A 57,671-nucleotide genomic window follows, 5' to 3' on the forward strand; every position below is an offset into this window, starting at 1 on the left:
TGATGGTTCAATGCCTGTTGTGGCTAGTTGGTTTACACGCACAGCAACAGGGCTGGGATAAGCATTTTCAGGCCAATACCATTGGGCATCGAACGGTACTCTCAACGATTCGCTTGGGATTGGAGGTACTCAGGCGGCCTGATTATCAAATCACGGAGAAAGAATTGCTGGCGGCCTGGGTATTATTCGCCAATCAGTTGCTCAAATATGGCTATGCTATGGCTGATTTATGAGGGGATCCTTCAGAGCCATGCATCTGTCTCATTCGGCACAACTAGAACAAATAAAAGCCTAGGACACAAGAGATTATCCCCGCGTAGATCGTTATAGTTTTTTATTGGAAGTTTGTAAGAAAAATATTCTTCGCAACCGTCATTACAGGCTGTGCACTTTAATTGAATCTCTAGCTGAGGATTACGAATAGTAGAGGCAAAACCTCTTCCTTTTAGAATTAAATCAACACTATCATCATCAACATCAGGAATTGCTGATCTAAAACCAATTTGAGCAGCAATCGCACTAACATACGCTCTACTTAACAATTCTTTCCTTTGATTTATATCCATTATGCCAACTAAAAATTTTGTTAAGAAACAATCTGAAAAATAAATAACATGCTAAAGCAACATGTTAGCTCTAGAGTTTATAGATTACGCTGTGCACAAAATACAAAGAAAGTGTTGACTGATCTTTAAGTATAACTGTGGCCACATCCCTACAATTTATCATTTTATGCTATAAGAATTTGAGTCAGTTAAGTAGTTATTTTTTAAACAACTATTACTTTAAACGTCTTTATTATGCTCAACATTATCATTACAGGCTGCTATGTATAGGAAGGGATGCTGGCTAAATTAAGCACTCTCATGGAAGTGACCGTTGGCGGCATGGATGCCGCCGTCGAGCCCTCAGGGATGAGTTTATGGCGAGTCACTGGAGTGAGAGTGCTTAACATCAATCCCATCTGCGATACTTTATTCAGTACCATCACACTGTGATTTACCTGCTTGATAGCAACTGGGTTGACGTGGGCATACGGCGCCGCGGGAGCAAATAAGGCGGGCGTCGTTTTTGATCCCGCGTTCTATCCAGTTGATATTGAGGATTTTTGCAACGCTCACCAGATCGCTTTTAATGTGTTTTGGAATAGTGACTGAACCGCCACTGGCGACACAGGCATCTTTCAAATCGTGGGCGATTGAGAGAGCATCTTTGCCTTGGGCTTCAATCGCCGGATTCAAATCAATACCGGCACAGAGGACATGGGGATTGCCTGCCGAATCTTCGACCTTAATTGACTCGCAGCAGTAAATGCGGGGTTCGTTACCGACGTTTAAAATCGAAATCTGTGCCGAAGTGCCGACCGTCGGCTCGCTGATCATTCTAAAGACGGCCCAATGCTGACAAGGGTCTTCCACTAACCGCATATTGCCCCAAGGTAGTGGAATACCGTTACCACGGTAAACGGCTTTGAGTTTGCCTGGTGCGTAAGCGTCGAAATAATGCCAATGGGGATAAGGAGAGACGACAGTCATACGCCGCATGGCGACTGAGGCTGACACTTGCAGTTGCTTGTGTACTTCAATCTCATAGCCATGGCGGTCGAGTAATTGGCGATAAGGCACTTTAGGGCACAGCAGCGCACCGGCGAAGAAGCTCGATTCAAAATCGCGCCACGCATGCAAGATATCCTGCGCGTTCAAGGTATTGGACTGCATACCCGCCTCTTCATCCACTTCTAATTTGCGGCCTGAGATCATCACACTCTTGAGGCCGTCCTTGTTGTGCAACACGCAATGACCTATGTGCACAGCTAAATCATATTTGAGTCTGTTGGGGCGATTTTTGAGGATTTTATTTACATAAATCGTGCTCGGCGGCTCAATAAATGAGGTGACCAACTGGCGCGAACTCACGCCCATTTCATCGATAACTTCCTGCGGCGTACTATCTATCCACTTGATTTTTAATCCCATTCCCTTAGCGATATCCAGCATATCGTCCAGAGATAGGGGCATACGTTTGAGGCCGACTTCTTCGGCGGCACGTTCAAGATCGGGGAAATGATTTTGATGGTGTTCTTGATGGGCGCGGATCAATAAATGGGCAAACTGCCGACCTGAGATCCCTGTCTGCGACAGCATCTCAGGTATCGCTATTTGTAAAATATCATTGGAAAACAAAAAGCTGGGTTCGAGTGCCATACCACTTATGCCACCACGTCGGCCCTTGTCTGGCGTAATGGCGTTTTCTTCGGGCACATCGTCTAAGAACCATTCGGCGTCTTTTTGAAAAACCGCGGCGATGACTGCCAGCATTCCGGCACTCGGCACACGCTTGCCACGTTCGATCATCGACAAATATGACACAGAAGGCGCACTTCCCGCGTCGACTCGAATGCATCGTGCCGACAAATCTTCCATAGTTAAATTATTACGTTTCCGTAGGTTACGTATTTTTGTGCCTAGGAAATGTGATTTTCTCATCAAGCTCTGGTCATTGCGCATTTTGTAAAATTCACAGTGTAAAATTTTTATTGTGAAATTGTAGTCAAAAAAAGACTAGACTACAAATCAAGCAATCAAGGAAAGGCTAATGCGAACAAGCTAAGCCATTCCAGTACAAGAAATGCTTAACCACTCCCACTAAAAGTGGCTAAGCACTCAAAGCGGACAAACCAAATTGAAGACAAACTTTGATAAGCCAAAAGTTAAATCAAAACCCTGAATTTTTTTAAATTGAAAGAGTGAGAGGAACAAGCGATGAATATGTCAATAATCAAGAGCAACCAGATCCAACCGAATCTAAACAGCCTCATCGCAGAAGAAGTGCTAGCCGTGGCCCAAGTGAATGTCGCCGAGCACGAGAAGATCGCTAATGCGAAACAATTCCTCGACCGCCTCTTTCCACTTAACTCTGGTTCACACCAAGATGTGAGCAGCTATGTGGTTTACTACCAACACCTGTTGGCCTTTTTTGCCGACGGCAGCCACAGTGGTTTACGTCAGCCAAAACAGTTTGTGGCCTTTAACGGCACTAAAGATGCGCCTTGCGCCATAGTGTTACAGGACCTAGGTTGCCACGTTGAACTCAGTTTCGACCGCAGTGGCATGATAGGTGCGAGAGACGTTGCCAATCTGGAAGATATCCAAATCGGAACGTCATTAAACATGGTAGTCGGAACACCAGAGTCACGTTCTGCCGCATCGCGCCATTGGCTCAGCCTATTACATGCGGGTATGTCCAGCGCCAACGACACCCAAGATAAGTTGTTTACCGCAAAGGATGGCAGCGATTACAACTTGAAAAGTATCGTAAATTTATAATTTCACGTTTTGTAACCTCGCTATTTATTATCTAGCTAAGAAGATGAACTGAGCTCAGTTCATCTTCTTCAATTTACCCTCCTGCTTTGCACAATCCTCTGATAGTCAATAAAACTGACTGACTAGATAAGTTTAATTGATTTTATTGAGGCTCATACACCCAGCTATAATGCCCTCTTTCATCTGTCTCCATGATCAATCCAATTGATCGCCATTTTGTATCCGTCGCTTAATGTGAAGATCTGTGGTTGGAACGATAAACCGAATCGCTCGAGCCTAAGGCGTTATGAATTCTTCATCGACATCACAGCAAAATAATAAGACTCATCGCATCGTTTTCATCTGTGCGGGTTTGTTATGCCTCGCGCCTTTTATCTCATCGCCCATGGCGCTAGTGCTCGGTTTTACCTTAGCCAGCCTTGGTTGGGTGCCAGTGCAATGGAATATCGCCGCACTCACCAAAAAACTCCTGTCTTATTCGATCATTGGCTTAGGGTTTGGGATTAACTTAAACGCGGCGATCGAGGCGAGCACCCACAACTTCGGCCTGATTGTTGGCTCAATCTTTTTCACCCTCAGCTTAGGGTTTATGCTCACCCGCGCCCTGAAATTTGATCATGTCACGGGCCACTTAATCGCCTCTGGTACCGCTATTTGCGGTGGCAGCGCCATTGCCGCAGTCGCTCCGGCCATCAATGCGCGTAACGATCAAACCGCCACTGCATTAGCCTGCGTATTTGTGCTCAATTCAGTCGCGCTATTTTTATTCCCTGCACTCGGCCACTTGCTCAATATGAGCCAATACGATTTTGGCGTGTGGAGTGCTATCGCCATCCACGATACTTCATCGGTTGTCGGCGCGGCTTCGGCCTACGGCGATGAAGCCTTAAAAACCGCAACCACTATAAAACTCGCCCGCGCCCTGTGGATTATCCCGATCGCATTGGTCAGCGCTATGTTGTTTGGTGGCGATAAGCGCAAGCTTAACCTGCCGTATTTTATCGGTTTTTATTGTTTAGCCATTGCCGTGGCCCATTGGTTACCACAATTCCACGCTGTTTATGACACCTTATTTATGGTGTCGAAACGGGCATTAGTTCTGTGTTTGTTTTTGATTGGTGCAGGAATTACAGTGCAGAAAATGCGGGCGAGTGGCCCCAAACCTTTGTTGCTTGGGGTGATGCTGTGGGCAGCAATTGGTATCACGTCTTTAGTGTATATTCTTTATTTTCAATAACTAAGATTTAGCTAAAAAAAGCCTGCCTACTCTGCCGTCGGCTTCATTCGCCAAGCCCAGTAGAGGACGCCAACAAAGGCGGAGAATTCGATAAGTGAGCGCACGAGTCCTGTGGTTTGCGTCGAAGCGACCAAGGCAATCAGGCAAAACACGATAATCAGCCAGTTTTTCAATTGCATCTTCCTGCAAACTTAGGGGATGCTCATTATTGTTTAGAACTAAAAACTCAGCAAATATCGATTTTCAATAACAAATAGCTATAACAACTAAGCCAATCCAGCGTTGATTAAGCCGCCTTAGGGCTTGATGCCGCTTCATTCGCAGCAAGATCTTGATTATGTTCTTGAATAAAATCTTCCATAAACCAAGCGCAAAAAGTATGGCGTCCATCGACTGCCGCTTTACCGTAAATGGTCGATGCCTGTTGTCTGACGGTTTTTTCTTTAGTCTGGCGCACTTCGGCAATTTCTTTAAAGCTTAGGCCCTTAAGTAATAAAAAAGCCACTTGCTGCTCACTCTTAGTAAAGCCCCAAGTCTCGAATTGCTGCGACACCGCTTGGCTGTATTCTTGTCTGGCAGAGCGCATTTGCGTCGACATATTGTCGATTTTTTTATCCGCATGCTCCAACCGTTTAGCTAACGCTTTCACCTCGCGGGAGCGACGAATAAGGTCATAACTTAAGTACATGGCACCAATCACAGTGAGCACTAATAACATGGCTTCCTGGGCAATATGCCATTGGGGAATGCCCAATTGAATGTCGGAAGTGATGTCAAAAAGCTTAAAGCATATGATCAAGGCCAACAGACCAATAATGACAAGATCCTTCATCGAAAAACTCCTAAATAAAAGCAAAATCAACCCATTAATTTATGGGACATATGTACCATAGACAGTTTTATGATACATGTCCCCCACGACTTTCGCCCACCAATCCCTACACTGACAGCACACTTTATTACCATAGAATCGTCCTATGTCTGTCAGTACGTCTTGTATCAAGTTATGTCTGTTGGCGACCTTAGTCAGCAGCAGTTTCCTGTGCCACGCCGCGCATTCCGAGCTATCTCAAGCACTCACCACCAGCCAAGCAAGATTACATTCTCTATCTCAATCGGGCGGCCAGTTACCGCAATCACAAATAAGCTTAAGCAGCTCATCTTGGCTCAATGGCCTGCCGAGCATTAGCTTGAGTCACTTAGGTAGCCTAGATAATGGTAACAGCTACGAGCAGGAACTCTCACTCAATTTGCCAATAAAATCCCCTGCTTTGCACAGCAGCGATAAGCAAATTAAACAACTCACCCAAGGCATTCAGGTGCAACAAGCCGCGCTGCAAGGCCTGTATTTATCGGGATTATTGCGACAAAGCCTGTGGGAACATCGTCTTGCTGCAGTGAAACTGGCCCAATTAGATCGCAAGAGCCAATTACTCGACAAGCTTCATAGTCAGCAAAAGCAACTCACAGATGCGGGCGAACTGCCGATTGCCCACATTCTCTTGTTAGAACGCGAACTGGTGGATATTGCACTGGAGCGGGTCGATCTTAATCAGCAACAGGCCGAGGCGCGTGCCCTCTATCAACAACTCACCGGACAAGAGCAAATACCGCAGAACATAGCCGAAACCGCGCGGCCACTTTCTGCCAACAACCAACCCAATGACATGCTCGCGCAGCATCCATTATGGCAACTATTGAGCCTGCAGAAGCAGCAACAGCTGTTGATCATCCAGAGTCAGCAAGCGGGGAATAACGATCCTTGGGCAGTCTCACTCACGGCCAAAAATACCGCCGATAATCAAGTCGATGATCAACAGCTTGGCATCGCCGTTTCTGTACCACTGACCTTAGGTTCTGCCCTATCACAAACCGAATTATCCCAATGGCAACAAGCCCATACCGAGTACACGCTCAACCTCGACCGTACCTATATCGAGCTAAAAACTCAGCTTAAAAAGCTAGAGCAACAGCAACAAAACTTACTCAACCAACAGACATTGCTAACCCAAGCCTTACACCTTAGCCGCACCATCACTGAAGAGCTGGCCAAGGTCAAAGACCAAAATCAAGTTAGCTACGAAGTCTGGCTGCGCCGCTATATGGATGCCCTCGATACCGAATCCCGCTTAGCACTGAACCAAGTCGCGCAGCAACAACTGCACTCCCAACAACTGCAAGCCTTAGGAATTTCATTATGATGGCCAAGTACGGCGCATGCCTTTTCTGTTTATCCGCCAGTGTTGCCACTTTAGTGCAGGCTGAATCCTTAACGATAAGCTCCCTCGGTAATTTAGACCTGAGCTACGTACAACCACAGAAAGTCGCCAGTTATGAGGGCAGCCCGTTGCCCGCGCAGGTTGAAATCCTCCCCGGTAACGATTATTGGATCAGCACGCCGGAGAATATCCAGCAGATCAGCTTTCTCGTCGGCCAAGGCCAGCTCGTCACTAAAGGCCAAGCGATTGTCAAACTGACTGGGCCAGAAGTGTTCCACTACCTCGCCCAAGTCGAAGCCGCCAGCAGCTTGTATCAACTAGCCAAAAGCCGTTATGAGCGCAATAAACCCTTATTAAACAATGGCAGTATCAGCACAGAAAAATGGCAAGAGATCAGCCAAGACTACTTCAGCACTCACCTCGAATACGAGCACATGCAGCATTTTATGGAGATAGTCAAAAGCACAGATGCCACCACAGACTCCCTAGTGGTAGGCACGCCAGTGGCGGGGATCGTTAAACTCAACCAAGTGAATGGACCTTATATGGCGGGTTCACAGCTATTCTCACTGGTGCCCAGCGACAGCATTCGCGTCAAGGTCAGTGTGCCAATGAGTCAGTCGCACTCACTTTCGGCGGTGAATATCAATCAGTGCCATATCGCCATTGAGTCCGTGTCGGCCATCGCCGAAGGTGCCTTTGTGACCGCTTGGTCATCACCCTTGCCGCAGGAATGTAACTTACTGTTAGGACAACAGATCACTGTGATACCCGAGTATCAAAAGGCGGTGTATTTATTGCCTAAAAATAGCGTATTCAGTTGGGAGCAAGACAGCCAAGTCTTCACTAAAACCGCAGACACGCTCACCTCGATTACGATCGATATTCTCGGTTCAACCCCAGAGCAATATATCGTTGAAAGCGATCAAGATCTCAGCCAAATCCAAGTGTTATCCCAGTCAGTTGCTGCAGTCAAAGGCATAATGCTTGGCCTAGGAGGCGAATAAGATGTTGACCTCAGTCATCCGCTTTTCGCTTACGCAGCGCTTATTTGTGCTGATTGTGGCGCTGATCATCATGTTAGCGGGAGCGCGAGCCTGGTTTTCCATTCCTTTGGATGCCTTTCCCGATATTTCGCCCACCCAAGTGAAGATTATCCTCAAGGCGCCCGGCATGACGCCGGAGGAAATCGAAGCGCAAATTACCGTGCCGATTGAAACCGAACTGTTAGGTATTCCCCATCAATCGATTCTGCGCTCGACCACTAAATACGCCATCAGCGATATCACCCTCGATTTCGACGAAGGTACAGATATCTATTGGGCGCGCCAGCAGGTGAGTGAGCGCATCGCCGCCGTGTGGGACAGTTTCCCTGAAGGTGTAACGGGCGGCGTAGCGCCAATGAGTACGCCGCTCAGCGAAATATTTATGTTTTCACTCGAAAATCCCAATCTATCGCTGATGGAAAGACGGCAGTTGCTCGAATGGGAAATCCGTCCGCTACTACGCACCGTTGCAGGTGTCGCCGATGTGAATATCCTCGGTGGCTATGCCAAAAGCTTTAGTGTGACCCCCAAACCTGCGGCTATGGCGGCCACGGGCGTAAGTTTTGCGGCGCTACAACAGGCGATAGTGGAGAATAATCACAACGAAGGTGCGGGCAAGCTCACCATTGGTACAGATACCATCATAGTGCGCGCCGAAGGTCGCATCGATGATATCGACGAGCTCAAACAATTAGTGATCAAAGCCGATGATGCCAGAGTGTATCGACTGCAGGATTTAGCCGATATTCAAATTGGCCACTTAGCCCGCTATGGCGCAGTCACTAAAGATGGCAACGAAACCGCCGAAGCCTTGATCATCGCCCTAAAAGACGCCAATACAGCACAAGTAGTCAAAAACATTAAAGAAAAACTCGATCAAATCAGCCTAACCTTGCCAGAAGGTAGCCAGATCAACACCTTTTACGACCGCGCGAATCTGATCAATACCGCGATTGAGACCATCTCCAATGCCCTGTTCGAAGCCGTAGTGTTGGTGATCATCTTGCTGGCGCTATTTTTAGGCAACGTGCGCGCCGCATTAGTCGTGTCACTCTCGCTGCCTCTTGCCGCGTTGATGACGTTTTTGATGATGGATTACTTCAATCTTTCTGCGAACTTAATGAGCCTAGGCGGACTAGTTATCGCCATCGGCATGTTAGTGGATTCATCTGTGGTCATAGTAGAAAACATGGTGAATCTTATCGCTACTAAGCAGAGATTACCGCGGCTGCATTTGATTTTTCGCGCGACCAAGGACGTTGCCATTCCCGTGGTGTCGGGCACTGTGATCGTCATGATAGTGTTCTCGCCCTTGCTGACCTTGAGCGGGCTTGAAGGCAAACTCTTCACCCCAGTTGCGGTCACTATCGTGTTTGCCATGCTGTCGGCGCTGGTGTTGTCCTTAACTGTTATTCCGGTTATCGCCTCTTACCTCGTCAACGAAAAAGCCGCCAAGGAACCTAAGGCGATTGAAAAGCTTAAACAGCTTTATCTGGGCAGCCTCAAGGGCACGTTTATCCATCAAAAACGCTTTATAGTGATCGCCTTTAGCTTGCTTATCGTCAGCTTAGGCTTGTTCGGGTTAGTGGGAAAAACCTTTATGCCGACCTTAGATGAGGGCGACATTATTCTGCAGCTGGAGAAGTCTCCATCGATTTCACTCGAGGCTTCGATTGCCATCGACAAGCAAATTCAGCAAACCTTGCTGGCTAAAGTTCCTGAAATCAAACAGATGGTGGCGCGTACTGGCGCGGATGAAATCGGCTTAGATCCCATGGGACTCAATGAAACCGATGTGTTCTTAGAACTTTTGCCCCGCAGCGAATGGCGCTTTGCCAATAAAGAAGCGCTTATCGATGCGATCCGCACTGTGTTATTGGACTATCCCGGCGTTAATTTTAACTTCACTCAACCGATACAAATGCGCGTATCAGAAATGCTCACCGGCAGCATTGGCGACGTAGCGATCAAGGTCTTTGGTAACGATATCGACACCTTAGGTCAGCTCACGAGCCAAATCCAACAGCTGGTTAATGCCACCAGCGGCAGCGTCGATGTGAAAATGGCGATGATCGAAGGCAGTCCTTTTATCAACCTCACCTTAGATAACGAGCTCGCCCGAGGCTTTGGCATGAGCACCATGGAGTTTGCTCGCTACCTGAAAAGCCAGCTCGAAGGCGTGATCGTGACCGAAGTGCTGCAAGGTAAGAAGCGCACACCCGTGCTGATTGCTAACAATCAGAGCCACTTAAGCAGCATTAATGAGCTTAAAAATCAGTTACTGGTGATGCCAGATCACTCCTTAAAACGCCTAAGTGATGTCGCCACCTTAAGCTATAAGCAAGGCCCCATCCTTATCGAGCGTGAGCAAGGGAATCGCTTTTCAGTGATAACCACCAACGTGCAGGGTCGCGATATCGTGAGTTTTGTAGAAGAGCTCAACGCTAAAATTGCGCAGGAAATCAAACTTCCGAGCGGTTATAGCGTGAGTTTTGGTGGCGAGTTTGAAAACCAACAGCGAGCCACCAGCAATTTACTACTAGTGATACCCATTGCTATCGCACTGATCACTTTGATTTTATTCACGACATTTGGCTCGCTTGCCAAAGCGGGCTTAATCCTCGCTAACGTTCCCTTCGCTATGATGGGCGGCATAGTTAGCCTGTATTTGTCAGGAGAATATTTATCAGTGCCCGCCTCGGTTGGCTTTATCGCCCTACTCGGCGTCGCTGTGCTCAATGGCGTGGTGATGGTCAGCTATTACGAACAAACCAAGCACATGTTCAGCAACCTGCGCGAACGGGTAGAACAAGGTGCGGCGCGGCGTTTACGCCCTATTTTGATGACGGCGACTACGGCGATGTTTGGTCTTATGCCACTGGTGTTTGCCTCGGGCCCTGGGGCTGAAATTCAAAAACCTTTAGCGATTGTGGTGATTGGCGGTCTGCTCACTTCAACCATTACCACACTGTATTTACTGCCAATTCTGTATTTTTGGCTGGAGAAACGTAAATGAGCACAGAACAACTGTTAGTACTGATCGCCCAAAATGATATTAAGGACGACATAGTCGATACCTTGATAGAGTTGGAGTTTCTGTCGGGTTTTAGCCTAGGGAATATTTGTGGTTTTAGCCGTGAACACAGCCATTTTAATATCAAGGAACAAGTGGAAGGTTATCGGGAGTTTTGTAAATTCGAAATCATGCACCCCGCTGCGCAACAAGCGGCGCTGCTCGCGGCGCTGGCGTTGGTCTGCAAACATAATCCCTGTCGCTATTGGATTATGCCCATCTATCAAAATGGTACTCTGTCTTAATCTAGATTGATGTTGATCTCACTGAGCAAGGCATACTCACTTTGTCACTAAAGTCAGTATGCCTTTAAAATAGCTAAAGAATTGGCGTTGGGCGACGCACTAAAAACCCACTCAGGATCGATAAAATGCAGTAAGCGGTAAAGAAATAAAAACCGTTTTCAAATTGCGCCTGAGTTTTTAACATTTCCCCCATGCCGCCAGAAGCATTTCCCGCCATAAACGTAATGATCAGCGCCACCACAAACACATCGGCCATCGACCACTTGGCGAGCGCATTAACGAGGGCATTAATCCGCAGTTTCAGCCCAATCGAGCTAACACATTGCTGTGCCAACATTAAGCTCAACTTCAAGGCTGGCACCACCACGCTGAATAACATGACTAATCCCGCGACGAGTCCATTACCAGAGTGATAAAGCTCGGTCACTGTTCCCCAAATACTACGAGTCTTCTGCAACACTTGGACTTCACCTTTAAGGCTATTAAACCCAAGCAAACCACTGACCATGCTTAACATACCGCGGGCACTGCCACGCCCAGAGTCCTCATCAAAGCTTTGGGCAACTTGCTCTATGCCTTGTTCCGCCAGCTTGGCCTTATCGATACTGCCGCTGATACTCAAAATAGGTTGAGTCACCCCAGGGATTAACAAAGCCAAGGATAAGATAATGATAAAAATAGGAAATAGAGATTTCATAGCACTGTTCATAGCATTGCTCGACCAGAGAAATACTTTCAGTTTACGGTTTTTAGCTCAGGCTCTGCAATCATTCACACCAGCCATCGACTCAGATGACCGGCATTTAAGGTAGGATTTGAGGATTAATAGAAAGGAGTCGGATCGATATCTAATGTACTCGGTGACACACCGCGTTCAATATAAAGTTCAGATTTTAATAAATCCACCATAGCGACATCAGTGTAACGTTTTACTTTTAAAGAATAAAAACACTTTACGATTGGATGTAGCGCATCCCTATCTTTCGAGGCCCAAACAATACCAACACGACCATCCGACAATTCAACTAAGGAACCCACAGGGTAAACACCAATACAACGAATAAACTCATAGACCAATTCTTGATCCAAATGGAATGGCGTCAGACTGAGTAAAATTTTAAAGGCCGCGGCAGGGCTCATAGCCTCTTTATAACATCGCGTCGCTGTTAAAGCATCGAAGATATCGACTATACAACTCATACGGCCATGGCGGGGGATTTCATCACCCTTCAAACCCCTTGGATAACCTCTGCCATCTAATTTTTCATGGTGCATTAAGCAGATATCTTTACTGATCTGCGACAGACCAGTAGTTTCGTTCATAATTTCAAGCGCATACACTTGATGCAGCTTCATATGTTCGAACTCTTCCGGCGTCAGTTTGCCCGGCTTGTGCAGCACTTTATTGTCGACTTTAATCTTGCCAATATCGTGCAAAATCCCGCCGACCGCCATTTCCCGTAGCATGACGCGATCTAGCTTTAAGTATTTACCAAAGGTAACCAGTAGAAAGGCGACATTCACTGAATGTTCAAGTAGATAGGCATCTTTTGAACGGAGTGCAGACATACATTTAAGCGCATCAGCATCCAACATCACTGACTCTATCATGGTATCGGCTAACGCTTCGAAGGGGGCAACTTCGATGGCTTTACCTTCGAAGGTCTCAGATAAGACTTTACGAATGAGGTCTTTCGCCTCGGTAAGCATGACTTTAGCTTGAGCTTGTTGCTTATCGCGGCTAATGAGCGCTTTTTTATTGTCAGTTTGATTATCGTTAGTGATTTTTTTCTTTAACCCACAATGTTCAGCCGAACGCTCGGCGTCTACCCAAACAAATTTAATACCGCTTTTGGCCAGTTTTAAAATCGCATCCTTGTGCTTAATTTGTCCAGCATTTGCAATAGCAAGTTGACCTTTATCATTTTTGTCTATGGCACTGACAAACATACCCAATGTCAGCTGTGACACTGGTAATTTGATAAGTTCAACTGATTCTGCCGACTCACTCATATCTACAACCCCAAGGATGATGTGCCTGAATAAAATATCAACTTAACCATACGACATTAAAGCGACTGCTTCAAATGTTCTGTTGTTATTTTTGATTATTATAGAACAGACGTGAGGGGCATTCTAAGACGAGGATTAGAAAATCACCATAGACTTTCTTGGTAAATAAAGGGGCTTAAACAAGATACGATGAAATCAGAGCTTAAGGTGTCGATTAGACCCATTTCAATCTCTCATTATTTCAAAAAATGCCTAAGGGCTAGGCATTCAAAACCAGCGACCCTCACGCGCGAAAAGCTCACAACTACCCCACATAACGCTCAGCCATTTCAGTTGACTCTTCCACCAATAAACCATTACGTAAACTCAGTTGCCGTGACACTGCACTGTGTTCAATGCTTCTGTGAGTGCTGAGCAAAATAGCGCAACCTTGGGAGCTTAACTGCTTTAGCAAGTACCACACTTTGCCGTAGTAATGCTTATCCATCCCCGCCAATGGATCGTCCAAAAGCAGCACCTTAGGGCGTAGACAGGCGAGTGACGCTAAGGCAATCAAATGCTGTTGGCCGTAGGATAATTTGTGGGGCGACAGATGGGCTAAGCTAAATAAATCCAACTCGTCCAACATTTGCACCGCTCGCTCTTTGGGGAGTTCAAAGCGCCTAAGGCTAAACTGCATTTCGGCTAGCACGTTAGACTCGAATAATTGTCGACTCGGCCTTTGCATCAACAGTCCCAATTCAGCACCATAAATCCCCAATTTAGGCCTTCGCCCTAGCACTTTAAGAGGAAGACGCTGCCTTAAACTGTGCACGCCCGCTATAGTTTTCAATAGACTCGTTTTACCAGAGCCGTTATCGCCCACTAAGGTCACTATCTCCCCCGCTTGCAATTGGAATCCTTGTGGACACGCAAATAACGTGGGACAAGCATCGAACCCAAAATCAAAGGCTTCGGCACTGACCAAGACTTTGCCTAAATGCTCAAACTTAGCCTGATTTCGCCACGCAGGCGCTTCAATTTGCGGCGCATCGCTCACGGTATAGATGCCTTCGGACAACTTACCAGCCTCTAACTGCCAATAATGCTGAATAATCTCGGCGAATGCCGAGGCGTTATGCTCAACTAATACTAGCGCCATACCATCTTGGATAAGATTGCGAAGCACGACCAGCAGCTCACTCACACCGTGATCATCGAGTTGTGCCCAAGGTTCATCGAGCAGCAGTAAATGCGGCTCTGACACTAACTGAGCGGCGATCATTAAGCGATATTTTTGACCGAGGGAAAGCGTGCTGACTTGGGTATCGAGGCGCAGATACAAGCCCACGCGCCGTAGTGCTAATTGCACTTTAGGTAGCATTTGCTCGGCGGGAATACCGAGGTTTTCTAAGGCGAAAGCCACCTCGGCACCAACGGTTTGCCTTAGTAGCTGAGTTTGTGGGTCTTGCATTACCAGACCCGTAACCAATTGAGGATAACGCCAGATGTCACCTTCATGCGGGCGATTTAACACGCCCGCCAGTAGATTTAGCAGACTCGATTTTCCTGAGCCCGTAGGACCGCTCACGCAATGGCATTGGCCGGTACCAATCGCCAAGTTTACCTCCTGCAATACCGTCGGTAACTGGCTGCCATAGTTGAAGCTAACGCCTTCGAGATCTAAGAGTTTCATACTATATCTGCCTATAAAGATCTAACGAACAGCCTATGACAAGGCTGCACCCTAGTCGTCTTTTCATTCCCACGGCGAGTCATACGTTAATAGACATCTAACTTGTCACGTAGAAAATTTAAGATGTGCAAGCTATTGTGGACCGCGATTATTCTGTCTCAACCGAAAAACGTTTAAAAACCAACCTAGATCGACTAATTACGACAAAGGGAAAGTACATTTAACGACTAAGAGACAAAATGTCCACCGAGGGTGGCTTGCCCGACAAAAAGACCCACTCAAGTCACATTTTTTATCAGCGTAAAATGAGACTATGGCGAAAGTCACACGATAGGGCCTTACATCTTGACACACTCGACCGTGGCCTTTAATTTGAGCGAAAGATTCTTATTTACAGACTAAAATCACTACAGGTAAATGGCTTGTAAAAGAGGACATTAACCTGACTCGAATTTATTGACGCTGACAGAGTGACCTTCAGCTTTCGCCTTCATCCGTTATCTTTGGAGTTCTATTTGCCCGTTCATGCCCTGTCTGAAGACCTTAAGTCTCTCATCGACAAACTCATTCAATTAAAGCAAGTTCCACCGACGGAACCGATAGTGCAGTTGTCACTAAACACTGTCGCTATGCCTTTAATTTCATGGCTGGCATCCCAGACTCAATACCCAAGGATCTACTGGCATGGGCGCGACAGAATCGAAGAAGTCGCGGCGATAGGGGCGTGCAAAGACTTTAGATTTGAAACCGGAATCAATGATCAGCAACTGGCCATGGCCTACCAAGAGCAGCGAGCCTTATCGACGAATCAGAATATTCGCTACTATGGCGGTGTTGCCTTTGATCGCACTATAGAGTCTTGGCCTGAGTTCGGTAATAGCCGCTTTATCCTGCCGCGCATTGAATTTAGACGCAGTGGGAACAAATTTAGCCTATTAGTGAATCTTAATTTTGCTGATAATGATCACCATAGCGAGATAGATAAGGCCATCGGCGCTATCGAAGCCGTCATGCCTGCGAAGCCACTCTCGCCACCTAAAAAGATCGTTCCACTTGGGCGCAGTGACAAACCTGATTTTGAACGTTGGAAGACATTAGTCGAGCAAGTGGTGGATCCTAAGTTCAATCAAGATACCCCAAAAGTCGTGTTATCCCGCTTAACACAACTTGAAGTCAATGAACCTATCGATCCTTGGATGGTGCTGGCTTGCTGGCAGGGCCGTAATCCCAATAGTTTCCAGTTTGGCTTTCAATTTAGTCCAGATCGCACTTTTATCTCTTGCTCACCAGAGCGTTTATTCCGCCGCCGTCAGCAGGAGCTATTTACCGAGGCACTTGCTGGTACAACGGTACGCGGTCTCAATCAAGAAGAAGATGTTGCGCTGGCGAACGCTTTATTAGAAGACAACAAAAATAGCGTTGAAAACCAACTTGTTCGCAGTCACATAGTGAATATGCTCACGCCGCTGAGCAATTATGTTGGCGCCGATGAATTAGCGACTATTTTTAAGCTGAACCATATTCAACATTTACACCGTGCAATTCGAGCCGAATTGAAGCCGGGCGTGAATGATTTCCAACTTTTGCAAGCCCTGCATCCTACTCCTGCAGTTGGCGGCTTGCCGCGGTATTCAGCGCTAAACTTTATTCGTCAACGTGAAGGTTATATTCGCGGTTGGTACGCCGGTGCCTGCGGCTATTTCAATAAATATGAGAGTGAGTTTTCGGTAGCGATCCGCAGTGCGCTGATCGAACCAGGTCGGATTAATCTATTTGCGGGGGCGGGAATTATTGCAGGTTCTGAGCCTGAAGCTGAGTGGCAAGAGCTTGAAAATAAACTCGCAACCATAATGTCGATTTTATTCGAAATGTAATAAGCCTAGTAAACATTAAGACTATTCAGCGCCATCAGCCCTTCGTTTTTCAATCGTTTCAAGGTAAAGCCTGTCCTGTTCACCCGAATCGATTAAGCGCTTATGTGCAAGGTCAAAATGTTGTTTCAACATCTGGCCTTTCTCGGTGTTAGCGAAAACAAAATAGGTTTCGGCCTTGAGTACACCTTGAATAATCACAAAATTTTGTGGCGCCTTTAATTTAGGAACAAACGTAAGCAAATTAGGTTTGTAATCTAGCACGGCATCTATACGTCCAGCATTTAAGCTATTGAGCATAGTCAACATATCGCTACTTTCTTCGTAATACATAGGCACAGGTGTCAGCATATTGTATCTGTAGGCCAGCATGGCCTGAACCTTCTTGTGGGATAGGCTTTCAATACCGGTCCAGCCTGCTGCCACCTCGGGAGTAACAGCCACATCGATAGAGTCCACTTCAACCATATTCTCTGTTAATAGCCCCTTTTTAATATCACCCTTGTAAACGCTGAGCGTGATATCGGTACGATTGTGCTCAACAAGATATAAACTGCGGGCAAAAGGCATAAACTGCACATTGAGTTGCCATTCTGGCTCAGGGAAAATCCGCTGAAGTAACTCGAAGTAGTAACCCGTTTTATCACGATTGGCAAATCCCTCCCAAGTTGACGTTGCTACATCGACCACTATCGGCTGAGCGGCGGAAACAGACACAGGTAACACAGCTAAAAATAAGCAAAAAGTAGCAAAAAATCGTCTCATGGCTATCCTCCTTCGACGTATTCAAAGTGTAGAAGAGTTTTCATTCTATGTGCACATTTAAACAGCAGACTTGCATCTTAAAACTCGACCACTATAATGGCGACCCGATTTCAGCACGCTGTCACCGGCAATAAAGTCGTAAACATAATAAATTGAATATTAGCGGGTTCCCTCACCCCGCCCTACACAACTAAAAAGGCCACATATGTTAATGTTAACCACAGCGCAGCTTCGCCGCGCTTTATTCCTATTAGTAGGATTTCACATACTGATTATTTGCGTCAGCAACTACTTAGTACAATTGCCATTTCAACTGTTTGGCTACCACACAACTTGGGGAGCATTCAGCTTTCCGTTCGTGTACTTAGCCACAGATCTCACTGTCCGTATTTTTGGCCAACAAGCCGCACGCAGCATCATACTCAAAGCTATGATTCCCGCTTTGATGATTTCCTACGTGATGGGAGTGATGTTCCATCAAGGCAGCTTTCAAGGTGCTGATTCACTTGCACAGTGGAATACCTTTGTGTTCCGAATTGCCTTTGCCAGCTTCGCGGCTTATTTGATTGGTCAGTTGATGGATATTAAGGTTTTTGCCCGTATTCGAGCCAGTCGCTCTTGGTGGGTCGCCCCAGCCGCCTCAACCTTAGTCGGAAATCTGGTCGATACTTTAGTCTTTTTCAGTATCGCCTTTTACGCCTCTTCCGATAGCTTTATGGCAGCCAATTGGCCCGAAATCGCTACAGTCGATTACGGCTTTAAGCTAATCGTGAGCTTAGGCCTTTTCCTACCGGCATACGGTGTTTTGCTAAAAGTCTTACAGGACAAGATTTTGCGAGCCAATCCGCAAGAATCAATTTCCTGATTAACCCAACTGGCCAGACCTGTTATAATTTAACCAGTTAATAGCTCAGCCCTGCTCCTGTTAACGCGCGAGTGGGGCTTATTTTTTATGAGAGTAAACTATGTATTCTATTGAAATTAAAGCAGAGTCAAGTTTGACTCCCGAGTTAGCCGTTCAGCTTATCCAACTTAGCCAACAAATCCCAGAGCTCGATCACCCACTCACAAACGAAGTGTTGGACCAGCGCTTACAGGGCAAGACATGTTTGATCTTAGTCGCATATGTAGAAGGTGAATTGGCAGGGTTTAAACTGGGTTATGAGCAAGAAGAGGCTATATTTTATAGCTGGTTAGGTGGCGTTGCATCCGACTTTAGACGTTTAGGCTTAGCGCAGAGTCTACTCGAATATCAAGAAACTTGGGCACGCCGCCATGGCTATAATCATATTCAGGTGAAAACGATGAATCGTTTTCCTGCGATGCTTAATTTATTGATCAGTAATCAATATTTAATTACTGAACTAACAGCCGATCCTAAAAGCTTAGTCGATCATAAACTGTATCTATGCAAGTCGGTCTAAACCGTTAATGGATGAGGGCAAAACGATATTTGTAAAGATGTGCACTTTTTGCAATAAATAGCTTGCAAACACAATTGAGAATGATTATCGTTAACGTGCGTTCCAAAACTCATCTTTAACAACGATGACTGGTAATCGACGTTGTTATGGAGCTCCTGAGTTTGCAAGCACGACATTGCTCACACACACTCTTTGTGGCCGGACTCATCATCCGGCTTTTTTTTTGCCTAAAAATCAGTAATGCAAAGCCACATAATACAAAGCCAGCAATCGCTCGACATATTTTAATTCAAACTTAATCAGCCAAATACAACACACTGCCTATCTAACGGGATAAGACTAATCTGCAGACATATCGCTGTAGTTGCCCGCAAAGTGTAAGCCATCGTAGGGATTATTTTGCTGATCTTCCTTCGCTTCATGATACAAACCTATGGTAAATAAAGACCCTTTACCCAAAGTTGAACTCACTTCTATCGTGCCACCAATCCGCTTGATAATGCCGTAACTGAGCGAAAGACCTAAACCAGTGCCATCCTTACGTGTGGTATAAAAAGGGTCGAAAATCCGTCCAAGCTGCTCTGGCGCTATCCCTGAGCCTTCATCTTCCACTTCGATTTTGACGCCAATCGGCATATCCTGCTGCACCCAGTCATAGGTTCGCACCCAAATACGTCCTTTACCGTCCATCGCATGCGCCGCATTCACTACAAGATTAATCAAGACTTGCAACAACTGCGGACGATTAACCTGTACTGGACAACTGGCGTTTAACTCAGTGATCAACACGACTTCTTGTTTTTGAATCGAATGTCGCACCAACACCAACATTTCTTCGATAATAGGAGTCATCGGATGCATTTCTAGTGGTGCGTTGAATTCGCCTGGTCGGCTGTATTGCAACAGGCTACGGATGATAGTGCTGATCCGCCCAACCTGTTGAATGACTAGATCAATTTCTTCTTTCACTACTTCTGCATTATCGCCAAGCTCGTAGCGCAGTAATTCCATATTGCCGAGGATAACGGCCGTCGGATTATTGATTTCATGGGCGATACCTGCGGTCAATTCGCCAAGAGCTGTGAGCTTCTCGTTAGTGACGAGCTGTTGACGCGTTTCGTTTAGTAATGCCACGTTACGTTGCAGCTCTAAGGTTTTATCCTGCAGGCTACGAGTACGCTCTTCAACCTTCATTTCAAGCTGTTCTGCCGCCGCTTGAATTTGGGCATTTCGACGCTGTAGCAAGTCAAGCATACTGTCAAATTGCTCGGCTAAGTTCGATAACTCATTATCCCTATCTAATCCTAAGGCGCCGATACGAATATTGCGCCCCGACTGCACAGCTTGTACAACATGGTGAATACGTTCAATGGGCTGCAATAAACTATAAGCACCGCGATAAACCAGCAGGCCAGAGACCAACAGCACTAACATTAGAATCGTGCCTAGCTCTATGATATTGAGTAAATAATTATGGATAAATGGCGATTCAGAAAAGCCGGTATAGATCATACCGACACGTTGGCCGCGAACATCTTCCAAGGGGGCATAAGCGGAAATAAACCAATCGTTAAATACGAAAGCGCGATCGACCCACTGCTCGCCTTGAGTTAACACTTTGTCTTTCACTTCCTCCGACACTAAACTGCCAAGCGCGCGGCCCAGCGTCTCATTGCCTGTGGGATAAAAATGCAGCGGCACGTTGGTGGAAATACGGATGTTATCTAAGAAGATGGTCACAGTGCCGATGGAACGCTCGGGCAAGGTGCCTTTGTCGTATACCAGATCACGAATGTGGTCAACAATTCGAGTATCGCGATTAAACAAGATCCCACCATCGAGATACCAAGCCACTTTGCCTTCCATATCAGGGACGGGCAATAGGCTACGGCTCAATAAACCACGTTCTTCAACGGTTTTAACGGGGCTCTGCGCCCGCAAGGTTGCAACTATCGGAATGCTCGCAGTGATAGCCAATTCGGGATCGATACGTGCTAAACGCTCGGGCGGCAGCACCATCAAGCCGGAGTAAGGTAATAAACCGTCTAACTTAGGAAGGATTTGTCGTAAATCGGGGTCTGCGGCCGCTTCGGCAACACTAACTAAACGCAAATAATCGAGATTTAGCTGTTTTTTCTGTTCAAGAAGAAAAGCATCAATACTGGCTCGGTAGCTGACTTCGCCACTTAATTCTTTACCACTGAAAAGTGGCCTAAAGTCATTTTGAAAAGTCCAAGACGTCACCACACGTTCAAGTTGTTTTTCTTGGCGTACTTGCACTTGCTGCAAAGTGTTTTCGGCAACAGATAAGTCAGCTTTAACCTTCATAAACAGCTGCTTACCTGTATAACTGATGTTCCAGTAAATAGTGATAAACACTAAACTCACCAGTGTCAGTAGAATGGGCAGTAACGTCAGGATTAATATGCGATAGCGCACCTTGGCCTGCATTTGCTGCCAACTGACACCAAAAAAGTGAGTGAAGAATGACACTCTATGACTCCTGTTCGCCACTAAAATCAAACCACTCTTTATACTTGCGATCTAAGGTTTTGCGCGATACGCCTAAATCCCTCGCCGCGGCAGACTTATTGCCAGAATGTAAGTCCACAACACTGGTCACATGGTGTTTTTCCACGTCTTTCAATGGCCAATCCAATGGATAACCCGATGTGGATAAAGACTCACTCTTCAGCTGTTGCTTCCAATATTCCGCTGGCGGTTTGCCCAGCAAAATACAACGCTCAATCATGTTGCGCAGTTCACGAATGTTACCAGGCCACTCGTGTTGCTGTAGTTTCACCATATCTTCATGGCTCCATACGACTTCTCTTACCCCTAATTCAGCGGCAAGTTGGCGAGTGAAATGATGGGTTAACTCCACTACATCTTCGGGTCTATCACGTAATGGCGGGATTAAAATATCGAGCACATTCAGCCGATAATATAAGTCTCGACGGAAATTCCCTGCATCCACTTCATCAATCAGAGTACGGTTAGTGGCCGCGATCACTCGCACATCAATGTTAACTTCTTTCTCGCTGCCCACAGGACGAATCGCTTTTTGCTCTAATACTCGGAGTAAAGCCGTTTGCATTTTCAGTGGCATTTCGCCAATTTCATCGAGAAAAATCGTCCCGCCCGAGGCAAAACTGAATAAACCTTCACGATTGCCTTTCGCACCCGTAAAGGCACCGGCGGTATGGCCAAACAATTCACTTTCGAGCAGTTCAGGAGCGATAGAGCCACAGTTAACTGGGACAAAAGGTCCCTGACGTCCACTAAGCAAATGCAATTGCCGTGCGACTAATTCCTTACCCGTGCCCGACTCACCTTGGATCAAGACGACGGCATTGGTCGGCGCCACACGTTCGATGATATGTTTCACCGACTTCATGGCTTCACTGCTGCCAATAATGGTCGATGAATAACCGATTGAAACCTCACGACGCAGCATCAAGTTTTCACGTTTAAGCAAGCGACGTTCGATACAGCGATCGACCGCAGTCATCATTTGTTCGAGGTGGAAAGGTTTCATGATGAAGTCAGAAGCACCAGCGCGTAGCGCGGTAATCGCGACTTCCATGTCAGCATAGCCAGTCATAAAAATGATGTCCGAACGACGCCCCTGCTCATCCAACGCTTCATGCCATTCGATACCCGAACGACCAGGCAGACGAATGTCGACGATAAGCAAATCGAAATGGCAACGGCTACGCAGCTGCTCAGCATCTTCGATACTGCCCGCCGTTTCGACTAAGGCAAATTTCTTCGAGAGTGCCTTATTTAAAAAACTCCGCATTCCGGGTTCATCATCAACAATCAGTACCGATACAGCCGATGGAAGAGGCTTGAGGTTATTATCTATCTGGCTCATATTGTCTGCTTCTGGACATTTTGACTCATTTGCGACCAATTCTAGCACTGAAAATAGATGAATAGGTCACTATGAACCATCAGAAGTTTGTCCTGAGACAATTTGTCTGTAGAGTATTTGTTAAGCTTGCGATCAAGCTCACAAATTAGGTTAAGCTGTGAAGAAAATGACCGCATTCTCAGCTTGGCATCTAACTTGCTTTCAACCGAACGTATTACAATTTACGAGACCTTCCACTCAGTAGGCATTTGAGTTGGAATCCTATTTTCCGCCAAGGAGTACCCATGCTAAACATGAAATCTCATATGAAGTCATTACTGGGACTGGTTGTTGCAGCCAGTATGTTCACTGTTTTACCCGCTCACTCGACTGAAATTATCAAGTTAGCCACCACCACCAGCACAGAAAACTCAGGCCTATTGAAAGAACTGTTACCTAAGTTCGAAAGTGAATCAGGCTACAAGGTTCAAGTCATCGCCACAGGTACAGGTAAAGCCCTGAAACTAGGTGAGCAAGGTGATGTGGATTTAGTCATGACTCACGCGCCTAGCGCCGAAGCCAAATTCGTAGCCGATGGTTTTGGTGTTGAGCCCCGTGGCATTATGGAAAATGATTTCGTAGTACTTGGCCCTAAAAACGACCCAGCAAAAATCCGTGACAGCAAAACGGCCGAAGAAGCCTTCGTTAAAATGGCAAAATCAGGCGTACCTTTTATCTCTCGTGGTGACAACTCAGGCACTCACATCAAAGAGTTAGAAGTATGGAAAGCGGCAAATGTTACTCCTAACTTCAAAGGTTATACTTCAGTCGGTCAAGGCATGGGTAAAACCCTGCTGATGGCAAACGAAATGCAAGGTTACACTCTGTCTGACCGTGGTACTTTCGTGGCTTATAAAACTAAGCTCGATCTTGCCGTTGATTTCGATGGTGGTAAAACCTTAGCCAACCCATACCAAGTCATTCTCATCAACCCTACTAAATACCCAGATCTGAACCACAAAGGCGCTAAAGCATTCAGCGACTGGTTGATCAGCAAAGAAGGTCAAAGCATGATCAACAGCTTCAAAGTTGAAGGCGAGCAATTGTTCAAGGCAACTTATAGCGAATGAACGACGGCTGGCTAGCACTATTACAGCAGGCGTTAAGCCTGCTGTTTTCTTTAGACCCTGACGTTTGGTCCATCATTTCGATCTCGTTTTCGGTTTCTTTCGCGGCACTGCTGATCACGCTGGTTCCTTCCATGGTGCTCGGCTTTGTGTTGGCGTTTGCGCCATTTCGCGGCAAATGGATAGTCACTAACTTAGTTCAAACTCTGCAATCAATCCCGACAGTGGTTATCGGTCTACTCGTGTATTTACTGCTAACGCGCAACGGTCCTATGGGCGATCTAAAATGGTTATTTACCCAAGAAGGCATGATTCTCGGGCAAATGTTCATCTGTGCCCCCGTGCTAATTGCAATGAGCCAAGCCGCATTCACTAGCGTTGATCGCAGAGCTTGGGAAACCTCACGCACCTTAGGTGCCTCTTGGTGCAGCGCAGTGTGGACAGTATGCCGAGAACTGCGCATGCCCTTACTGCTGGCGATTGTCGCGGCGTTTAGTCGCATTCTGACCGAAGTCGGCTGCTCTATGATGGTCGGCGGCAATATTTTAAACGTGACCCGTAATATTCCTACCGCAATCGCACTTGAAACCAGCAAAGGTGACTTCGCCCAAGCTATCGCCCTCGGGCTAGTGCTGCTAATCTTGGCCTTGATCCTCAACTTTGCCTTAGGTAGTTTACGCGGCAAAGCCATGCCAAGGAGCCATTAAGCAATGACTAAGGTCAAACTGATCGCCCGTGACGTAGAAATGTCCTTTGGTGCGCGCCTGTTATTCAAAGCCGACGTATTATCGCTCTGCCAAGGAGATGTGATTTATCTGCAAGGCGACAATGGCACAGGCAAATCAACCTTGATGAAAATTCTGGCAGGCTTAATACCACCAACCAAAGGCCATATTAAGGCTGTCGGTTTTGCCAAAAATGCTTGGTGGCGACGCAATCCATTGTTAGGTAAGGCTGTTTATCTGCACCAACATCCTTATTTGTTCGACGGCACAGTAGAATATAATCTCACCTATGGGCTGAATTTCAGCTCAGAAACAAAAGCCAAGGCTAAACAGCGGATTACTCAAGCAATTGAGATGGCGCAGCTAGGGTCGCTGCTGCACGAAAGGGCCTGTAATCTCTCTGGCGGCGAAAGACAGCGCCTCGCGATTGCGCGCGCTTGGATCCTACAACCTAAACTATTAATGCTCGATGAACCCACCTCCAATATGGACAAGGATTCCCAAGAGCTAGTATTAAAAATGATCCAACAACTCAAACACGAAGGCACAGGAATGTTACTGAGTAGCCATCAGAATTGCGCGCTAACCGCCATCTGCGAACAACAGTGGCACATAGAAGGTGAGCGCGTGATGACCTCTTATCAACAGCCTGAATCTTTGCCAGCACAGGAGCCTTTGTATGTCATCGCAAATTGATGCCGTTATTCTCGCCGGTGGTATGGCCCGTCGCATGGGTGGCGACGATAAAGGTCTCGTCGAATTAAACGGCGAAGCCATGATTAAGCACACAATAGATAGAATAAAACCTCAGGTTAAGGAGATCCTGATCAACGCAAATCGTAACCAAACACGTTATGCTGAGTTCGGTTTTAAGGTAATAAGTGACGAGCATAGTGGTTTCCTCGGACCTTTAGCGGGTATGATCACCGCTATGGGCCAAACAGATGCAGACTACTTATTAGTAGTGCCCTGCGACTGCCCACTCCTGCCACTCGACCTTGTTCCGCGTATGTTGGCAGCAATTGAAGCAGAAAAAGCCGAGATTGCTGTTGCCAGTGACGGTGAGTATGAACAACCCGTTGTTTTACTCTTAAAACCTAGCTTACGTGACTCGATGAAAGCGTTTCTTGAGGCGGGTGAGCGTAAAGTGGACTTTTGGTATATCAAACATCACTTCGTCGTAGCGTCATTCGCCGACCAGCCCAATGCTTTTGTGAATGTGAATACGCCAGAACAAAAACAACGACTAGCGATAGAAATCACCCAATAGCTAAAAAGGCTCCAATAACCCAAATTAGAGGTGCAAATGAGTAACCCCTTCGTCAATCCGCTCGCTATTCCCGTTCTCGGATTTTGTGCCTACAGTGGCACGGGGAAAACCACCTTACTCAAGCAATTGATCCCCGAATTAAATCAACGTGGCCTGCGCTTAGCCGTAATCAAACATGCCCACCATAATTTCGACGTAGATATTCCCGGCAAAGACAGTTACGAAATGCGTAAAGCGGGTGCGCGACAAATGCTGGTCGCCTCCCATGTACGCTGGGCGCTGATGACAGAAGATGCGCGCGATGGCGATCCTGAGTTAGTCCATTTACTCAAGCAAATCGAAGCCGACAAAGTCGATATCGTCCTCGTCGAAGGCTTTAAAAAGCTCGCATTACCTAAAATTGAATTGCACCGCGCCGCCCACGGCAAACCTTTTATCTACACCCAAGATGAGAATATCCTCGCCATCGCCTGTTGCGATGACACTCAGTTGCCAAACGACGCACTCCCGAATGAGCTGCGCCGTCTCGATCTCAACAATGTCAGCCAGATTGCCGATTTTGTGATGGAGTACGCCCAAAACTGGGAAGCGCCACTCCAATACCCCATTTCGGCCGTGGATACCTGCGCCATAGGCGACAACAAAAACCTTACCGTCAGCCAAGGTTTAGCGCAGATTTTATCCCATGTATCACCTGTGGCAGAGATTGAAGACATTGAGTTAGATGCCTTAGATAACCGCGTACTAGCCAGCGACAGCATTTCTCCCGTCAACGTGCCACAACAAACCAATTCGGCGATGGATGGCTACGCCTTTGTCTATCAAGACCCCATGCCTACCACCTTAAAATTGGTGGGAGAGGTTCTTGCCGGTCATCAATATTCGGCCACGCTTAAAGTCGGCGAAACCGTGCGTATCATGACGGGCGCAACAGTGCCTGCAGGTGCTGATACAGTGCAGCCCCGAGAGCTTGCCAAGGAAGTCGATGGCATTGTTAGCTTTGAAGGCCGCATTCTTTCTGGCCAACACGTTCGCCTCGCTGGAGAAGATATTGCTCAAGGCCAAGTCGCACTCGCAAAAGCCACTCGCCTAAGCGCCGCCGAACAAGGTTTACTGGCCTCACTTGGACTCAATCACCTGAGTGTATATCGCCGCCCAACTGTTGCAGTATTCTCTACCGGCGATGAAGTGAGCCAGCCCGGCGAAGTACTCAAAGCTAACTGCATTTATGACTCAAACCGCTTTACCATCAAAGCGATGGCAAAACGTCTCGGTTGTGACGTTATCGATTTAGGCATTATCGAAGATTCTGAAGCAGCCCTTGAAGCAACTCTCGCTAAAGCCGCCAACCTTGCCGATGTCGTCATTAGCTCTGGTGGTGTGTCTGTCGGCGATGCGGACTACATCAAAACCGTGCTTGCACGCCTCGGAAAAATTGATTTCTGGCGGATTAGCATGCGTCCGGGTCGGCCACTCGCCTTTGGTAAAGTGAATGACAGCTTATTCTTCGGGCTACCTGGCAACCCAGTCGCAGTCATGGTGTCCTTCCTGCAATTTGTACAGCCCGCTTTACGAAAATTAGCAGGTGAAGTGAACTGGCAAGCGCAGCTATTCCCTGCAATAAGTGATGAAACTCTACGAAGCCGTCAAGGCCGCACCGAATTTATTCGCGGGATTTATCAGCTTGGTAAAGATGGACGTCTGCACGTGAGTAGCACGGGCAACCAAGGTTCTGGGATGTTAAGTTCAATGGTTAAAGGGAATTGCCTCATCATCATAGGGGATGATGCAGAAGCCGTGAATGCAGGTGAAACTGTATTTATTCAACCCTTTGCGGATCTGCTTTAGGATCCAGTGAGTTTTTATGAGTCTAATTGTGGATTCCTTTGGCCGTAAGGTCGAATATTTACGGCTCTCGGTCACCGACCGCTGCGACTTTCGCTGTGTTTATTGCATGACGGAAGATCCCTGTTTTCTGCCAAAGGACCACGTACTCCACCTCGAAGAATTAGCTTGGATTGCCCAAGCCTTTACCGAGCTTGGTGTGACTAAAATTCGCCTGACCGGCGGTGAGCCCTTAGTTCGCACCGATTGCGACCAGCTAGTGGGTCTGCTTGGCAAACTGCCTGGGCTGACGGATTTATCCATGACCACTAATGGTTCAAGGCTGACAAAATTCGCTAAACCCATGTTTGATGCAGGATTAAAGCGCCTCAATATCAGCCTAGATACCTTAAACCCCACACTGTTTACTCAGCTAACGCGTAACGGCAAATTAGACAGAGTCATAGATGGTATTGATGCGGCTATTGCGGCGGGATTTGAACGTATCAAGATTAATGCGGTGATTTTAAAACAGCAGAACGATAATGAAGTTATTGATTTAGTTGATTTCTGCCGTGGCCGTAACTTAGACATCGCCTTTATCGAAGAAATGCCACTTGGCGAAATGGATGAGCGGAAACGCGCCCGTCATTGCAGCAGCGATGAAGTAAAAGCCATCATCAATAGTCACTATCCGCTACAGCTTTCCAACAAACGTACCGGCGGCCCAGCACGTTATTACACTATGGCTGACAGCCCAATCCATATCGGCTTTATCTCGCCCCACAGCCACAACTTCTGCCACGAATGTAATCGCGTGCGCGTCACAGTCGAAGGCCAATTATTGCTGTGTTTAGGCAATGAACATGCCGTTGATCTCAAAAGCATAGTCCGGGAATTTCCGGCTGATATTGAAAGATTAAAAGTCGCTATTCTCGCGGGAATTAATCTCAAGCCTAAGCAACACGACTTTGGCAATAATGAGGTACAAATCCTACGCTTTATGAACGCCACTGGCGGTTAAGCATCACCACTCCATCGCTTAAGGGCTAGCATCTCAATTTGGCCGTGATAAACTCGAAGCATCACCCCATACTTAGCGTTACACATTTCTATGGCATTAACTCGTAAGCAATGGAATAACATCATCATAGTCGCCTGCGCCTTTATGGTCGCCGTGCTGACTTTTATGGATAACAATACCAATAATGTTCCGAGTGATGCTCAGCGACTGTTTGACGATAATGCACCGCTTTCACAGCTGCAACTCGACGGGTTATGGCTGCACAAGCAAGCATCACAATGGGAGTGCGACACTAAAGTCCTCAACTGTGATGAATGGGCAAAGGCGTGGCAAACCATACGGGTATCCCCCTTAACCGCCGCGCCAGAAACCACAGATAATCCACAAGAATTAGTCATCCAGATTGCAGATATCCGCGATGCTCAACTGTGGATCTATTTTCCCAATGAAGGCGCCTTAAAGTCTCCCGCAGGTAATTGGTATTTAGTACCACCGAGTTTAAGAGCTAAACTGCAACCGATCCTCGATGCGAAACCCGCAACTTAATGTCACCCAATTTTACTTAAGATAAGAAAGAATCCATGCCGGAATTACCAGAAGTTGAAGTCACCCGTCAGGGTATTGCCCCCTACCTTGTCGAGCAAACCGTAATAGATCTTGTGATCCGCAATGGCTCTTTGCGCTGGCCTGTGCCTGACATCGCCAAACAGATTATCGGTCAAGTTATACGCCAAGTGCGACGCCGTGCTAAGTATCTGTTAATCGACACTGATGCGGGCACTAGCATAGTGCATTTAGGCATGTCGGGGAGTTTACGGATTTTGCCCCACGATACCCCAGTGGAAAAGCATGACCATATCGACTTAGTGCTCGCCAACGGCCGCATTTTACGTTTTAACGATCCAAGACGATTCGGTGCTTGGCTATGGTGTGAACTCCCAGAAGAAGCGCATCCATTACTTGCCAAACTGGGGCCAGAGCCACTGACTAATGCTTTTAATGTCAAACAATTAGCAGCAGCTTTAACGGGCAAGAAAAAAGCGATCAAACTCTGTCTGATGGATAATCATATCGTAGTGGGAGTGGGCAACATTTACGCCAATGAAGCCCTGTTTGCGGCGGGCATTCATCCAGAGGCCGAAGCAGGTAAAATAGATATAGAGCGTTTGACCGTTTTAGTTGCCGAAGTGAAGCAAATCTTAGCCCATGCCATTAAACAGGGTGGAACCACGCTGAAAGACTTCACCAATGCCGATGGCAAGCCGGGCTACTTCGCCCAAAAACTGCATGTCTACGATCGCGGCGGTGAAACCTGCACAAGCTGCGGTAACTTGCTGAGTGAAATCCGTTTAGGCCAACGCACCACAGTATTTTGTGGCATTTGCCAAACACGCTAAGTGCCACTAACTAACATTCGCAAAAATGCCTGCAATTACAGGCATTTTATTCTTTATATTGGTTACGATTTTAACCAACGCCCCAGATGATCTGGTAAAGCAACGATATTCGCGTTCAGGCTTTTCGCAGTGCGGCTTTAGCTCAGTGGCCGATAACAAAATCCACTCATCACGATGGGCAATCGCCATGCTCATGTCGCCTTTGATATCGAAACAACTTAGCTCAGCACTTATAGTTAACCCCAGTTTATTTTTCTGCTGCATGGTGTTCATACTTTTCAACTAGAGCCAAAGAACTAAAGCGCGCCACAATCATAGACGAGAACAAAATAAATCGCTCTTTAAACAGCTTTAACTCGGCACTCACAAATCACCTCCCTGTATGCTTGGAGTGCGTATTTCATCAAGCAAAGAGTACCCTATATGCTAATCCCCCCTGCCTAAGACAGAAAAGTCCACATTTTAACAAAGAAAAACTGTTTACGGGCATGCAAAAACACCCGTCGAAATGATAGTACTTTGCCCAGTGCTGTACTCATGGCGAATCGCCTTAGCATTATATTGTTTTTTCAACAGCGGTGAGTATGAGTTCACCAAAGGCATCATCTTGGCAGCTATCATCGACAACAAGGATTTCAAACTCAGTTAATTCTTCAAAGGTTTGACATATCTCTTTTATCGGTCAATATTTCATCTTTAACGGGGGTTGCAATAGAAATCAATTCGACGCATCACAACTTAATGATCACAAATACGGTATCACATAATTATTGCAAAATAAAAATTGGGATAAACGGAGATTATAACTTAAATAGAATGCTAACTTTGAATTGTAAGCTAATTACAAGAGAATAAATAACACTTGGTTTTTGAACCGTTGTTTTCACAGAATTAAGTCTTTTTCGATGAATTTATGTTATGTTATCTAGGCGTATATATATGACATCCGAGCCATATTATGAATATTGTTGTTGTTGGAATGGGCTATGTGGGCCTATCAAATGCCGTCCTATTGGCGCAGCAAAACCAAGTTACTGCAATTGATTTAGTTCCTGAACGCGTCAAACTAGTTAATGAACGTAAATCGACAGTTGTAGATCAATTAATCGAAGATTTTCTACAAAATAAGCCGCTTAATTTAACCGCCACAACAGAAAAAACAGCCTTTCAATCGGCTGACTTTGTGGTTATTGCGACCCCAACAGACTATGATCCCCAAACAAATTATTTTAATACCCATTCTGTAGAAAACGTCATTAGTGATGTACTTGCCGCCAATCCAGATACAACTATCATAATAAAATCAACTGTCCCAGTTGGTTATACAGCGGCTTTAAGGCAAAAGTTCAATAACGACAACATACTGTTTTCCCCTGAGTTTTTACGTGAGGGGAAAGCCTTATATGACAACCTTTATCCCTCGAGGATTATTGTAGGAGAACGCTCACACCGAGCCAAAGTTTTTGCCGAACTCTTAGCTGATGCTGCCATCAAGCAAGATATTCCTATTTTGCTGACAGATAGCACTGAAGCCGAAGCGATTAAGTTATTTGCTAATACATTTCTCGCCATGCGGGTCGCCTACTTTAACGAGCTCGATACCTATGCAGAGAGTCGAGGATTAAATACTCGACAGATTATTGAAGGCGTTAGCCTAGATCCACGTATTGGTGATTATTACAACAATCCTTCTTTTGGCTATGGCGGCTATTGCCTTCCGAAAGACACGAAGCAATTACTGGCAAATTATAATGATGTGCCAAACAACTTAATCAGTGCCATTGTTGATTCTAACACCACACGAAAAGACTTTATCGCCGATGCTATTATCCGTAAGCAACCCAAATGTGTTGGGATTCATCGTTTGATAATGAAGTCAGACTCAGACAATTTCCGTGCATCAGCCGTGCAAGGCGTGATGAAGCGCATTAAAGCAAAAGGTATAGAAGTTGTCGTATATGAGCCTGTACTAAAAGAAGATTTTTTTTTCAGATCTCGAGTTATTAGAGACTTAAATGAGTTTAAATCTCTGTGTGATGTGATCGTATCAAACCGTATGATCGATGAACTCAATGACGTTGCAGATAAAGTTTATACCCGCGATCTATTTCACCATGATTAGTAAGCTTTAATTAATCTGATAATCCAAGTTTTACATGAAATACTTAGTTACAAGTACAGTAGGTTTAATTGTAGCCAAAGTCGGGAGCACCTTTGCTCGGCCATCTCCTAATAGTCATTGATAATCTCAATGATTATTAGGAAGGCAATCTCAAATATGCTCGTTTAAATCCATTACAAACATTTAGATAATTTCCATTTTATTAAACTCGATCTCGCCTATAGAGAAGGTATTGCTATGCTTTTTTACAGCATGTATTCCAACATATTATTCATCTGGTACTTAAGCGAAGAGGAATTACTCACTCGACAGTTTAGCCTATACTGATAGTATATTAGTCGGGCATCTCACGATGTAGTCAGCATAAGATTGAGCATCTAGTGTATACCCCATATTCGTCTGTGTATGGGTTAGATCAAAAGATGCCTTAGACATTAACGTTAAGAAGTACTTACTGCAAATACCGTTGGGGGATATCCATTCAACATGGGCAGACACAAGCAATCTCCTTCGCGCCATTAACTATACGAAGTCACGCAATTTGTGGACTGGTATCGCCAGTTCTATAACAAATAATTTTTCGCCCAAAAAGCCAAACAAAAAGGCCTGCAAGAATACAGGCCTTTGCTTTAATAATGAATATTAGAAGCGATACTCAAAACGGCTAAAGAGCGTGGCATTGGTATCATTTTCTTGAGCATCAAATTCCGATCTCGATACAGTTCCCCCCACATTTAACATACCTTGCCACAGTGGCATGCGGTATGAAAACTCAAACATCAACAAATCTTCCTTCGGTGGTTGCGGCGCCCAAATATTGCCCACATTTGAACCATCATTATTCAGCTGGGCGTAACGCAATAAAGAAGTAAAACCACGGCTGTTACTAAACTGACCCACAAGACCTGCGACATATACTTTAGCGTCACTATCATAAGTTGAGCCTAGGGCTCGATTATAATATCGAGAACCACTCAAGTAAGTTGAATGCTCATAAAAACAATTAAATTCATTAGGATCAAGACCGCATGCAACCACAGTATCGGTATATTCAAAAAATAACTTATATTGTTGATCTGTAAATTCAAAACGCGTATCAGCGCCAAATAAGTACGCGCAATCAGCTAAATCCCATGGATTAGATCCACTAGAATCTTCACAGGTTCGTTCAAGATAAAGCCCGACAGGCACCTTAAACCAAGTATCCGCATATCGGATATCAAACCCAGCTAATTGATTACCAATTTTAGTATTGGAGGCCGGATCGCATGTTGCACTTCCATCCGCACATTCAGTGCCACCAGTTATCGCTTTAAAAAAGCTTTTAACACCGCAATCCTGTCCTTCACCACAGAACTGTGTTGTCCAAGAAACGCCCATTTCAACCGATTTTATTGGCCTAATACTCGATCTAAAATTCCATAATGCTGCATTGGCAACAGCACGATTGTCTTCAAATAGACTAAAGCCGGCGGTTAAGGTCCAAGGACCGATCCAAGAGAACCACGGCGTTTCAAACGCTGCAGCATTATTACGACTTAGCATCACTGAAGGCATTGGCCTCGCGTTATTCGACTTATGCAACGAAGAGTCAAACCCTGGTCCCCACCACTGCTCAAGAGTCCCTGCCGTAATAATCCAGTTATCAATAATCATTGATACATAAGAGTTATCTAAACGAAATTGGTCTTCAGTAGCATCATAATTGGCGCTTCCAGAAGCTTTAAAGGCAAAACGTTCTCCAACGTATTCATGGGAAATATTTAATTCACCTTGCTCACGGTAGTCTGAACCAAAATGCTGAAACCGTGCGGCATCTGTACCGGCGGTTACTTTAACGCTGGTATTTCCACGATTTCCAATTGCGCTACTATAGTAAAAATTAACCCTTGCGAAAGACTGAACTAAACTTGGGCTCAGTTTTTCTGGCTCAACCTTCGCTAGATCAGCACCAATACCAGCCCACATTAAGGGGTAGGTATTCACAGGCACAGTGATCACACCCGCATCAGCAAGTGCTTGAATGTCAGCTCTAAGATAAATATCAGAGGCATCGACCCAAGGTGCAGCAGCAAGCATTGAAGAAAAAAACAGGCCAGAGGCAATGCTAGTAGCAAGGATCGTGGGGGAAAAAAAAGCCTTCATAACATCCTTTTAAGTATCATCACAAGGCAACAATGCCTCAAAGTTAACACAAAACTCCTACGTAAAAACTATCTAGTTCGCAGGTAAAATCTAAGGTTTAACCAACTTAAGCTTTGCCGCCAATGCAGCCGTTACTTCAGGGTGAACAAACTGGCTCACATTGCCACCATGCAAAGCGACTTCCTTTACTAAGGTTGAAGAGATAAATGAGTTTTCCTCGGCAGGCGTTAAAAATACGCTTTCCAGATCAGGGCTCAATCTGCGATTCATATTTGCTAATTGGAATTCATATTCAAAGTCGGATACCGCGCGTAACCCACGCACAAGTACACTGGCCTTTTGCTCCTTGGCAAAATCCACTAGCAACCCCGAAAACCCCACCACCTCGACATTATCCAAATGAGCAGTTACCCGATTGACCAATTCAACTCGCTCTTCAAGGGTGAATCTAGGCTGCTTGGAAGGATTAGCCGCAATGCCAATCACCACATGTTTAAACAGTTTAGCCGCACGCTCAATCAAGTCGGCATGTCCATTGGTGATAGGATCGAAAGTTCCAGGGTAAATTGCTCTAGTATGCACTTTGCTGACTCAACTCACATGGATGCCAAAAATCATTGCTCGCCAGTCTACTCGTTTTAGCCAAGCGAGTGAATAATCGCAGCAAAAACGGCTTTAAATACCGATAAAAAGCTTAAAAATAAGCAAGAACGCTATTGATTAAGCCCATGTAAAGGCACGAACAGGTATAATGTTGCACGAAATTAAAACCGACCACATACAATGTTGCTCCCCTATTTAACGATATACACTGAGCAGTGTTAGGTTTAAAAACGACGTTTGAAGACACGCAGAAGAGCATATATGAAGAAAATCGCGATTTTTTGCCATAACTTTTTCTCCAACGGCACAGTGAAAGTCGCTTTGTCGCAGGCAGAAGTGTTACAGGAAGCAGGACAAGATGTGCATTTGTTTGTGTTTCACAAGGAAGGCGATTTTATACCTCCGCAAAATGTGACCATTCATTATCTGTTTGAAGCGGGTCAAAAACCTTCGCTACAGGAGCAGATACAACAACTCAAAGCTAAAGTGAGCGCCGCCGAAAAAACGGGCAAGTTTTCACTCTTTCTAAGTAATTCAACTGACTGCGATGTTGTTGTTTCCGGCTGTCATTTCGATCCTTGCTACTACTTCTGTCATTGTGCGTTAAAACAAGAGTTATTGATGGAGTTAAAACGCGGTCCAGTACACTTCTGGCGCAGATGGAAAAAAGCCAAGGCCCTGATCGGCAAAAAAATCATCACAGTCTCAAATGGTATTGCCGACGAACTCAGAGCCACTTCTTGGTTAAAACCCCAGAGCGTGCAAACCATCTACAACCCTTTTCGCTTAGAAGAAATAAAAATTAAGACTCAAGAAGTTATCGCCGAAATTCCAAATGAGCCTTATATGATCCATGTGGGTAGAGTCACTCGTCAAAAGCGCCATGACATTCTCTTCAAAGCATTGAGGGATATGCCGACAGCACCTAAACTCGTGCTTCTCTGTAATCGACCAAATAAAGCGCGTAAATTAGCCAAAAAATACGGTGTTGAGCACCGAATTATCACACCCGGTTTTCAACATAATCCCTATGCTTGGATTGCCAACGCAGAATTAATGCTACTGAGCTCAGATTTTGAAGGCTTGCCAACGGTAGTCATTGAGTCATTGGCCTGTGGCACCCCCGTCGTAAGCACTGACTGCCCTCACGGCCCGAATGAAATCCTTACCGGACATTTAGCTAAATATTTGGTTCCCGTTCGCCAACCTGCATTGTTGGCACAAAAGGCTCTGGAATGTCTGGCATCGCCTCCATCGCTTGAAGACCTTGCTATTCTTAAAGCCGTAGATAGTCAAAGTATTGCTCTACAGTATATTAAATTGGGTAAGGATTAAACCAAACGATTACTTCCTAACGAACCTGAAATGCATATAAAAAGAGAACAAAAAGCCACGAACTTAACGTTTGTATAGGACTATGAATCGCGAAAAACTTTGGTATTAAAGGAATCGTAGTTGTGTGTAGTGGTATTGTGAATTTTAGGGGGGCATTACTTATACATTTCAGCCTAAAAATCACGTTATTAAAGTCATGAGACTAGAAAAACCAATACCAATGTAGACTTGAAGCTAACTAAATAACTGATCCTAATAGTACTACATTTTGCCAAAAACTTTGCAGTGTAAAGCGTTACCACAATCGGGTAGCAGAGCCTTATATTGCAATACTTAGATCACGATACAAACTCAATACTACTTGTAGAAACTGCATGAGTGCCGTGAACTACTATACGACAGCTATTAAGATTGATTTTATTGTAGCTAAACTGTTTTCATTAGCTTTTTATACGCTATGTACAGATAAATACGATGCCCACGCCATGTTAATAAACCTTTAGCATCTAGATCTCTTAACTCTTCAGCAAAAGCTTGTAACATAACAACTCTCTGGTCTTGATCTGCTTGCTTACACTTTTTAAATTGATTACTTAAAAGAGGCCGCAGTAAATTGTGTCTTATATGCTTTAATTCTTTGCTAATCATATTTTTTTTATAAGAGTTATAGATTGAATTTATTGCTATATGATAGTCTTTAATAAGTTTTAAAGTGGGCCTCTGCTGTGTTATTGACTCTTCAAACTTTGTATACAAATATAATTCAGCTGGAATGACTACCGTTTTTGGACGTTTTTCCATAATAGAAAAGCTGTATGAAATATCTTCATAATGCACTCCAGGAATAAAACGCTCATCTTCAACCAGCTCTTTCTTATAAAGTTTATTCCATACAACAGAACCTATTTTATTAGGCCGCTTATTCTTATGATATAATGGCTCATTCACTATAATCACATCTATTTTTTCAATATCAAATAATTTATCTGGCTTCTCAAAACCATCAGAGTAAACACTTTGCCATACGACTAAATCAGCTTGTTTTTTTTCAGCCCAAAAGAGAGCTATTTCTAATGTTTGCGGCTGTATGGCATCATCAGAATCGACAAAACATATATAATTACCTCTAGCAAAATCCAAACCAGTATTACGTGCAACAGACAAGCCTTGATTAACTTGGTTTATTACTTTTATCCTATTATCATTTTTTTCATACTCAGCTAAAATAACGCCACAATTATCTGGCGAACCATCATTGACACAAATAATCTCAAAATCACTATATGTTTGAGCTAACACACTATCCAAACACCTTGCCAAAAACCTCTCAACCTTATAGACAGGAATAACAATAGATATTATAGGTTGCATTTTTGTTACTGCCATTTTTATTTAACATCCTAATATACTTTTGTTTCAACGACAGACTAGACAATCAAATACTATAAAAATACCCCCCACATTTAGAATATCATATAATAACAGAAAATATTCTGTACTTATGATGAACATCGGAATTTGAGCTCAAAAATATCAACGTTAGAAAACACTGAATCCAAGTGTTTAGCTCAAGAACTTCCAATAACCTAGCTTGCGCCGCATCTTAAAATGGCGCAACAAGTTCAATGGTTTAGGTTTTAGCCAATCAGTGCCTTTATCAATCAAAGCATCTGTTGCGGCTAAAACTCGCTGGCTAGATTGACCATCGCCCATAGGGTGAATTTGATTGCAATAATCATGGATGTGCGCCATCAAATCATCAGGACGACTCAGTGCTCGCGTTAATGCAGATTCAATATCCTCAACCCGACTGATATCGATTAAATGATCTTTCGGTGACTGATTTTTAAAGGTAACCACTGGTTTTCGCTGCATTAAAAACATCAACAGAATCGATGAAGTGTCACACAACATCACATCCCCCGCCTGCAGCAAAGGGATCACATTATCAGTTTCAACAAACTGTAAATTCTCGTTTTCTAAAGCCTTGTACTGCTCAACAATTTTAGGGTTCATCTTTGGATGAAATTGCACGAGCCAGCGCCATTGGCTCTTTTGCGACAGGGCTTTAATCTGCTCAAATACCACAGGTGCGCAGGTCAAACTTGGGGAAAATGTTGAACAAAAGAGTACTACTGGCCTTGGGTCATCAGCTTTGATATAGGGATTATCTTTATTCTCAAGAAATAGGGGGTCGAGCGCAGGCCATCCCGTTTCAACTACAGTAAAAGTACCAAACTTTTTCTCTAGTTTCAGAAAGGGCAGAGTCGTCGCAGGGCCTTGGGTACAATACAAATCAAAACAATCTCTGATTTCGAAGTGATCTTCTCGGCCCTTATGATTCATTTTACCCGCATTAAATCCATGGAATACGCCCACTTTAACCCCAGGAATAAAACGAGGGACAACGTTCCCAGGGACGAATACCGCATCTGGTTTCCACGCTTTCACAGCATCGATGCTCTGCAAGCGCAGTTCATCGGTTTTTAAAAACTTAGGATCGACCTCATTTCCCTCTAAGAACCAGCTAACCTCATCACCTCTTTCCAAAATGACTTGTTGAAGTGGCCTTAACATCGCATAGGAATAGTTTTGCGCTATGTAAAATAAATAACGTCTTTTGGCTTGTTTGGCTTCTTCCACAAGCATGCTCCTAAAACACAAACGAATAAATTATTTTGCCAACGCTAAATATTGTTCGGCAATTAAGGTCGCATCGACTTTGGCCAAAATCTCAACCTGCTCGAGGGATGGTGGCAAGCTAACAACCTTGTCTATCATTTTAGCTAACGCTTTGGGATCACGACGCGGCACGAGATAAGGCACTAAATTCCCCGTTAAAATTTCACTGGGTCCATGTGGGCAATCAGTGCTCACAACAGGAGTCCCACAAGCTAAAGATTCAATCAAGACTGTCGGTAAACCTTCAAAATCAGAGCTGAGCACTAATGCCTTAGCCTGCTTAATCCATGGAAAAGGATTACTTTGAAAACCGGGAATAATTAATCGCTTTTCAATACCAAACTTTTTCGCTGCTTTTATCGCTTTTTTGTGGTTATGGCACAAGAGCACGACAGGAAGTTGATTTTGCGTGAGCTTGAGGGCTTCAAACAACACATCATGGCGCTTTTGCTTAGCAAAACGACCGACATGAATAAGATAATCTCCCTGAGGGATTTGCGGATTATCTTGCTGTGATTGAGATGTGATTTCGTTAAATTCAAATGGATTATAGATAGTTTGCATAGATGCTGGATGCAAACGACCTTTATCTTTAATCTCCTTTGCTATGCCATTTGAGACAGTAATCAAATGCTGGCCATTGAGCGATTTTTTGGATTTTAGCTTCTTGAAATAAGCAAACGGTCCCAGTTTAAATTGGCGGCTCAACTCTTCTTCTACAGAAGAATGGACTATGACATAAAGCGGTGAAACACCGGTTTTGGTCATCATCAAATTGGTTTTATCTAAGTTTGATAAAAACAAATCAAACTTGCCCACTTGAGATTCAATTTCCGCGATTTTTGCGCTGAGTTTGTTAACCGAAGCATTCAATCGCCCAAAATGGTCGAAATCTTTATCCTTAGGGGCAAAACATTGATGAATGGGTAAGTCCTCAGGGATTTCATAATAGCGATTATCTTCCATGACTAAAAAATGCGGCTCATGCCCTAAGCGAATAAATTGCTTGGCTAAGGTAATCATGACCTTTTCGGCTCCGCCACCCGCTAAACTATCAATGGCAATGGCTATTCGCATGATTTATCTCCTAAACGATCATATACATTGTCAATTTCACGAATTGCTACATTTAAACCATTCAAATCACTAGACTTACATTGCAACTCATACCCATCATTGTTCTCTACTTTTTTTATCAGCGCTTTAACCGCATCTTGTATTACTCTCGATTCAGCCGCACACGCCATAACTAACTTTTTTAATATGCAAGCAGCAATTCTACTAGACTGATCTTTTGAAATGGGTACTGCTAGTATTGCTTTATGCAGTGCAATAGCTTGCAAAAGCGTATCTCCGCCGCCCAATACTACAGCCTTAGAAGCAGCAAGAAGATTAATAAACTTTTGATTATCTAATTGCGATATCAAAATAATGCCTGTCAGATTAGGTAATGATTTCGGATAATTAGGCCCAAACACCATCACACTAGTAATACCAAATTCAATGAAACAATCGTGAGCAGCCTTAGCAAAAATATCAGCGGCTAGTTCACCATTCACCCTGTGACCACCAGAACCCGCATTGAATAATACAAACTCATTTTGCGTTAGCTGATATTGCGCTAATAATGCCGATTGGGTAATTGTATCTGGCTGGGTAAAGACAGGACCAATATTCAAAGGCTCAGGTCTATTAATTAGCTTCAGCTTAAGGCGATCTAACCAACTAATAGGGCCAATCACAAATTCTGGTTGCACAACCCAATGACAATCCGTCACTAAAGCGCGTCCAATTTTCATTCCACGGCTACGCTTACGCTTATGCTGACTAAGAAAGATTACCTTTGCACCGAGTTTATGGGCATGGACTAACTGCGATTTACGACCCGATGCGTCGAACAATACTATATCTGGCAGAAAATCTGACATGATTTGGTTAACCGCCTTGACTTGTTTAGTCGGCGTATCTTCGAGTAGCTCAGCAGGATAAGGGCATTGAGTCGCATAGGGAGCTTGTTGACTCAAAATAAACTTAATCTCGGCATTCGGCCAAGTTCTCTTCACCTCATCGGCAATGATCATTGAGCGCATATACTCACCTATGCCCTCAGCCGATGAGACTGGGATAAACAAGAACTTAGGGGCTTTTTGAGGAGCCATAATTAACCTTTAATCCAAATAAATTTATTCTGAAGCTTTAGTGTCATGCGCCACCAGCTCAAACTTCTCAATCACAGCTTCAACACTGATCAAAGACATCAAATGCTCGCCTTTAGCGCGAGTTCCCCACGTAATTTGTCCACTATGCTGCAACCTCATGGCCTCATCATAGGCACTCACCACATATTGCTGAGATAGATAAGGACCTGTGCGCCCAGGATTGGAATGGGCATATAAACCAATGACTGGCGTGCCTTGGGTCACCGCCATATGCGCAGGACCGGTATCTGGCGCTAACACTAAACTGGCGCGTTTTAGCAGTGTTAAGAGTTGAGTCAGACTGGTTTTGCCCACTAAATTATCGATTTTAGAAGGGCAAGCCTGCAAAATTTGCTCTGCTAAATCCTTCTCAAGCTGCGTTGGACCACCGCACAGCATGACTCTAAATCCTTTCGCAATCGCATGGCTCGCAACGGCGGCATAACGCTCGGGCAACCAGTTACGTTCTGCCTTACTGGCTGCAGCGCAAATGATAAAGACTTTTTCATTATCTTTAATCTGCGTCTGGGCAAATTCAGTATCCGCAATTGGCACAGGAATATGCCATTGAGGAGTGAGATCGTTAACGCCAATCGCCTTAGCGAATCCCATAAATCCTTCGAGCACATGGGGCTTGGCCAAGGGCTCCACCCTATGATTTGTCACTAGCCACTGACCTTCTTTGGCGCGGGCACGATCGAAGCCTATGCGCACCTTTGCCGAAATGGCTAATGAAGCGAAGGTAGCACGTAGCGCAACCTGCATATGCAGCAGCACGTCAAAACGTCGGCCTTTTAAGGCCTTACGCAAATTAAAATAGCTGCGCCATCCTTGAGATTTATCGAAAATAACAAACTCAATGCCGGGTAAATGCTTCAACAATTGATATTCGAGTTTACCGATCACCCATGTGATTTTGAGCTCGGGGTATTGCCGCTGAATCGCCTGCACCATTGCCACGGCATGACAGACGTCACCGATAGCGGATAAGCGCAGCAAACAAAGGGAATTCATGGTATTGGGATTTAAACTCATTGGGATTGAAGCTAAAAGCTCTTAAGGTTATTTGGCGCAAGCTAAGGATCTTAATGTAGAATGGCCCTAGGTGCCACGCTTAAGTCAACAAATCTCCCATGAATGCTCAGATACAGCTCATAAAAACCGCCCAAGGTCACATGGCAGTTTGCCAAAATACGCCAACAGATATCGATCCCGCGTGGTTCTCGGTGGATTTTTGGCGGGCTAAAAATGCTGTCGTCGGTTCATCAAAAGGCCGCTACACCACTTGGTTTGTGGCATTTGAGCGCAGTCATTGGGTATTGCGGCATTATTGGCGTGGCGGCTTAATGGAGAAATTCAGCAAAGACGCTTACGTTTATACTGGCCTCGAAAATACCCGCGCCATGGGTGAGTTACACTTATTAAACATTTTGTATCACGAAGATTTTGCCGTACCTAAGCCGATTGCCGCCAACATAGTACGCGATGGATTATTTTACCGCGCCGATATCATTATCGAACGGGTCGAAGGCGCCGAAGATTTAGTCGCTAAACTCGGCAAAGGGGTCATGAGCACAGAGCAATGGCAGGCGTTGGGAGCAACTATCGCCCAATTCCACCTGCGCGGTGTGTACCACGCCGATCTCAATGCCAAAAACATTCTGTTTCAGCCTGCGCAAACTGCACCCATAACGCCAGAGCGCTTTTATCTTATCGATTTCGACCGCGGTGAGTTAAAAATACCGAGCCCGCAATGGCAACAATCGAATCTAGACAGACTGTTACGCTCCTTTAATAAAGAACAAGGCAAACTGCCAAGTCTTGCCTTCACTGCCGATAACTGGTCATCACTGCTGCTGGGCTATCAAGCGGCGATGCAAAGCGCCTGAACCACTAAATAAATTATCTTGTTGAATTAATTGATTAATGATTGCGCGAGAAGAAATTGTCGTTGCAAGGCACCGCGATTTGCCTCAACCACTGCCAATCCCGCGTTTGCTGCCAGCTGGCGCAATTCAGGTTTCGCAAAATAGGCAATCAAGTTAGCCGCCAGTTCATCCGACGAAGTGACAACCCTTAACCCACCAGCATCCGCCAACATCTGCGTAATCTGGGCAAAGTCCCAATGGTTCGGCCCCACCATAACAGGTACGCCCATAGCAACAGGCTCCAAGGGATTATGGCCACCATTATTGATCAGCGTGCCACCGACAAAGGCTTGGTCCGCCGCGCCATAAAAAGTCAGAAGTTCACCCATGGTATCGCCGACCAGCACTTGAGTCGTGGCCGTCACAGGAAGATTACCGCTGCGACGAATTAATTCAAAACCTTGACTGGCAACAACCTCAGCAACGGCAGAAAACTGCTCAGGATGACGCGGTGCAATAATCAGCAAGGCATCGGGCCACTGAGCCAATAATTGCCTATGGGCGATGAGCATGGCGTCAAATTCTCCAGGATGCACACTGCCTGCGACCCAAATCGGCGAGGTTTTACGTCCCCAAGTCTGACGCAACAGCTTGGCATTGGCTAAACGCTCAGGCGTAATACTGAGATCAAACTTCAAGCTACCGCATACTGTCACTCTGTCCGGCGATACACCTAACTCGATAAAACGCTGCGCTTCCACTTGAGTCTGCACCGCAATAACATCGAGTCGTTGCAACATAGGTCGACTGAGTTTAGGGCGCTTAGCATATTGCGCCGCCGACTTGGCCGACAGACGTGCATTGGCCAACATCAAGCGCACACCTCGCTTGGCCGCTAAAGCAACCAAATTAGGCCACAGTTCGGTTTCCATAATGATGCAAGATTTAGGTGAGACTTGGCGCAAGAAACGCTCCACACACCAAGGTAAGTCAAAGGGTAAATAACAATGTTGCACTGAGTCACCAAAGGCTTTACGCACCTGCGCAGATCCTGTTGGGCTGGTTGTAGTAACCGTAATGCTTAATTCAGGGTGTGATTGCATAATCAAACGGATCAATGGGATTGCCGCAAGCGTTTCACCCATAGACACAGAATGGATCAGTAAATCCGTCGATTTAAGCCGGGTTAATCCAAAACGTTCCCCCCAACGACCGCAGTAATCAGGGCTTTTAATAGCACGAAATGCTAAATAGACGATTAGCAAAGGGAATAATAAATATAAGATCGTGGAATAGAGAAAACGATTCATTAAAAACGTGCTTATGAGTTTTGCCTGATGAATAGTGGCAATGTTAGCATATGCACCAAATTAGGGATAATTTACCAGCAGTTCGGCGGTCGTTGGTTAGCTTTCTTTGATCAATTATGTGGCGTTCACTAGCAATTTGGATAACTTATGAAAACCCGCGACAAAATAATCTATGCCAGTCTTGAACTGTTCAACGAGCATGGCGAAAGAAACATCACCACCAATCACATTGCTGCTCACTTAAATATGAGTCCCGGGAATCTTTATTACCATTTTCGCAATAAAGAAGACATTATCCGCTGTATTTTCAGTCTATATGAGAATCATCTCGAATCGGGTTTCCAACCCTATGAAGATAAGCAAGTGGATGTAGAACTGTTAATCGGCTACTTCGATGCTATGTTCTATACCTTGTGGCAATTCCGTTTTATGTACGCCAATCTTGCGGATATTCTCGCCCGCGATGAAGAACTAAAAAAACGCTATTTGCACGCACAGCAGCAAGTCTTAACGCGTTCAAGCCATGTGCTGCATAAACTCACACAAGATGGATTTCTGTGTGTCGATGCTGACAAAATCACGCCACTGGCGGATACCATTAAGATGATCGTCAGCTTTTGGATTGGTTATCAACTCACACAATCCAGCACGTCCACCATTACTAAAGCGACACTTTATGAAGGCGTTTTAAGGGTGCTGATGATTTTCAAAGCCTATGCAACCCCGACTTCCGTTGCGACTTTTACTCGCCTAGAGCAACATTACCACGCGCTAGCGAGTCAAGAATCTCTATAACGTCATCCCAAACACCTATGTTGGGAACTCGCATTCGGAACTAAACTCAAAGCAATTATAGTACTGAGTGCGAACCCGTTTTCGCTCTACAACGCTTAAAAGAATACTCAGTCAAACAGTGGCAAACTTATGTTGCACATTAGTTTTTATAATGTAAAAACCACTTTAGCCCTAAACTAGTTTATCTTGCGAACCTGCATGAAAAAAAGGCTGTAGGCCGATTAGGTTTAGAGTTAGAATGCCGCCACTCCCAAAATCAGAATAAAGTTAACTAAGGAGATATCAGGTGGCCTCTACCTCATTCTACGCACAGATTAATCAACAGCTTGCAGACATCAAAGCCGAAGGCTTATATAAAAGCGAGCGTGTTATTGCCTCACCACAACAGACTGCCATTCAAGTTAATCACCAAGAAGTTGTTAACTTTTGCGCGAATAATTACCTAGGCCTAGCGAATCACCCCGAGCTAATCAAAGCCGCCCAACAGGGTTTAGACAGCCACGGCTTTGGTATGGCATCAGTACGTTTTATTTGCGGTACCCAAGACATACATAAAAAGCTAGAAGCTAGCCTGAGCGAATTCCTCGGCACTGAAGACACTATTCTTTACTCTTCATGTTTTGATGCGAACGCAGGTCTATTCGAAACCTTGTTAGATGCAGAAGACGCCATCATTTCTGATGCGTTAAACCATGCTTCTATCATCGACGGTGTACGTTTATGTAAAGCAAAGCGTTTCCGCTATGCCAACAACGACATGGCCGATTTAGAAACTCAGCTGATCGCCGCGAAAGAAGCAGGCGCCCGTAACATCTTGATCGCCACCGATGGCGTATTCTCGATGGACGGCGTGATTGCTAACCTACAAGGCGTATGTGATTTAGCCGATAAATACGGCGCACTAGTGATGGTCGATGACTCTCACGCGGTAGGCTTTATTGGCGCAAACGGCCGTGGCACCCACGAATATTGCAATGTGATGGACAGAGTCGACATCATCACTGGCACCTTAGGCAAAGCCTTAGGCGGCGCATCGGGTGGTTTCACTTCGGGTAAAAAAGAAGTCATCGACTGGTTACGTCAGCGTTCACGTCCTTACCTGTTCTCTAACTCATTAGCGCCGTCAATCGTGACTGCATCTATCCATGTGTTAGAAATGCTCAAATCAGGCCAAGCCCTGCGCGAAGCCGTATGGGAAAACAGCCGTTATTTCCGTGAGCAAATGTCAGCAGCAGGCTTTACTTTGGGCGGCGCCGACCACGCGATTATCCCTGTGATGATTGGTGATGCGAAACTGGCGGGCGACTTTGCTAACCGCTTATTAGCAGAACATATTTATGTTATTGGCTTCTCGTTCCCAGTCGTTCCTAAGGGACAAGCCCGTATCCGTACGCAAATGTCAGCGGCACATACCCGTGAGCAACTCGACAAAGCGATCGCCGCCTTTACCCGTATTGCCAAAGAAATGGGCATTATTTAGGACTTAAGACAATGAAAGCACTAAGCAAGTTAAAAGCCGAAAAAGGTATTTGGTTAGTCGATGCGCCTAAGCCAGTGATGGGCCACAACGATCTGCTGATCAAAATTAAAAAAACGGCGATTTGTGGCACCGACATGCACATCTACAACTGGGACGAATGGTCACAAAAAACCATTCCAGTCCCTATGGTTGTTGGTCATGAATATGTCGGCGAAGTGGTTGATATCGGCCAAGAAGTTCGTGGTTTTAAGATTGGAGACCGCGTGTCTGGCGAAGGTCATATTACCTGTGGCCACTGCCGTAACTGCCGCGCAGGCCGCACCCATTTATGCCGTAACACCTCTGGCGTGGGTGTCAATCGTGAAGGTTCATTTGCAGAATACTTAGTTATCCCCGCCTTTAACGCCTTTAAAATCCCTGATGATATCAGCGATGATTTAGCCTCAATCTTTGACCCCTTTGGTAACGCTGTGCACACAGCATTATCCTTCGATTTAGTCGGTGAAGACGTGTTGATCACAGGCGCAGGTCCCATCGGCATAATGGCGGCAGCAGTATGTCGTCACGTAGGTGCTCGCCATGTGGTGATCACCGACGTCAACGAATACCGCTTAGAACTGGCCCGTAAAATGGGCGCCACGCGCGCTGTGAACGTGTCAAAAGAAAACCTAAAAGACGTGATGAAAGAACTGGGCATGACCGAAGGTTTCGACGTTGGATTAGAAATGTCTGGCGTACCATCGGCCTTCCACGCCATGTTAGATACCATGAACCACGGCGGCAAAGTCGCTATGCTCGGTATTCCAAGTGGTGAAATGGCCATCGACTGGAGCAAAGTGATCTTCAAAGGTTTGGTCATTAAAGGCATCTACGGCCGTGAAATGTTCGAAACTTGGTACAAGATGGCCAGTCTTATCCAATCAGGCTTAGATATTTCACCTATCATCACTCACCACTTCAAGATTGATGATTTCCAACAAGGTTTCGACGCTATGGGCTCGGGCCAATCGGGTAAAGTGATCCTCAGCTGGGATTAATCCTGCAGAGCATTACCTAGATAGGGGCTGTACACTCGCAGCCCCTTGTTGCACACTTATCCCATCTTGATTTCCATCTCTTAGCTTTGTCAGGTTTTATTATGTCTTCCTTTAAACACTTAAGCGTTAATCAGTTGCTGCAAATGACCGAAGCACAGCCAGTGCAAATCGTCGATATCCGCGATGGCAATAGCTTCACCAATGGCCATATTGCAGGTTCAACTAACCTGAATAACGAAAACCTAGCGCAATTTATTAGCCAAGCCGATATGGACAGCCCGCTAGTGGTGGTTTGTTACCACGGTATGAGCAGCCAAAATGCGGCACAGTATTTATGCGAGCAAGGGTTTGATGACGTTTACAGTCTAGACGGCGGCTATAGCGCCTGGCATGAGGCGAATGCATGATAGAAATTGGCCGACTCCCCAACAGTAGAGCCGCGCAGGCATTTGTCGATCACCTCAAAGGTGAACACATTGACTGCCAAATTGAGCCGCTGGAGCAAGGTGTCGCCATTCTCGTCATCCATGACAAAGATCTGGAGCAAGCGCGCAAAGAGTTTGCCCATTTCATGGCTCATCCCTACGACAGTAAATATCTGCAAGCCTCGTGGGAACACGGCGATACCCAAACTAAGATAGATTACGGCGCCCCTACGCTACAGTTGTTTACCCAATTCATTACCGGCGCAGGCCCAGTCACCTTGATCGTTTTTGCGGTTTGCGTACTCATTTTTGCGGCGATGAACTTAGGGTTCGCCAACCAAACCTACGTTGCACTGTCCTATTTTGGCGCGGTACCAAATTCAGAGTTCAGCCAGTTCTGGCGCGTTTTCACTCCGAGCCTGCTGCATTTTTCAGCCATGCACGTCATCTTTAACTTGCTCTGGTGGTGGTATTTAGGCGGTAAAATCGAAACCCGAATCGGCACAGCACCATTGCTAATCTTGCTGTTTGTGGCGGGAACACTGCCAAACGTCATCCAATATTATGTCGGTGGACCTAACTTCGGCGGGCTATCTGGCGTTGTGTATGCCGTGGTGGGTTACACTTGGGTCATGGGGATACGTAAACCAGCTGCTGGAATAGACTTTCCACCATCATATATGGCCTTTATGATGATTTGGTTGGCATTGGGATTCATGGATATTCTAGGGGTTGCCGTTGCGAACGGTGCCCACATTGGTGGCTTACTCATAGGGTTAGCCCAAGGTTTATTCGATAGCCGCAAGTCCTCAAGCTCAGTCTAATCCCGTTATACCAAGATAAATCCAGAAGAACGCATGGGGATTTATCTTGGTTCAATGACGCGCTCTTACACTTCTACAAACCGCTCAAACTAACGTGCGTCAGTCATCTCCAGTACCTTAGCAACCAACTTCTCGATGCCTGAATGCGCTTCAGCAATACTTCCAGCCAACATATAAGCGGGAGTGCTGACAATTCGATTCGCTTCATCCACGACTATCTCATGTACTGTCGCAACTTGATGCTCACCGCCCATCAAATTAAACGCTGCAACAGTATCGCTATCATTACCGATAGTGCCTTTTACACCGTGGGGATATAAACGCGGGATCATCATAGGAGCAATACAGATAAAACCAACGGGCTTTTTCGCCAGAATGAACTCATTGATAAAATCAGTCACCAGCGGTTCCACTTCACACTCACTGCCATTCGTCGCAAAGTTACACAGATTTTTCGCCGCACCAAAGCCACCGGGAATGATCAAGGCATCAAATTCGGCGATATCTAATTCTGTGGTCGCTTTGACTTCGCCACGGGCGATACGTGCCGACTCCACCAGCACGTTACGACTTGCAGCAGCATCGACCTCGCCAGTGAGATGATCTACTACATGCATCTGTTTGATATCTGGTGCAAAACACTGGTAGTGAGCCCCTGATCGGGATAAGCATAAAAGCGTTAAAACCGATTCATGTATCTCAGTTCCATCGAAAACACCACATCCACTCAGTAACACTGCGACTTTTTCCATTAAAAATATCCTTCTTATGTCATTAAGTTTTAACAAACCATAAACAAACTAGTTGATCTGATTAAAAATCGTGCTAACTTAATTCGTCGAATCTGACGAGTGCCGAAAATTAAGCCAATCCTTAGATGTATTTTACGGAGTCAATAAAAAATCCACAAATTGGGAAGATTTTTTAAGAAACAGTATTGAACTCACACAAATCTTTTATAAACATAAAAAACAACAACTTAAAAAAATCGCACTAAGCCGTAATCATCGCCATTATTCTCAGTTGACTTTTTCACTCACAGACTTATCCACAGGCTGGGAGTCATTTTGCCATGGCTGAAATAGTGCTTCTGTGGCATGCTTAGCGCCATCTAAGTCATCGATAAACGAAAAATACCTATGCCAACCGTCGCTAAAAACCCACTTGTGCTTGTGGATGGATCTTCTTATTTGTATCGCGCTTATTATGCGCCTCCTCACCTAACAAACTCAAAGGGCGAAGCAACGGGTGCCGTTTATGGCGTAGTGAATATGTTACGCAGCTTGTTGACCCGTTATCAGCCAAGCCATATAGCAGTCGTGTTCGATGCCAAGGGAAAAACCTTCCGCAATGACATGTACAGCGAATACAAAGCACAGCGCCCACCTATGCCTGATGATCTACGTTCGCAAATCGAACCCTTGCATCGCATTATTCGCGCACTGGGTTTACCACTGATTTCAATTTCCGGCGTCGAAGCCGATGACGTGATTGGAACTATTGCCCGCCAAGCCAGCTTAGAAAACCGTGCCGTGCTTATCAGCACAGGCGATAAAGACATGGCCCAGTTAGTGGATGAGAACGTTACGCTCATCAACACCATGACAGACACCATAATGGGCCCAGAAGAAGTCGTCACCAAATTTGGTGTCGGTCCAGACCGTATCATAGATTTACTCGCACTGATGGGCGACAAGGCTGACAATATTCCAGGCTTACCCGGCGTGGGAGAGAAAACGGCGCTCGCTATGCTCACGGGAGCCGGCAGTGTGAGTAACTTATTAGCGGAACCCGAAAAAGTCGCCGAGCTCGGCTTTAGAGGTTCTAAAACCATGGCGGCAAAAATCATTGAAAATGCCGACATGCTCAAGCTTTCTTACGAACTCGCCACCATCAAAACCGATGTCGAACTTGAGCAAGATTGGCACGAACTCACTCTCATGCCAGCAGACAAAGATGAACTGATCAAATGCTACGGCGAGATGGAGTTTAAACGTTGGTTAGCTGAAGTCTTAGATAATAAAATGACGGCAAATACCTCAATTGATGCGGCATCCACAGAAACACAAGAATACTCATCTCCAGTCGAAGCGATTGAAACACAGTACGACTGCATTCTCACCGAAGCCGAATTAGACACTTGGATTGCTAAGCTTAAACAAGCCGACTTAATGGCAGTCGATACTGAGACCACCAGCTTAGATTACATGGTGGCCGAATTAGTCGGGATTTCCTTCGCCGTTGAGACAGGAAAAGCCGCTTATCTTCCTTTGACCCACGATTACGTTGGTGCACCGACTCAAATCGATAAAACGGTCGCGTTAGAAAAACTGCGTCCACTGCTTGAGGATCCAAAGATCAAGAAAGTCGGTCAAAATCTTAAGTACGACATCAGTATCTTAGCCAATGCAGGGATCAAACTACAGGGCGTCGCTTTCGACACTATGCTCGAATCCTATGTCTTCAACTCAGTGGCTTCGCGCCATGATATGGATGGTTTAGCACTCAAGTATTTAGGCCATAAAAATATCAGTTTTGAAGAAATTGCTGGCAAAGGTGCAAAACAGCTGACCTTCAACCAAATCCCGCTAGAGACGGCTGCACCTTATGCAGCAGAAGATGCTGATATCACACTGCGTTTACACCAACATTTATGGCCAAGACTCGAGAAAGAAGCCGAACTTGCCGCCATGTTTACCGAAGTCGAATTACCGCTAATCCAAGTATTGTCGGACATTGAACGTCAAGGGGTATTAATCGACAGTATGTTACTCGGCCAACAGAGCGATGAACTGGCGCGTAAAATCGATACCTTAGAAGAAAAAGCCTACGACATTGCCGGTGAAAAATTCAATCTTGGTTCACCTAAGCAACTGCAAGTATTGTTTTATGAAAAGCTAGGTTACCCGATCACCAAAAAGACCCCAAAGGGTGCGCCATCGACCGCGGAAGAAGTATTAGTCGAATTAGCCTTAGATTTCCCACTGCCAAAGGTGATCCTCGAGCATCGAAGTCTATCTAAGTTAAAGAGTACTTACACCGATAAGCTGCCACTGATGGTCAACGCCAAAACAGGTCGCGTACACACTAGCTATCATCAAGCTAATGCGGCAACAGGTCGCTTATCGTCAAGCGAACCTAACCTGCAGAATATTCCGATTCGCACCGAAGAAGGTCGCCGTATTCGCCAAGCCTTTATCGCCCCAGCAGGCCGTAAAATTTTGGCCGCCGACTACTCGCAAATCGAACTACGGATCATGGCCCATTTATCCCAAGATGCAGGCTTACTCAAAGCCTTCGCCGAGGGCAAAGACATTCATAGAGCCACTGCTGCAGAAGTATTTGGTACCGACTTTGATGAAGTCACCACAGAACAACGCCGCCGTGCCAAAGCGGTTAACTTCGGCTTAATTTATGGCATGTCAGCCTTTGGTTTGGCGCGTCAGCTTGATATCCCACGCCATGAAGCACAAACCTATATCGATACCTACTTTGCCCGTTATCCTGGCGTATTACGTTATATGGAAGAAACGCGGGCGGGTGCTGCTGACTTAGGTTATGTGTCAACTCTGTTTGGTCGTCGCCTCTACTTGCCCGAAATCCGTGATCGAAATGCGATGCGCCGCCAAGGTGCTGAGCGTGCGGCGATTAACGCTCCAATGCAAGGTACGGCTGCCGACATCATCAAAAAGGCCATGATCAATATTGCCCAGTGGATCAAAACAGAAACCCAAGGCGAAATCACTATGATCATGCAGGTTCACGATGAATTAGTGTTTGAAGTCGATGCGGATAAAGCTGAAGCACTTAAAAAGACAATCTGCACCTTGATGGCGCAAGCAGCTAATCTCGATGTTGAACTGCTTGCCGAAGCAGGCATTGGTGATAACTGGGATGAAGCGCACTAATCTCAGTAATATCCAGAAGAACACTATCAATATGATTTAACTGAAAATAAAGCTAATCTGACTTCAATATTTTGAGCTCAGATTAGCTCTCTCCCGTCTTAATCGCCTCTAAGCACATCAATACAGAGTCCTTTTCATCACTCAGCATAAATAACCCTTTCACAATACAAATTAGCTAGTTAAGTTAGACAAACTTCATCGGCAGAAAATGATTAACTCACAGCCAAACAATCTTTACCTGATACATTTGGCAGTAGAGTTCATCGATACACTGCCACAGCAGATGGATATTAAAAGGTGTGATTTACTCGAATTGAAACTGCATTCAAGTCAGCCATATATGCTCAAGAGTGCCATAACAGTTGTTCTCTCACGCGTACACCAAAATCTTAGGTCAGGATTAGAGTAAAAAATCAAATCTCAAATATTGATCACTTTTGTATATAAATTTCGAGTTTCATCTATAAATCAGCTAATTAATCATTTTCAATGAAATTTTAGGATCAATTTGAGATGCTTTTTCACTCATAACCTGAGATCAAGCGCACATAATTACCTCTTTTTTGAAAAAACAGTTTTCCATTTAAAGATAAATAGAGTAATATTCTCTGCGTAGGGTACAGAGGTTAAGATGTTCTATCTTTCAGACCTTTATTTCACTTATAGTGATGAGCCAAATTCTGGCGCCTCAGCAACTTGTTTGCTGAGGCTTTTTTTTGCTCTTTTTTCAGACTTTAAGTAAATTTTAGAGTATTTACTTTAATAAGGAGTGAATTGGCTGTATGCTAGTTTCATTGAGAACCATTGAAGCTAATTTGATGGTGCTTGAGTCTTGTTGAATTTAGCTTCTCCCCAAAAGAGCTAATATTTTTGGCCGATGATAATATCATCGGCTATTTTTTTGCCTGAGATTAACGAAGAACCGATGGGAATGAGACTGAACAAAAGAGAAAAAATTGCAGTAAAAACAAAGAGGAGGTATACACAGTCAAATTCTACCATGTACACCAAAACAGGCGATATTATTCAGCGTTATTCGCTGCATCTAACTCATCAGTCAACCACTGTGGATGACACCATTCATTAAGAATTGCCAACACTTTAGGCTTACCGGTTCCTTTAAGTGATGAGAAGGGTTCAACTTGCACCCAGTCGCCAAACTCACTTAGTGCGAGACGCACTTCATTTACGGTTTTCATCTTAGCACTTTGGGCTAATTTGTCTGATTTCGTTAGCAAAGCTAATACAGGAATTTCACTAGCAACTGCCCATTCAATCATCTGCATATCGAGATCTTTTAATGGATGACGAATATCCATCAAGACAACCACGCCACTTAAACAAGCGCGTTTTTGCAAATATTCACCCAATGCTTGCTGCCATTTATTTTTCAACGCAAGTGGGACTTGCGCAAAGCCATAACCAGGCAAGTCAACTAAACGACGCTGAGCATCTAACTCAAATACGTTAATTAGTTGAGTACGGCCCGGTGTTTTACTGGTTCTTGCTAAACTTTTTTGCTCAGTTAATGCATTGAGTGCACTAGACTTTCCAGCATTAGAGCGGCCAGCAAATGCAATCTCAACTCCAACATCGCCGGGCAGATATTGATCCAAATGTGCAATGTCAGGTGCACTGATTAAAAACTTTGCCCTACGAAAATCTATACGAGATTCAGTCACTATTTACTCCGAAATTTTTCTACGCAATACCATAATTTATGAAGAATTACTTACTTTCCCACGTTTTCGTGTAAAATATTACTCCGATCACATTAATCATATTTTACCACGCTTGCGGGTCACCCTAGTAAGCTCAGGATAATAATTTAACCAGAAGTTGGAACGCCATGAAAAAGCTAGCTCTTGCGCTGTCTGTTGTAATTGCCGCCATATCTTCACCTGCGATTGCTGAAGGTAATGCTGAAGCGGGAAAAACGAAAATCATTGTCTGTTCGGCCTGTCACGGTATGGACGGTAACAGTATGATCGATATGTACCCCAAAATTGCGGGCCAACACGCCACTTACCTCCAAAAGCAACTACATGATTTCCGTAGCGCAGCACAAACTGGCGGTAAAGATGGTCGTATGGATCCTATCATGAGTGGCATGGCAATGCCTCTAAGCGATCAGGATATTCTCGACATTACTGCATATTTTTCTAGCCAAGCAATCCAAGTGGCTGAAGCAAAAGATGTTCCTGAGTTAGGTGCTAAACTTTACAAGGGGGGTGATGTTTCTCGTGGCATTACCGCTTGTATGGCATGTCATGGCCCAGATGGTAAAGGCGCTGAGCTTGCAGGTTTTCCAACGCTGGCAGGCCAACACGCCAACTATATCAAGATCCAGCTGACAAAATTCCGTGAAGCGGGCCGCCATAATGACTTGAATGGCATGATGCAAGATGTGGCTAAAAAACTAAATGATAGCGATATCGACGCGCTATCAAAGTATCTTTCTAGCCTGAAGTAATCTTCGCGAGTGAAAAGAAGGGTGTGTTGTCACCCTTTTTTTACACTCTAAAGTTGACGTGGACGTAAACTGCAAAGATTCATACTTGACATAGATCACAGATTTCGGTTTAATAAGCCCCGTACCGAGATAAACCCATCTGTTTGTACAAAAAGATTAATAATAACTTACAGGTTTCGGTATAATTAACGTTCAAGATATAAGAATAAAGATACTCAATAACAATAATATACTTAAGACCACTCTCTAATAATAGCAAGAGTCGTGATTTCCACTTGAAATCCAGGTCAGCACAATTTTGTAAGGGATGGCCGATAACGCCAATTTGCTTCTAGCAAAACACCTTACACTCAGGGTAACTTGCCCCATCAGGACATAGTTTACATGATGTAAACTGTAGCAAAGGAAGCGATAAGCTTAGGATGCACTGGCTGGATGCTTGTTATCACAGGAAGGTACTTAAGTAACATGGATGGTTAACTCGACGTCAATGATGACGATGCTTTAAAAGATGTGTCGCGAGACCATCTACGGAAACTGTAGTCAGGATGGCGACAGAAAAAATAAAGTGTCTGGAAGACCATTAACAAAAATAATGCAGGGAAAGCAGTAAAAAAAAGAAGGATACCGACCGGGAAAGTCGCATAGCAAGTATGGATACTTGGAATCAGGATAAGGTGCTAAAGCACCCTTTGTAAGGCGGCAGTTTAACTGCCGCCTTTTTTCTTTTGTAACACACCCTAGTGTCTAAAATGTGCACTCGACCAATATAATTGGTACAATCAAAGCCTTAATAACCACTTCAGCAGACTCAATGCCCAGATGCCCTCTTTGTCATAACAGTCAGACACAACTCCTTCATCAAGATAAAAAGCGGAGTTTTTATGTTTGCAAGACATGTGAGTTAACCTTTGCGGATGCCAATAGCCATTTACCCCCTGCGGCAGAGAAGCAAAGATACGGTCGTTCACGCATAGCGTCGAAGCAAAAACAGTTATCGCAATTTATTTTGCCGCTGTTAGCGCAATTAGAGCAGCAACAAGCTGGCAGCTTATTAGGATTGAATTTTGGTCGCATACTCGATGATGAGAGTTTGGCGACCATAGAAAATGCGGGCCACAAGTTAAATCAATATGATCCCTTTTTTGCCCCGAATCATGATGTGTTAAAGCAAGAATATGATTTTATCTGCTGTTATCGCGTTTTTGAGCATTTTCAGTACCCAATAAAAGAGTGGGCCTTACTCTCTCGACTACTGCATTCTGGTGGTTGGTTAGCGATAAGTACACCGTTACTGACTGAATTAGATGGTTTTGCTAAGTGGCATTACAAGAACAACCTCACCCATGTGAGCTTTTACCAGCGACAAACCTTCGAGTACCTAGCAAACAATAGCGATTTTGAACTATTATTTGCCGCAAAGGACCTCGTTTTGATGCAAAAAACATCATAATCTGGTATAACACTCGGCCTAATTTCGCACCTTGTAGACAAGCTCAACCTTAGTCTGCGGGGCCATACGTTGTAAACAATTGAGAAGACCATGTCTCGTAGCAAGAAAACACGCAAGGGCGGCGAGAACAGCCCTAAGTTACAGCCAAGAGTGAAGAAGCAAGATCGCGCTGTAGCGACTGGCAAACGTAAAGATTCTGGCAATAAATCAGGCAGTCGTCATAACGAAAGCTTAATTTTAGCGCAAGCGCCGCAACAGCAGGCCGCGAAGAAAAAAGACCCGCGTCATGGCAGCAAGAAGCCTATTGCTTTAGCGATTCCAGCGGCAGTGGTTACAGATAAAGCCGCTCAGCCAAAAGTGAAACAAGCTAAGCTGACTGACGAACAAAAACTGCTGAAATTGGAAGAAGATCCAAGACTAAATCAGCTGTTAGATATGCTGGAAGAAGGCCGTGATCTCAACGATGTGGATCAAAAATGGTTAGATCAACAGCTGAATAAGATTGAAGCTCTGATGGTTAAACTCGGCATTAGCGACGATATGGATGATGACGCACCTTCATCACCAGCTAAGTCTTTGTCTGACGATGAGTTGTTCGATAAGTTCGAATCAGGCGCTGACTTACTGAAAGATTATCAAGACAAGTTCTAAACCTCTCAGTGCTAAGGCATAGGGAACTCAGTTTTTTAGCTGTGCTCCTTATGCCATTCATATAAGGAGTCTCTGTGTCTACGGCTATCATTATTCTCGGTTTTATCATCATAGTAGCGCTTAGTAGCTACGCCACCTTCTTAATCCTAAAACTCAAGCAGCAAAAAAAGCGTCAGCAAGCCGAACAAGCCGAGCGTGAAGTCACGGCGAATGCAAAACGTGCCCAAGTTTTAGATGATATCCGC

At 45.1% G+C, this 57,671-nt stretch carries 52 protein-coding genes and 2 pseudogenes (1 of these 54 running past the window's edge); 32 read left to right on the forward strand and 22 right to left on the reverse strand.

The features are described 5' to 3' along the window. A pseudogene (locus tag L5M49_RS19465) lies at window positions 1-233 on the forward strand (IS4 family transposase); the annotation flags it as partial. Between the two features lie 9 nt (window positions 234-242). Here L5M49_RS19465 and L5M49_RS19470 read toward each other — a convergent pair. Beyond that, on the reverse strand, window positions 243-566 hold the full coding sequence (locus tag L5M49_RS19470; protein ID WP_263266683.1) for a DUF4365 domain-containing protein: 324 nt from the start codon (window positions 564-566) through the stop codon (window positions 243-245). Between the two features lie 276 nt (window positions 567-842). Here L5M49_RS19470 and L5M49_RS19475 point away from each other — a divergent pair, with 276 nt between their 5' ends. Continuing rightward, window positions 843-998, forward strand: a complete 156-nt coding sequence (locus L5M49_RS19475; protein ID WP_263208519.1) for a hypothetical protein — start codon at window positions 843-845, stop codon at window positions 996-998. Here L5M49_RS19475 and L5M49_RS19480 read toward each other — a convergent pair. Beyond that, entirely contained in the window at window positions 975-2,507 is a 1,533-nt protein-coding gene (locus tag L5M49_RS19480) for a DUF3612 domain-containing protein (RefSeq protein WP_168826158.1), read from the reverse strand. The genes L5M49_RS19475 and L5M49_RS19480 overlap by 24 nt on opposite strands. Window positions 2,508-2,762: 255 nt before the next feature. Here L5M49_RS19480 and L5M49_RS19485 point away from each other — a divergent pair, with 255 nt between their 5' ends. Both L5M49_RS19485 and L5M49_RS19490 read left to right on the forward strand, forming a co-directional pair. Continuing rightward, complete coding sequence (locus L5M49_RS19485; protein WP_011845404.1) at window positions 2,763-3,326, forward strand: malate synthase; 564 nt, start codon at window positions 2,763-2,765, stop codon at window positions 3,324-3,326. 286 nt (window positions 3,327-3,612) lie between these two features. Continuing rightward, entirely contained in the window at window positions 3,613-4,563 is a 951-nt protein-coding gene (locus L5M49_RS19490) for a YeiH family protein (protein ID WP_263173910.1), read from the forward strand. 26 nt (window positions 4,564-4,589) lie between these two features. On the opposite strand, the gene L5M49_RS19495 is transcribed toward L5M49_RS19490, so the two are convergent. Then, window positions 4,590-4,736, reverse strand: a complete 147-nt coding sequence (locus L5M49_RS19495; protein ID WP_105253023.1) for a hypothetical protein — start codon at window positions 4,734-4,736, stop codon at window positions 4,590-4,592. A 113-nt stretch (window positions 4,737-4,849) separates the two neighbouring features. Further along, window positions 4,850-5,395, reverse strand: coding sequence for a helix-turn-helix transcriptional regulator (locus L5M49_RS19500; RefSeq protein WP_105250726.1), 546 nt, complete (start codon window positions 5,393-5,395; stop codon window positions 4,850-4,852). A gap of 145 nt (window positions 5,396-5,540) precedes the next feature. Between L5M49_RS19500 and L5M49_RS19505 the strand changes: the two genes are divergently transcribed. Genes L5M49_RS19505 through L5M49_RS19520 form a run of 4 tightly spaced genes read left to right on the forward strand, consistent with a single transcriptional unit; the run spans window position 5,541 to window position 11,146 of the window. Then, window positions 5,541-6,764 (forward strand): metal transporter, encoded by a 1,224-nt coding sequence (locus L5M49_RS19505; RefSeq protein ID WP_263266684.1) that lies wholly within the window; start codon window positions 5,541-5,543, stop codon window positions 6,762-6,764. Beyond that, on the forward strand, window positions 6,761-7,789 hold the full coding sequence (locus L5M49_RS19510) for a membrane fusion-like protein (protein ID WP_263266685.1): 1,029 nt from the start codon (window positions 6,761-6,763) through the stop codon (window positions 7,787-7,789). Before L5M49_RS19505 ends, L5M49_RS19510 begins: the two co-directional genes overlap by 4 nt. Before the next feature lies 1 nt (window position 7,790). After that, window positions 7,791-10,844, forward strand: a complete 3,054-nt coding sequence (locus tag L5M49_RS19515; protein ID WP_263266686.1) for an efflux RND transporter permease subunit — start codon at window positions 7,791-7,793, stop codon at window positions 10,842-10,844. Continuing rightward, on the forward strand, window positions 10,841-11,146 hold the full coding sequence (locus tag L5M49_RS19520) for a DUF3240 family protein (RefSeq protein ID WP_006079422.1): 306 nt from the start codon (window positions 10,841-10,843) through the stop codon (window positions 11,144-11,146). The genes L5M49_RS19515 and L5M49_RS19520 overlap by 4 nt, the downstream gene beginning before the upstream one ends. 73 nt (window positions 11,147-11,219) lie before the next feature. Here L5M49_RS19520 and L5M49_RS19525 read toward each other — a convergent pair whose 3' ends face one another. The 3 genes from L5M49_RS19525 to L5M49_RS19535 form a co-directional block, all read right to left on the reverse strand. Further along, entirely contained in the window at window positions 11,220-11,855 is a 636-nt protein-coding gene (locus L5M49_RS19525; protein WP_263266687.1) for a paraquat-inducible protein A, read from the reverse strand. A gap of 113 nt (window positions 11,856-11,968) precedes the next feature. Further along, window positions 11,969-13,159 (reverse strand): HD-GYP domain-containing protein, encoded by a 1,191-nt coding sequence (locus L5M49_RS19530; RefSeq protein WP_263162609.1) that lies wholly within the window; start codon window positions 13,157-13,159, stop codon window positions 11,969-11,971. A gap of 304 nt (window positions 13,160-13,463) precedes the next feature. Next, window positions 13,464-14,834 carry an ATP-binding cassette domain-containing protein gene (locus L5M49_RS19535; RefSeq protein WP_263266688.1) on the reverse strand — a complete coding sequence of 457 codons (1,371 nt, stop codon included), beginning with the start codon at window positions 14,832-14,834 and terminating at the stop codon, window positions 13,464-13,466. A gap of 515 nt (window positions 14,835-15,349) precedes the next feature. On the opposite strand from L5M49_RS19535, the gene L5M49_RS19540 reads away from it, so the two are divergent. Beyond that, complete coding sequence (locus tag L5M49_RS19540; RefSeq protein WP_131524435.1) at window positions 15,350-16,708, forward strand: isochorismate synthase MenF; 1,359 nt, start codon at window positions 15,350-15,352, stop codon at window positions 16,706-16,708. Window positions 16,709-16,729: 21 nt separating this feature from the next. Here the strand turns inward: L5M49_RS19540 and L5M49_RS19545 are convergent, their stop codons facing one another. Continuing rightward, a complete protein-coding gene (locus L5M49_RS19545; protein ID WP_173497812.1) occupies window positions 16,730-17,470 on the reverse strand; it encodes a substrate-binding periplasmic protein in 741 nt (246 codons plus the stop codon). A gap of 205 nt (window positions 17,471-17,675) precedes the next feature. Here L5M49_RS19545 and L5M49_RS19550 point away from each other — a divergent pair, with 205 nt between their 5' ends. Further along, complete coding sequence (locus L5M49_RS19550; protein ID WP_105250735.1) at window positions 17,676-18,335, forward strand: 7-cyano-7-deazaguanine/7-aminomethyl-7-deazaguanine transporter; 660 nt, start codon at window positions 17,676-17,678, stop codon at window positions 18,333-18,335. A gap of 100 nt (window positions 18,336-18,435) precedes the next feature. Beyond that, window positions 18,436-18,894 carry a GNAT family N-acetyltransferase gene (locus L5M49_RS19555; RefSeq protein WP_263266689.1) on the forward strand — a complete coding sequence of 153 codons (459 nt, stop codon included), beginning with the start codon at window positions 18,436-18,438 and terminating at the stop codon, window positions 18,892-18,894. Window positions 18,895-19,233: 339 nt separating this feature from the next. Here L5M49_RS19555 and L5M49_RS19560 read toward each other — a convergent pair whose 3' ends face one another. Together L5M49_RS19560 and L5M49_RS19565 are read right to left on the reverse strand one after the other, a co-directional pair. Next, the gene (locus L5M49_RS19560; RefSeq protein WP_105250737.1) at window positions 19,234-21,387 is read right to left on the reverse strand and encodes a cache domain-containing protein; all 2,154 of its coding nucleotides are present in this window, start codon (window positions 21,385-21,387) and stop codon (window positions 19,234-19,236) included. Window position 21,388: 1 nt separating this feature from the next. Then, entirely contained in the window at window positions 21,389-22,771 is a 1,383-nt protein-coding gene (locus tag L5M49_RS19565) for a sigma-54-dependent transcriptional regulator (RefSeq protein WP_105250738.1), read from the reverse strand. Between the two features lie 284 nt (window positions 22,772-23,055). Here L5M49_RS19565 and L5M49_RS19570 point away from each other — a divergent pair, with 284 nt between their 5' ends. The 8 genes from L5M49_RS19570 (at window position 23,056) to mutM (ending at window position 30,117) form a co-directional block, all read left to right on the forward strand. Next, the gene (locus tag L5M49_RS19570; protein WP_212599451.1) at window positions 23,056-23,880 is read left to right on the forward strand and encodes a substrate-binding domain-containing protein; all 825 of its coding nucleotides are present in this window, start codon (window positions 23,056-23,058) and stop codon (window positions 23,878-23,880) included. Then, complete coding sequence (locus tag L5M49_RS19575) at window positions 23,877-24,584, forward strand: ABC transporter permease (protein ID WP_168826136.1); 708 nt, start codon at window positions 23,877-23,879, stop codon at window positions 24,582-24,584. The genes L5M49_RS19570 and L5M49_RS19575 overlap by 4 nt, the downstream gene beginning before the upstream one ends. 3 nt (window positions 24,585-24,587) lie before the next feature. Further along, complete coding sequence (locus tag L5M49_RS19580) at window positions 24,588-25,298, forward strand: energy-coupling factor ABC transporter ATP-binding protein (protein ID WP_263266690.1); 711 nt, start codon at window positions 24,588-24,590, stop codon at window positions 25,296-25,298. Then, window positions 25,282-25,872 carry a molybdenum cofactor guanylyltransferase MobA gene (mobA, locus tag L5M49_RS19585; protein WP_113940167.1) on the forward strand — a complete coding sequence of 197 codons (591 nt, stop codon included), beginning with the start codon at window positions 25,282-25,284 and terminating at the stop codon, window positions 25,870-25,872. Before L5M49_RS19580 ends, mobA begins: the two co-directional genes overlap by 17 nt. 36 nt (window positions 25,873-25,908) lie before the next feature. Next, window positions 25,909-27,720: a bifunctional molybdopterin-guanine dinucleotide biosynthesis adaptor protein MobB/molybdopterin molybdotransferase MoeA gene (locus tag L5M49_RS19590; RefSeq protein WP_263266691.1), complete on the forward strand. Its 1,812-nt coding sequence runs from the start codon at window positions 25,909-25,911 to the stop codon at window positions 27,718-27,720. A 16-nt stretch (window positions 27,721-27,736) separates the two neighbouring features. After that, window positions 27,737-28,720, forward strand: a complete 984-nt coding sequence (moaA, locus tag L5M49_RS19595) for a GTP 3',8-cyclase MoaA (RefSeq protein WP_011787489.1) — start codon at window positions 27,737-27,739, stop codon at window positions 28,718-28,720. A gap of 90 nt (window positions 28,721-28,810) precedes the next feature. After that, window positions 28,811-29,266, forward strand: coding sequence for a hypothetical protein (locus L5M49_RS19600; protein ID WP_011787488.1), 456 nt, complete (start codon window positions 28,811-28,813; stop codon window positions 29,264-29,266). A gap of 35 nt (window positions 29,267-29,301) precedes the next feature. Continuing rightward, window positions 29,302-30,117 (forward strand): bifunctional DNA-formamidopyrimidine glycosylase/DNA-(apurinic or apyrimidinic site) lyase, encoded by an 816-nt coding sequence (mutM, locus tag L5M49_RS19605; protein ID WP_263266692.1) that lies wholly within the window; start codon window positions 29,302-29,304, stop codon window positions 30,115-30,117. A 6-nt stretch (window positions 30,118-30,123) separates the two neighbouring features. On the opposite strand, the gene L5M49_RS19610 is transcribed toward mutM, so the two are convergent. Together L5M49_RS19610 and L5M49_RS19615 are read right to left on the reverse strand one after the other, a co-directional pair. After that, complete coding sequence (locus L5M49_RS19610; RefSeq protein ID WP_263266693.1) at window positions 30,124-30,381, reverse strand: hypothetical protein; 258 nt, start codon at window positions 30,379-30,381, stop codon at window positions 30,124-30,126. A 231-nt stretch (window positions 30,382-30,612) separates the two neighbouring features. Continuing rightward, window positions 30,613-30,839, reverse strand: a pseudogene (locus L5M49_RS19615) (dolichol-phosphate mannosyltransferase); the annotation flags it as partial. Between the two features lie 236 nt (window positions 30,840-31,075). Here L5M49_RS19615 and L5M49_RS19620 point away from each other — a divergent pair. Then, entirely contained in the window at window positions 31,076-32,239 is a 1,164-nt protein-coding gene (locus L5M49_RS19620) for a nucleotide sugar dehydrogenase (protein WP_263266694.1), read from the forward strand. A 642-nt stretch (window positions 32,240-32,881) separates the two neighbouring features. On the opposite strand, the gene L5M49_RS19625 is transcribed toward L5M49_RS19620, so the two are convergent. Then, the gene (locus L5M49_RS19625; RefSeq protein ID WP_263208553.1) at window positions 32,882-34,384 is read right to left on the reverse strand and encodes a capsule assembly Wzi family protein; all 1,503 of its coding nucleotides are present in this window, start codon (window positions 34,382-34,384) and stop codon (window positions 32,882-32,884) included. 90 nt (window positions 34,385-34,474) lie between these two features. After that, a complete protein-coding gene (coaD, locus tag L5M49_RS19630; protein WP_263208556.1) occupies window positions 34,475-34,966 on the reverse strand; it encodes a pantetheine-phosphate adenylyltransferase in 492 nt (163 codons plus the stop codon). A gap of 282 nt (window positions 34,967-35,248) precedes the next feature. Between coaD and L5M49_RS19635 the strand changes: the two genes are divergently transcribed. After that, complete coding sequence (locus L5M49_RS19635) at window positions 35,249-36,322, forward strand: glycosyltransferase (protein ID WP_263176817.1); 1,074 nt, start codon at window positions 35,249-35,251, stop codon at window positions 36,320-36,322. Between the two features lie 426 nt (window positions 36,323-36,748). Here L5M49_RS19635 and L5M49_RS19640 read toward each other — a convergent pair whose 3' ends face one another. From L5M49_RS19640 to L5M49_RS19660, 5 genes are all read right to left on the reverse strand, one after another. Then, entirely contained in the window at window positions 36,749-37,708 is a 960-nt protein-coding gene (locus L5M49_RS19640; RefSeq protein WP_263266695.1) for a glycosyltransferase family 2 protein, read from the reverse strand. A gap of 177 nt (window positions 37,709-37,885) precedes the next feature. Then, window positions 37,886-38,971, reverse strand: a complete 1,086-nt coding sequence (locus L5M49_RS19645) for a CDP-glycerol glycerophosphotransferase family protein (protein WP_411569115.1) — start codon at window positions 38,969-38,971, stop codon at window positions 37,886-37,888. Between the two features lie 24 nt (window positions 38,972-38,995). Further along, window positions 38,996-40,081 carry a glycosyltransferase gene (locus L5M49_RS19650; protein ID WP_263208560.1) on the reverse strand — a complete coding sequence of 362 codons (1,086 nt, stop codon included), beginning with the start codon at window positions 40,079-40,081 and terminating at the stop codon, window positions 38,996-38,998. Beyond that, window positions 40,072-41,163: a glycosyltransferase family protein gene (locus L5M49_RS19655; RefSeq protein ID WP_263266696.1), complete on the reverse strand. Its 1,092-nt coding sequence runs from the start codon at window positions 41,161-41,163 to the stop codon at window positions 40,072-40,074. The genes L5M49_RS19650 and L5M49_RS19655 overlap by 10 nt, the downstream gene beginning before the upstream one ends. Before the next feature lie 24 nt (window positions 41,164-41,187). Further along, a complete protein-coding gene (locus L5M49_RS19660) occupies window positions 41,188-42,237 on the reverse strand; it encodes a glycosyltransferase family 9 protein (RefSeq protein WP_263266697.1) in 1,050 nt (349 codons plus the stop codon). A 98-nt stretch (window positions 42,238-42,335) separates the two neighbouring features. On the opposite strand from L5M49_RS19660, the gene L5M49_RS19665 reads away from it, so the two are divergent. Beyond that, window positions 42,336-43,091 (forward strand): 3-deoxy-D-manno-octulosonic acid kinase, encoded by a 756-nt coding sequence (locus L5M49_RS19665; protein WP_263208565.1) that lies wholly within the window; start codon window positions 42,336-42,338, stop codon window positions 43,089-43,091. 26 nt (window positions 43,092-43,117) lie between these two features. Here L5M49_RS19665 and waaA read toward each other — a convergent pair whose 3' ends face one another. Continuing rightward, window positions 43,118-44,380 (reverse strand): lipid IV(A) 3-deoxy-D-manno-octulosonic acid transferase, encoded by a 1,263-nt coding sequence (gene waaA, locus L5M49_RS19670; RefSeq protein ID WP_263208567.1) that lies wholly within the window; start codon window positions 44,378-44,380, stop codon window positions 43,118-43,120. 147 nt (window positions 44,381-44,527) lie between these two features. Between waaA and L5M49_RS19675 the strand changes: the two genes are divergently transcribed. The 5 genes from L5M49_RS19675 to glpG all read left to right on the forward strand — a co-directional run bounded on the left by L5M49_RS19675 (window position 44,528) and on the right by glpG (window position 48,941). Beyond that, window positions 44,528-45,175, forward strand: coding sequence for a TetR/AcrR family transcriptional regulator (locus L5M49_RS19675; protein ID WP_113940155.1), 648 nt, complete (start codon window positions 44,528-44,530; stop codon window positions 45,173-45,175). Window positions 45,176-45,461: 286 nt separating this feature from the next. Beyond that, the gene (locus L5M49_RS19680) at window positions 45,462-46,655 is read left to right on the forward strand and encodes a glycine C-acetyltransferase (protein ID WP_263148614.1); all 1,194 of its coding nucleotides are present in this window, start codon (window positions 45,462-45,464) and stop codon (window positions 46,653-46,655) included. Between the two features lie 11 nt (window positions 46,656-46,666). Continuing rightward, window positions 46,667-47,692 carry an L-threonine 3-dehydrogenase gene (gene tdh / locus L5M49_RS19685; protein WP_012090660.1) on the forward strand — a complete coding sequence of 342 codons (1,026 nt, stop codon included), beginning with the start codon at window positions 46,667-46,669 and terminating at the stop codon, window positions 47,690-47,692. Between the two features lie 101 nt (window positions 47,693-47,793). Continuing rightward, window positions 47,794-48,099 carry a thiosulfate sulfurtransferase GlpE gene (gene glpE / locus L5M49_RS19690; RefSeq protein WP_263208569.1) on the forward strand — a complete coding sequence of 102 codons (306 nt, stop codon included), beginning with the start codon at window positions 47,794-47,796 and terminating at the stop codon, window positions 48,097-48,099. Then, a complete protein-coding gene (gene glpG / locus L5M49_RS19695) occupies window positions 48,096-48,941 on the forward strand; it encodes a rhomboid family intramembrane serine protease GlpG (protein ID WP_263208571.1) in 846 nt (281 codons plus the stop codon). Before glpE ends, glpG begins: the two co-directional genes overlap by 4 nt. A gap of 89 nt (window positions 48,942-49,030) precedes the next feature. On the opposite strand, the gene elbB is transcribed toward glpG, so the two are convergent. Continuing rightward, window positions 49,031-49,693: an isoprenoid biosynthesis glyoxalase ElbB gene (gene elbB, locus L5M49_RS19700; RefSeq protein WP_263208573.1), complete on the reverse strand. Its 663-nt coding sequence runs from the start codon at window positions 49,691-49,693 to the stop codon at window positions 49,031-49,033. A gap of 387 nt (window positions 49,694-50,080) precedes the next feature. Between elbB and polA the strand changes: the two genes are divergently transcribed. Further along, a complete protein-coding gene (gene polA / locus L5M49_RS19705; protein ID WP_263208576.1) occupies window positions 50,081-52,849 on the forward strand; it encodes a DNA polymerase I in 2,769 nt (922 codons plus the stop codon). Window positions 52,850-53,871: 1,022 nt separating this feature from the next. Here polA and yihA read toward each other — a convergent pair. After that, window positions 53,872-54,531 carry a ribosome biogenesis GTP-binding protein YihA/YsxC gene (gene yihA / locus L5M49_RS19710; protein ID WP_006079362.1) on the reverse strand — a complete coding sequence of 220 codons (660 nt, stop codon included), beginning with the start codon at window positions 54,529-54,531 and terminating at the stop codon, window positions 53,872-53,874. A 167-nt stretch (window positions 54,532-54,698) separates the two neighbouring features. Here yihA and L5M49_RS19715 point away from each other — a divergent pair, with 167 nt between their 5' ends. From L5M49_RS19715 to L5M49_RS19730, 4 genes are all read left to right on the forward strand, one after another. Continuing rightward, the gene (locus L5M49_RS19715; protein ID WP_113940150.1) at window positions 54,699-55,322 is read left to right on the forward strand and encodes a c-type cytochrome; all 624 of its coding nucleotides are present in this window, start codon (window positions 54,699-54,701) and stop codon (window positions 55,320-55,322) included. Between the two features lie 814 nt (window positions 55,323-56,136). Next, complete coding sequence (locus tag L5M49_RS19720) at window positions 56,137-56,775, forward strand: class I SAM-dependent methyltransferase (protein WP_113940149.1); 639 nt, start codon at window positions 56,137-56,139, stop codon at window positions 56,773-56,775. Between the two features lie 90 nt (window positions 56,776-56,865). Then, window positions 56,866-57,426: a Der GTPase-activating protein YihI gene (yihI, locus tag L5M49_RS19725; RefSeq protein WP_006079359.1), complete on the forward strand. Its 561-nt coding sequence runs from the start codon at window positions 56,866-56,868 to the stop codon at window positions 57,424-57,426. Between the two features lie 74 nt (window positions 57,427-57,500). Then, window positions 57,501-57,671: the beginning of a DUF2489 domain-containing protein gene (locus L5M49_RS19730; RefSeq protein ID WP_263208581.1), read on the forward strand. 297 nt of this gene lie beyond the right edge of the window; only the first 171 of its 468 coding nucleotides appear in the window; the start codon lies at window positions 57,501-57,503; its stop codon lies off the right edge, out of view.

It is taken from the genome of Shewanella sp. SM74 (genome assembly GCF_025653725.1).
GTDB classification, from domain to species: Bacteria; Pseudomonadota; Gammaproteobacteria; order Enterobacterales; family Shewanellaceae; genus Shewanella; species Shewanella oncorhynchi.

Coding starts and splice junctions, on each gene's coding strand:
- L5M49_RS19470 (WP_263266683.1), bottom strand. CDS start 566: ATGGATATAAATCAAAGGAAAGAATTGTTAAGTAGAGCGTATGTTAGT.
- L5M49_RS19475 (WP_263208519.1), top strand. CDS start 843: ATGCTGGCTAAATTAAGCACTCTCATGGAAGTGACCGTTGGCGGCATG.
- L5M49_RS19480 (WP_168826158.1), bottom strand. CDS start 2,507: ATGCGCAATGACCAGAGCTTGATGAGAAAATCACATTTCCTAGGCACA.
- L5M49_RS19485 (WP_011845404.1), top strand. CDS start 2,763: ATGAATATGTCAATAATCAAGAGCAACCAGATCCAACCGAATCTAAAC.
- L5M49_RS19490 (WP_263173910.1), top strand. CDS start 3,613: ATGAATTCTTCATCGACATCACAGCAAAATAATAAGACTCATCGCATC.
- L5M49_RS19500 (WP_105250726.1), bottom strand. CDS start 5,395: ATGAAGGATCTTGTCATTATTGGTCTGTTGGCCTTGATCATATGCTTT.
- L5M49_RS19505 (WP_263266684.1), top strand. CDS start 5,541: ATGTCTGTCAGTACGTCTTGTATCAAGTTATGTCTGTTGGCGACCTTA.
- L5M49_RS19510 (WP_263266685.1), top strand. CDS start 6,761: ATGATGGCCAAGTACGGCGCATGCCTTTTCTGTTTATCCGCCAGTGTT.
- L5M49_RS19515 (WP_263266686.1), top strand. CDS start 7,791: ATGTTGACCTCAGTCATCCGCTTTTCGCTTACGCAGCGCTTATTTGTG.
- L5M49_RS19520 (WP_006079422.1), top strand. CDS start 10,841: ATGAGCACAGAACAACTGTTAGTACTGATCGCCCAAAATGATATTAAG.
- L5M49_RS19525 (WP_263266687.1), bottom strand. CDS start 11,855: ATGAACAGTGCTATGAAATCTCTATTTCCTATTTTTATCATTATCTTA.
- L5M49_RS19530 (WP_263162609.1), bottom strand. CDS start 13,159: ATGAGTGAGTCGGCAGAATCAGTTGAACTTATCAAATTACCAGTGTCA.
- L5M49_RS19535 (WP_263266688.1), bottom strand. CDS start 14,834: ATGAAACTCTTAGATCTCGAAGGCGTTAGCTTCAACTATGGCAGCCAG.
- L5M49_RS19545 (WP_173497812.1), bottom strand. CDS start 17,470: ATGAGACGATTTTTTGCTACTTTTTGCTTATTTTTAGCTGTGTTACCT.
- L5M49_RS19550 (WP_105250735.1), top strand. CDS start 17,676: ATGTTAATGTTAACCACAGCGCAGCTTCGCCGCGCTTTATTCCTATTA.
- L5M49_RS19555 (WP_263266689.1), top strand. CDS start 18,436: ATGTATTCTATTGAAATTAAAGCAGAGTCAAGTTTGACTCCCGAGTTA.
- L5M49_RS19565 (WP_105250738.1), bottom strand. CDS start 22,771: ATGAGCCAGATAGATAATAACCTCAAGCCTCTTCCATCGGCTGTATCG.
- L5M49_RS19570 (WP_212599451.1), top strand. CDS start 23,056: ATGCTAAACATGAAATCTCATATGAAGTCATTACTGGGACTGGTTGTT.
- L5M49_RS19575 (WP_168826136.1), top strand. CDS start 23,877: ATGAACGACGGCTGGCTAGCACTATTACAGCAGGCGTTAAGCCTGCTG.
- L5M49_RS19580 (WP_263266690.1), top strand. CDS start 24,588: ATGACTAAGGTCAAACTGATCGCCCGTGACGTAGAAATGTCCTTTGGT.
- mobA (WP_113940167.1), top strand. CDS start 25,282: ATGTCATCGCAAATTGATGCCGTTATTCTCGCCGGTGGTATGGCCCGT.
- L5M49_RS19590 (WP_263266691.1), top strand. CDS start 25,909: ATGAGTAACCCCTTCGTCAATCCGCTCGCTATTCCCGTTCTCGGATTT.
- moaA (WP_011787489.1), top strand. CDS start 27,737: ATGAGTCTAATTGTGGATTCCTTTGGCCGTAAGGTCGAATATTTACGG.
- L5M49_RS19600 (WP_011787488.1), top strand. CDS start 28,811: ATGGCATTAACTCGTAAGCAATGGAATAACATCATCATAGTCGCCTGC.
- mutM (WP_263266692.1), top strand. CDS start 29,302: ATGCCGGAATTACCAGAAGTTGAAGTCACCCGTCAGGGTATTGCCCCC.
- L5M49_RS19610 (WP_263266693.1), bottom strand. CDS start 30,381: ATGCAGCAGAAAAATAAACTGGGGTTAACTATAAGTGCTGAGCTAAGT.
- L5M49_RS19620 (WP_263266694.1), top strand. CDS start 31,076: ATGAATATTGTTGTTGTTGGAATGGGCTATGTGGGCCTATCAAATGCC.
- L5M49_RS19625 (WP_263208553.1), bottom strand. CDS start 34,384: ATGAAGGCTTTTTTTTCCCCCACGATCCTTGCTACTAGCATTGCCTCT.
- L5M49_RS19635 (WP_263176817.1), top strand. CDS start 35,249: ATGAAGAAAATCGCGATTTTTTGCCATAACTTTTTCTCCAACGGCACA.
- L5M49_RS19640 (WP_263266695.1), bottom strand. CDS start 37,708: ATGGCAGTAACAAAAATGCAACCTATAATATCTATTGTTATTCCTGTC.
- L5M49_RS19645 (WP_411569115.1), bottom strand. CDS start 38,971: ATGCTTGTGGAAGAAGCCAAACAAGCCAAAAGACGTTATTTATTTTAC.
- L5M49_RS19650 (WP_263208560.1), bottom strand. CDS start 40,081: ATGCGAATAGCCATTGCCATTGATAGTTTAGCGGGTGGCGGAGCCGAA.
- L5M49_RS19655 (WP_263266696.1), bottom strand. CDS start 41,163: ATGGCTCCTCAAAAAGCCCCTAAGTTCTTGTTTATCCCAGTCTCATCG.
- L5M49_RS19660 (WP_263266697.1), bottom strand. CDS start 42,237: ATGAGTTTAAATCCCAATACCATGAATTCCCTTTGTTTGCTGCGCTTA.
- L5M49_RS19665 (WP_263208565.1), top strand. CDS start 42,336: ATGAATGCTCAGATACAGCTCATAAAAACCGCCCAAGGTCACATGGCA.
- waaA (WP_263208567.1), bottom strand. CDS start 44,380: ATGAATCGTTTTCTCTATTCCACGATCTTATATTTATTATTCCCTTTG.
- L5M49_RS19675 (WP_113940155.1), top strand. CDS start 44,528: ATGAAAACCCGCGACAAAATAATCTATGCCAGTCTTGAACTGTTCAAC.
- tdh (WP_012090660.1), top strand. CDS start 46,667: ATGAAAGCACTAAGCAAGTTAAAAGCCGAAAAAGGTATTTGGTTAGTC.
- glpE (WP_263208569.1), top strand. CDS start 47,794: ATGTCTTCCTTTAAACACTTAAGCGTTAATCAGTTGCTGCAAATGACC.
- glpG (WP_263208571.1), top strand. CDS start 48,096: ATGATAGAAATTGGCCGACTCCCCAACAGTAGAGCCGCGCAGGCATTT.
- elbB (WP_263208573.1), bottom strand. CDS start 49,693: ATGGAAAAAGTCGCAGTGTTACTGAGTGGATGTGGTGTTTTCGATGGA.
- polA (WP_263208576.1), top strand. CDS start 50,081: ATGCCAACCGTCGCTAAAAACCCACTTGTGCTTGTGGATGGATCTTCT.
- L5M49_RS19715 (WP_113940150.1), top strand. CDS start 54,699: ATGAAAAAGCTAGCTCTTGCGCTGTCTGTTGTAATTGCCGCCATATCT.
- L5M49_RS19720 (WP_113940149.1), top strand. CDS start 56,137: ATGCCCAGATGCCCTCTTTGTCATAACAGTCAGACACAACTCCTTCAT.
- yihI (WP_006079359.1), top strand. CDS start 56,866: ATGTCTCGTAGCAAGAAAACACGCAAGGGCGGCGAGAACAGCCCTAAG.